Origin of the sequence: Proteiniphilum sp., from assembly GCF_040307845.1 — a bacterium.
Taxonomy (GTDB): domain Bacteria; phylum Bacteroidota; class Bacteroidia; order Bacteroidales; family Dysgonomonadaceae; genus Proteiniphilum.
Genome location: NZ_JAWRIS010000009.1, coordinates 1 through 57671, shown reverse-complemented (window position 1 = coordinate 57671; position 57671 = coordinate 1). Strand labels below are relative to the sequence as shown.

Here is a 57671-nt window from a genome sequence, read left to right as displayed (position 1 = left end):
CATTCGGTCATCCCGTATCCCACGGTGTAGGGAAACCTGATTTTCCTTAAAAACTTCTCCACATCGGGATTGAGCGCGGCACCGCCAATCACCACTTCGACCAGTTCTCCGCCGAAGAACTCTATCATTGACCCACGTACTTTGTTATATATGGCACTGTTCACCAAAGGTATTTTGATGAGTGTCTTTGTTGCCCCTTGTTGCAGTCTGGGTAGTACATTCCGGGTTACGATTTTTTCTATAATAAGAGGGACAGCCAGTACCAATTTGGGTTTCACTTTGGAAAACATGTCAAGCAATACCGGTGGTGAAGGGGTTTTCCCCAGAAAATGGATATGGCAACCCATGGAGATAGAATTGAGTATCTCGAATGCCAGACCATAAGTATGTGCCATCGGTAACATACATACGATATTGTCACCCGATTCAATAAACGGCAGGCTGTCATTCGCGAATTTGGTGTTCGACCAGAGGCTCCTGTAGGGAAGCATGACTCCCTTGGGGCTGCTGGTGGTACCGGAGGTATAATTGATCACAGCCAATTCCTCAGGCTTATCGGTACGGAAAACAATATCATTCACAAAAAATCCTTTTTCGTACTTTTTCCCGAAATAGGCCGGGGCATCTGCATCAAACTGCTTCAACCCGTCGGATGTGGACTTCAGCAACGAGAAGTTTTCAAGGGAAAAAACAGTTTCAATTTTCGGTATGGTTTCCTCATCGATTTCATTCCAGATGCCGCTGTCCACGAATAACATTTTTGAATCGGAATGATCCACAATAAACTGTACGCTGGCCTTGTCGAATTCGTGAAGGATACTTACTGCCACGGCACCATAGGAGAGCACGGCAAAAAAGGAGATGGCCCATCTTGCGGAATTCTTACCACATATCGAGATTTTATCTCCTCGTTGAATGCCTGCAGCTTTGTAATAGTCGTGCAGCCGGTCTATCTCACAGGCAAAATCTTTATAATAGAAAGTATTTCCCTGGAAATCAGTCATCGCCGGCATCTCCCAGTGGTTGCGAATACTTTGCTCGATAAGGCCTAAAAAGGTGTTTTGATTCATCTTCTCAATTTTCAATAAATTAACGGTCGGAACTTCTATCCTGAATATTCATACTCCCTTTCCACGGGCGAAAATAGGATAAAACAGGCAGAAAACCTATTATTTCCCGAATTATTTTCACTACTTTTGTCCTGAAGATTTTTTACAACGTAAGTAATACATAAATTTATATATTAAACAAGTGTTTTTGGGTATTGGACTGTCCAATAAAATGTCGGATTTTTTTCTTTCTTACAAATAAAATATCTAATTTTACTCAATTACTGTAATAAAATTTCATTTTCAAAAATATTTGTTTTACTTTTACACATGCATTCTAAGCCTGAATGATGAATTGTGATGAAAATATTTTAGTCAGATAAGAGATGCAATCAATATGTTATAGCAAATTACAACTATATGCGCTGTTTGTATTACGTGTTTTAATAGGTTGGTATTTTTTATACGAGGGATTGGCAAAGGTATTCACCCCGAACTGGTCGGCCTACGGATACCTGATCGATTCAAAGGGCATTTTTGCTTCGCTTTTTGTACGGCTGGCAGAGAATCCCACATTGCTCGAGATAACCAATTTCATTAATATCTGGGGATTGACGATCTTAGGGCTGCTACTGATCTTAGGGCTCTTCACAAATATTGGTTACATAGGAGCTATGATCTTTTTGTTGCTCTATTACCTTTCGCATCCTCCCTTATTATTTGCGGAATATATCCTGCCCACCGAAGGATCTTATCTATGGGTTGATAAGAATCTGATCCTATTGGTGACAGTGGCGGTATTAATGTTGTTTCCTGCCTCCCGGGCAATCAGTTTTGACAACCTGCTATTTCGTAAAAGTAAGTAATTGTTATTTTTATGGGAGAAGATAAAGATATAAATAATCGGAAAGAAGATAAGGACTCCTCTGCGAATGAGTTCTCCCAGGGGCGTCGTGACGCACTCAAGGTAATAGCGACCGTGCCGGTATTGGGGGCCATGGCTTATGGGGTTTACAGAAAGAAAAAGGCAGAAAACACCAACCGCAATGCTGCGGAGATGTTTCGTTTCGGGAGTAAAGTAGCTCCTTACTCGCCAACTTCTTCCGACGCGCAAGTAATTCGGGTGGGTATCATCGGTTTTGGTATCAGGGGAACACAGTTGATGCAGGGGTTGGGGTTTGCTACTCCCGAATATGTGGAAAACCTGATCGAACAATCAAGAATAAATTCGGCGAATACCCGTTATCAGGATTTTGTAGAGCAGGAGGATTTGCGGGTGGAGATCACGGCGGTCTGCGACATTTTTGACACTTATGCTGAAGCTGCGGTCAACGCCGGTGCAAATATTCACCGGGAAGGAGTGGGAGGGACATTAGGTTCCAAACCCAGGCGTTATCGCCACTATAAGGAATTATTGGCTGCCCCCGATGTGGATGCAGTGGTGATTGCATCGCCGGACCATTGGCATGGTACCATGGCCATGGATGCCCTCAGGGCGGGGAAGCATGTTTATCTGGAGAAACCGATGACATGGACGGTACCGGAGACTTATGAGCTCCGCTCGTTATCGAGAAGCAACCCGCACCTGGTATTTCAGTTAGGACACCAGAACCGGCAGATCGAGGCTTACGAAAGGGCGCGGCAGATCATTGAAAAAGGCTTGCTGGGGAGGATATCCCTGATAGAGACCGGTACCAACCGTAATGATCCCAACGGTGCATGGGTTTATCCCATACATAAGGATGCCAATCCAAAAACCATCGATTGGAAACAGTTTGAAGGAGATCCGGACAGGATAAAGGAATATATGGATTATATGACTTCGGCTGGATTGTCGGAGTACGTAGGACCGGAATCCCGCGATAAGTTCAGCCTGGAACGGTTTTTCCGCTGGCGTTGCTGGTGGGATTACAGTACCGGATTGAGCGGCGACCTGCTGACACACGAGTATGATGCGATGAACCAGATCCTTCATCTGGGTATTCCCTCGTCGGCCAGTTCTTCAGGTGGCGTCTATTTCTTTAAAGATGGACGTACCGTACCCGATGTGTTGCAGACGGTATTCGAGTTCAAGGAAAGGGAACTCACCATGTTGTATTCCGCTACGTTGGCCAACCAGTTCAGCCGCAGCCGTAAGATCATGGGACATGATGCGACCATGGAGGTGGGTAACACGCTTGCGGTAACTGTGGATCCGCGGTCCGAGCAATACCGTACGCAGATCGAACAGGGAGTTGTGAAGCCGGGGGAACCATTTTATACTTATATTCCGGGACAGAGTGTGGATGCCGTTTCTACCGCTACCGAAAGGTATTTTGCCGAGAGGGGACTTCTCTATTCATTCATCGGCGGAAAACGTTATAACACTACTTTCCTGCATCTGAAAGAGTGGCTCGAATGTATCAGAAACGGTACACAACCCTCCTGCAGTATCGATCAGGGATTCGAAGAAGCCATTACCGCCCATATGGGAACACGGGCATACATGGAAGGAAGAACTATGTATTGGGATAAGGATAAAGAACAGATAACCAGAGAATAAATATCTAAAACGTCAAAAATTTAATCCAAAAAAAGTACTTATGTCATCAAAAATTACAAGGAGAAAATTCTTAGAAACCGGTGCGATAGCAGCAGCCGGTCTAACAGTTGTGCCTTCTTCGGTACTCGGGAAAAGTATGGGGTACAAGGCCCCGAGCGATAAGCTCAACATCGCTGCCGTTGGAATAGGGGGGATGGGGAATTCTAACCTGAAACAGCTCGTGAGTGAGAATATCATCGGGCTTTGCGATGTAGACTGGAAATACAGCAAACATGTATTCGACGAACATCCCAATGCCAAGAAGTATTACGACTACAGGAAAATGTATGATGAGTTGGGTAAATCCATCGATGGGGTAGTAGTTGCTACTGCCGACCATACCCATGCGATCATTGCCGCTGATGCCATGACCATGGGTAAACATGTGTATGTACAGAAACCGCTTACCCATAGCGTATACGAATCACGTCTGTTAACTAAGCTTGCGGCCAAGTACAAGGTGGCTACCAGCATGGGGAACCAGGGTTCATCCGGTGCCGGTGTACGTCAGGTGATTGACTGGATCAGGGACGGACAAATCGGGGAAGTGACCAAAGTAGATACCTTTACCGACAGGCCTATCTGGCCGCAAGGGCTGATGATTCCTAAGAAAACGGACAAGGTTCCTTCTACCTTGAAGTGGGATCTCTTTATCGGACCGGCCAATAATCGCCCATTCAATGAAATTTACCATCCATGGAACTGGCGTGGATGGTGGGATTTCGGAACCGGTGCTTTGGGTGATATGGCTTGCCACATCCTTCATCCGGTATTCAAAGGGTTGAACCTGGGATATCCCACAAAAGTACAGGGATCATCCACCATGTTGCTTACCGACTGTGCTCCTAATGCCCAGATGGTAAAATATGTGTTTCCACAGCGTGACAACATGCCCAAAGTGGGTATGCCCGAAGTGGAAGTGACCTGGTACGACGGAGGTTTGACTCCCATTCGCCCCGAAGGTATGCCTGCCGGTAAGGATTTGAATAACCAGGGGGGTGGGGCGATCTTCTACGGAACGAAAGATACGTTGATTTGTGGTTGTTACGGAAGAGATCCCTGGTTGATATCGGGACGTACTCCCAATTCTCCCAAGACACAGCGTGAAGTGACCCTTTCTCACGAAATGGACTGGGTGCGCGCATGTAAGGAATCTCCCGCAAACCGTGTTGAAACAGCCTCTCCTTTCTCCGAAGCAGGTCCTTTCAATGAGATGGTAGTGATGGGCGTACTTGCGGTGAGACTGCAAGGGCTCAACCAGGAACTGCATTGGGATGGTGAAAATATGAAATTCACCAATATCCCCGCTGATGCGACTGTTAAAACCATTATCGAAGACGGTTTCAAGATCACTGACGGTCACCCCACATTCAACAAAACATGGACAGAACCGGTGAATGCCATTGCGTATGCTGAAGAGATGATCAAGCATACTTACAAGAATGGATGGAAATTGCCGGACATGCCTTAATTGCACAGTAATTGAAGGGAATAGCGGCGGTGTTTCTCCGTCGTTATTCCCTGATTTCAACAGAAGTTAATTATCAGTTTAATTAAAAGGGAAATAGTTATGAAAAGAGTAAAAAAATCAATTTACGGATTAAGTTGTTGTATGCTTGCAAGTGTATTGATGGCTTGCGGCGGTGGTGCAAAAAAGACTGATGCTGCCGCAGATAATGCAGCCGATTCTACGACAGAAAGTGCAGTACCTGAATATACAGTATTGGATAACCCTCAGGTAGATTTGTCACAGTTCCAGACAGATAAAGATGGGTACATTGTTATCTTCAACGGGAAAGATTTTACAGGATGGAGAGGTTACGGAAAAGAGAACGTTCCGGGAAAATGGACTATCGAAGACGGCGCCATCAAGTTTAACGGTTCAGGCGGGGGCGAAGCCCAGGAAGCTGATGGTGGAGACATCATCTTTGCCCACAAGTTTAAAAATTTCGAACTGGAATTTGAATGGAAAGTTGCCAAAGGCAGTAATTCCGGTGTACTTTACCTTGCGCAGGAAGTACAGACCAAAGACCCCAACACCGGAGAGGCGAGGATGGAACCCATTTATATCTCTGCTCCCGAAGCGCAGATATTGGATAACGAAAATCACCCCGATGCTAAATTGGGTAAGGATAACAACCGTCAGTCAATGTCGCTGTACGATATGATCCCGGCTGTTCCCCAGAACTCAAAACCGTTTGGTGAATGGAATACCGGTGGAGTTATGGTGTTTAAAGGAACCGTTGTGCATAGGCAGAATGGCGAAAATGTGGTTGAATATCACTTGTGGACACCACAATGGACAGACCTGTTGCAGGCAAGCAAATTCAGCCAGGAAAAATGGCCTTTGGCATTCGAATTGTTGAATAACCTTGGCGGTCCTAACCGTGAAGGTTACATCGGTTTCCAGGATCATGGTGACGATGTGTGGTTCAGGAATATCAGAGTCAAAGTATTAGATTAATATTATTCAACAACCGGAAAGAATATTTCTGCCTAAAAGGTGGAAATATTCTTTTCTTTAAAGAAATAGGACAATGAAAAAAGGATCATTATTATTAATGGCTGCGTTTCTGGTCGGACTGTTTATTCTACCGGCCTGTGCCCCACAGAAGAAAGAAATTTATCTGCAGCTTTATTCAGTGCGCGACGATATCAAGGCCGACTATACAGGTACTATCGCTAAAGTGGCTGAAATGGGTTATACAGGAGTAGAAGCAGCCAGTTATGCCGACGGAAAGTTCTATGGATTGTCTCCGGCCGACTTCAAGAAATCTATCGAAGATGTGGGTATGGAAGTACTCTCTTCCCATACGGCAAGGCCCTTGGCCGACAGTGTGGCAGCCACCAACTGGGATGAAACCTGGGCATGGTGGGATACCGCTATTAAAGCGCATAAAGAGGCTGGTATGAAATATATCGTGACTCCCTGGATGCCGACACCCGCTACATTGGCCGACTTACAGGCCTATTGCGATTATTACAATCAGATCGGTGAGAAATGTAATGCTGCTGGCCTCCGTTTCGGTTATCACAATCACAATTTCGAATTCCAGGAAATTGAAGGCCAGTTGATGTATGACTATATGCTCCAGAATACCGATCCTTCCAAAGTATTCTTCCAGATGGACGTATATTGGTTAGGGGAAGGCGGTAAAAATCCGGTAGACTACTTCAATACTTATCCCGGTCGTTTCGAACTTCTCCATATCAAAGATGAACTCGAAATAGGCAAAAGTGGAAAAGTGGATTTTGAAAGCATCTATAACAATGCGGGGACAGCCGGCACCAAATATATGATTGTGGAGGTGGAAAGGTATACCGAAGGATTAACTCCTTTTGAAAGTGTGAAGGAAAGCTACGACTTTTTGAATAATGCTCCTTATGTGAAGGCTGTTTATTCAAAATAACTTCTTCTCCATTTATACGCACAAAAAAACCGGACAAATAATGTTCGGTTTTTTTTTAACTTGGTTGTCCCACCAGGATTCGAACCTAGACTGGCTGAACCAAAATCAGATGTGCTACCATTACACCATGGGACAATCCTTATCTGCTTCGTGAAAAGCAGTGCAAAAGTAGTATAATAATTGTAACCGTCCAAATAATTCCGGCGATTTTTCAATCAAAAAGCAGTTGTAATGCGGGCTGACCACTTAGCCACCTATTTCACTTAGGTACTTAACCACTTATTCTGCAATCAGCAGGAAGTAATTCTTTTTCCCCCTTTGGGCAAGAATATATTTGTTACCGATAAGGTGTGTAAGGCTGATAGTCTCGTCGAACGATTCCAGTTTCTCCTTGTTAATCATCACGCCGCCCGACTGTACGGTCTTGCGCATCTCTCCTTTCGAAGGAAATACGGCTGCTTCTTCGGTAAGCAGATCGACTGCTTTAATTCCCAATGACAGTTTCTCACGTGAAACGATAAATTGCGGAACGCCTTCAAATACCTGTAAAAACGTCTCTTCGTCAATAGCGCGGAGCGACTGTGAGGTAGACTTGCCGAACAGTATCTCTGAAGCATTGACAGCCATCTCATAATCCTCACGTGAATGTACCATTACTGTGATCTCTTCGGCCAGTCGTTTCTGCAGTGGCCGAAGATGTGGTGCGGATTGTTGCTCTGCAACCAATGCTTCTATTTCCTCCTTCGTGAGGGAAGTGAAGATCTTGATATATTTCTCGGCATCTGCATCGCTCACATTGAGCCAGAACTGATAAAATTTATAGGGTGAGGTGTAACGGCGGTCGAGCCATACATTGCCGCTCTCGGTCTTGCCGAACTTTCCTCCGTCGGCTTTGGTGATAAGCGGACAGACTAAAGCATAGGCCTCGCCTCCTTCCACACGGCGGATCAACTCCGTGCCGGTAGTAATATTTCCCCATTGGTCGGATCCCCCCAATTGCAGTCGGCATCCCTTGTCTCGGTAAAGATGGAGAAAGTCATATCCTTGTAGCAGTTGATAGGAAAACTCGGTAAACGACATGCCTTCACTCGATTCTCCACTTAATCGTTTTTTTACCGAGTCTTTTGCCATCATATAGTTGACAGTAATATGCTTACCGATATCGCGGATAAAATTCAGGAAAGAATAATCTTTCATCCAATCGTAATTATTCACCAGGATAGCCCTGTTGGGAATTTCGCTTTCGAAGTCGAGGAATTTTGCCAGCTGTTTTTTGATGGCTTCCTGGTTATGACGTAATGTTGCTTCGTCGAGTAGGTTGCGTTCCGCCGATTTCATGGAGGGGTCACCGATCATTCCCGTAGCACCGCCTACCAGCGCGACAGGGGTGTGTCCCGCGCGCTGAAAATGCTTCAGCATCATCACGCCTACCAAGTGTCCTATATGCAATGAATCGGCTGTAGGATCAATACCTAAATATCCAGCTGTCCGCTCTTTCAATAACTGTTCTTCCGTTCCGGGCATTATCTCATGTATCATACCACGCCAACGGAGCTCTTCCACAAAGTTTATCATTTAATTATATCTATATATCGGTTCTTATTAAAAACACAAAGGTACGATTTTTTATTTAACAGAGTTGCTATTCGCTCGTTGTATTGGCGTTATCGGTTCTCAACGAATCTTGTGTTATGGCTCCAAAAAATTTTATTCTAATCTTTCCTGAATAAGAGTAAGAAAAGAGCAAATACGTTCATGATTTCCAGACGTCCCAACAACATGTTGACTGAAAGTATGTATTTGGCCGTATTGGGTAGCTGACCATAATTGCCGAACGAACTCACTTCCCCGAAACCGGGGCCTACGTTTCCTATGGTGGCAATGGAAGCCGACAGGGAAGTCATCCCGTCTATTCCCATAGCTGCCAACAGGAGGGTCGTGATCATCATCGTAAAGAGATAGGCGATGATAAAAGTTACGATTTGTAACTCAAGGCCGTGGTCGATAATCTTCTTGTCCATTTTCACTACGTATATTCCCTCAGGATGAATGATTGACTTTAACTGTTTTCTTACCGATGCGAAAAAGAGGTAGATCCGGTCGAATTTGATACCTCCGGCCGTAGAGCCGACCATTCCGCATTGCATGGAATAATAGAGAAGCAAAATGATAGAGAACAGAGGCCACTTTGCCGTATCTGCAGTGACAAGGCCGGTAGTGCTTACCAATGAAATAACCTGAAAGGCGGCGTATCGCAATGACTCTCCTAATCCATATACTTTTTCCTGTGTCAGTTGGAAAGCTACCAGCATAATCCCGATGAATGTGACAAACATATACATGCGTGCGGGACGGGAGGTGAAAATATTTATTTTTTTGTTTGTCATAGAGGCGTAGACTAATCCGAAGTGCATGCTGCTGACAAGCATGAAAAGCATAATGACCACTTCGATCCAAATGTTGTTATAAGCGGCAATACTCAGGTTCTTCGTGGAAAAACCAGCTGTCGCAACGGTGGAGAATGAATGACAAATGGCGTCGAAAAAAGTCATGCCGAACAATTTCAACAGAATTGTCTCTACTATGATCAGCGTGAAATAGACGGTTACTATCATCCGTATGATATGCCGGGACCGGGTACGGAAACTCATCTTCGACAGGTCGGACACTTCCGAACGGTAAAAACTGGATTGTACCCCTTTCTTCTCCGGAAGAACCAATAATACAAAAAGAATAATCCCCACACCGCCGATAAATGAGGTAGAAGAACGCCAGAATAACAATCCTTTCGGAAGTACCTCCACGTTGTTTAATATACTTGCTCCGGTTGTAGTATAACCCGAGACACTCTCGAAAAGTGCATTCGCCAGCGTGAATTCCCCACCCCAGATATAGTAGGGGATCATGCCGACGATACAGGTGATGATCCACCCGGTTACACTGATAACCAATCCTTCGTGAAACGAAATCTCCTCTATCTTTTCCACAAAAATCTGTGGAAAGCTTCCCAGGGAGGCCGTTAACAGGGCGCTGAACAGGAGTGCACTCACCGAATTCTCGCCGTGGGCAAAGGAGATCACAGCAGAGATAAACAGGAATAACGCATTGAACAGTAGGATATAACCGAGGTATTTGATAACCACTCTTGTACGTATCATCAATCTGAAATTTACATTGAATTTTTTGTCCGCCGGAGCCTGTATATTAACTGGTTGATTTCTTCTTCCAGCTTCTTGAATTCATCTTTGGATACAATTCCGGCGACCAGTTGGCCTTTTTCCGGATAATATTCCTTTACACTGCTGATCAGTTGCCTGACAGGACGGATAAAATAGGTATGGATAAAAAAGTAGAGCAACAGAGCAAAGATGATAGCGGCCGCGATAGAGACGATGGCCGGCATCATGGCCCGGCGCGATTGTTCTTTTACGATCCCTGCCTGCCGGTACATCTGATCCTGGTTCAACACCATCAAGTTGTTGATAGCCTCTTTTGTTTTAAGGAAAAGCGAGTCCGTTTCGGTATCGTATATCCGTTTGAACTCTTCGGCGCTGCGCCCGTCCTCCAGTATCTTCTTTACGGAAGAGTGGTATTGTTCATACTCATCCATAACCGCTATCACATACCGTGGTTCATTGGCTTCGGTGATGTTCTTTTCCATATTGACGATCGCTTTCCGGATGATTGAATCAGCACTCCAAACAGTCTCGATTCCCGCATCTTTATTTCCGATCATCCACAACAAAATGCCGCTGTCTTCCCTTTCTACTGCATCGAGCATTTTCTTCGCCGATTCAATGGATTGATAATTGTTTTTCAATACGGTGTCCACCGAATTCCCTATTTTCCTGAAATCCAGAATAGACATAATGCCGGCAGCCATCAGCATTACAATGAGGAGGGAGAGGCTGAGCACGATTTTTATTTTGAGTGACTTTACCATCTTGATTGTATTTGGATCGGGAGATAATTTCCTGACTGGCAAAGTTACGAGTTTTCCGGTTTGTTTATTTACAATGTGTGTTTTTTTGTAAAAACTGCTTGGAAACTCAAAAAACGAATATAGCAGGCGGAGGGTAACACTATCGACGAAACGTAATATTTCCTTCATTTTATCTTAACCTGTCCGTAATATTATAACTATATCTTCGCACTCGAATTAGTTATACAATCAAAATTAAATTTAAATTAAATGATGAAAATCAATTTTTCAGCCCTGTTTTTCAGCTTGCTGTTATGCTTTGCATTTTTCACAGAAGGAGCGTATGCCCAGAAACGCCTTTTAAGGGGTAATGTGAAAGATAATGCCGGTATTCCCCTCATAGGGGTCAATGTGGTAGAGAAAGGGACAACTAACGGAACAGTGACGGATGTCAACGGGGATTTCTCATTGAATGTGCCTGCGAACTCCACCATCGTATTTACATATATTGGTTTTGCCGGACAGGAACTTGCCTGGGATGGAACTTCGGTGATCAACGCCATACTGCATGAAGATTCCGAAATACTGGATGAGGTGGTTGTCACCGCCCTTGGGATTAAAAGGGAGGCAAGAGGATTGGGTTATTCCACGGAAAACCTCGATGGAGAATCTATTTCCAATACGATGCCCAATAACTGGTCGACCGGCTTATCCGGGAAAGTGGCCGGATTGAACATAGTGAGTCCCGGCGGGCCATTATCGTCCACCAGGGTTTCCCTTCGGGGTGATGTGTCACTGAATGTCAACGGCAATAGTGCGCTGATCGTGGTTGACGGCGTCCCCCTGAGTAATGACATTACCAATCCCGGTATGGCATATGGGGCGGGTGATGCGGCAGAGCTTTCTATCGACTATGGGAATGGGTTTGCCGATATTAATCCGAACGACATCGCCAGCATCCAGGTATTGAAAGGGGCAAGCGCTACTGCATTGTACGGATCCCGCGCGGCCAACGGTGTGATCATGGTTACGACCAAATCGGGAGAGAAAGCGACAAAAGGTATCGGAGTTGAGTTTACTTCGAATCTGAATATAGAAGATGTGATGAGATGGCCCGATTATCAATACGAATTCGGGCAGGGGCTTCCCTCGAATATCGGTAAAGCCGGTACGGAATATGCAGGGCAACTCTATTATTCATACGGAGCATCTCCTGACGGCAATTCGAGTACAAGCGGGACAAGCAGCGCCTATGGAGCCAGGTTCGATTCCAATCAACTCTATTACCAATACGATCCCGAACTACAGGATAGGGCAGAAAAGCCAACTCCCTGGATTGCTTATCCGAATAACCGTAAAGACCTTTTTCAATTGGGGTATACATTGACCAACACGGTAGCCATTACGGGAAAATCGGACAGAGGTTCTGTCAGGGGCGCTATAACGTATGCAAAAAACGAATGGATCCTGCCGAACACAGGATACGACAGATTCACTTTAAGTGTGGGCGGTCAACAGCAGATATCCGACCGGTTGAAAATTGATTTCAGGTCGAGTTATACGAATCGTAAAGTAGATAATACTCCTGCATTGGGGTATAACAGTAATTCAATATCCTATTTCCTGATTTTCCAGAATCCTAACGTAAATCTCGACTGGTTACGGCCGATGTGGAGGACCGGGCAGGAAAATGTGAGGCAGTTGCAACCATACAGTTCATTTATCGGGAATCCTTTTGTGATATTGTATGAGTCGGAAAACCCTTCACGGAAACACAGCAACGTAAGTTCGTTATCCGCCACCTTCGACATAACATCCAAACTTGCACTTATGGTGCGTTCCGGTATACAACTCTCTTCCGAACAAAGGGAGCAGCATCGTCCCATCAGTGATGTGGTCTTCGGGAACGGATTTTTCAAAAAGGAAAACGTGTTTGATTATGAGATCAACTCCGACGCATTGCTTACTTATCATGATACGTTTGATAACGGGATCAACTTCAGTGCTTCCGTCGGAGGAAATATGATGCAGTCGAAATATGACCTACTGTCGGCTTCAGTCAACGGATTAAAGACTCCCGGAATATATAAACTGGCGAATGGAGCATCCAACCCGTATGTGGTGACAAGAATACGGAATAAAGCCATCAACAGCTTATACTTCATGACCAACTTATCGTACAAGAATGTGCTGTTCATGGATATTACCGGGCGTAACGACTGGTCGTCGACCCTGCCGAAAGAGAACAGGTCGTTCTTTTATCCTTCGGTAAGCCTGAGCGCTATTATGAATGAAATGATCTCCATGCCCGAGGTAATAAGTTTCATGAAACTAAGGGCTTCATGGGCGCAGGTAGGTAATGACACGGATCCGTATAAAACATCGCAATATTACGATACCAGCACTTTCCCCGGATCGCTCCAATTGCCCACGACCCTTTTCAACAGGGATTTCAAACCGGAGATATCTACCAATTATGAATTGGGTTTTGATTACAGGATGTATGAAGACCGGTTGGGAGTTGATTTCACCTATTATTATAACAGGACCAAGAACCAGATACTGGATGCGCCGATCGACCCGACTACAGGATATACCCGGGCAACGATTAACTCCGGAACAGTACAGAATAGCGGTTTTGAAGTCGAATTCAATGCAATCCCGGTTGCGACACGCGATTTCAGATGGAGATCTGCGGTTACATGGGCTAAGAATAATAATAAGATCCTTTCTTTGGCTGAGGGGTCCGACGAGAACCAGGTGATAGCGACCGTAGGCTCGGTTGTGTCACTGATCGGTACCGTAGGCGGTTCCGTAACCGACCTTTGGGGTTATAAACTGGTGAGAAATGAGAATGGGGACGTGGTGATAGGTCCTAACGGCCTTCCGGAACAGGCAGGCGAGATTGAATTTGTAGGGAATGCGAGTCCTGACTGGAAAGCAGGATTCTTTAATGAGTTCAAATACAAAAATTTTACTTTCAGCTTCCTGTTGGACGGACAAATCGGGGGCATGGTTTATTCCCAGTCACATCATAAAATGAGCGAGCAGGGTAAACTGGCGCACACGCTGAACGGACGTCTGCCGGGTACGGAATACTATATCCCCGCAGATGATCCCCGCATTACGTCCGATCCCGGTCTGGTAAACCTGGGAGGGGTATATATGGTGGCTCCGGGTGTGGTCAGGAACGGTGACGGATCTTATAGTCCCAATGAAAAATTGGTTACGGTAGAGGCTTACAATAAGGAATATTACAGAAGGGCAAATGTGGAGACAAATACTTTTGACGCTTCATTTATAAAATTACGGGAGATACGCCTGGAATATGCATTGCCTGCAAGGTTATTGGCCAGAACCCCGTTTTCGGTACTCTCTGTAAGTGTTTACGGCAGGAATCTCCTGACATTTACCGACTATCCCCTTTATGATCCTGAAATTGCCGCATTGGACGGCAATGCCATGGTAGTGGGAATAGAAAACGGTTCTATCCCATCCACAAAATCGTACGGTGTAAATTTGAATATTAGCTTTTAAAAATAATGAAGATGAGAAAGTTTAAGTTTATAAAAGACAGTTTTTTTGTCATAGTTTTACTATTCAGTATAATTCTTGGTTCCTGTGAAAATTTTGATGATTTGAATACGGATCCTACACGCATGCAGGAATCAAATCCCGGTGTTTTCCTGAATCCTGTCCTGTATGAAGTGGGCAGCTATAACTGGAGTCGGTATAACGGTTTTACGTTTCACCTGATGCAGTCTATCGTAACTACCAATAGTACAGGGGGATTGGGATGGTATTATATTTCCGATGCCGCGGGAGATGGTCACTGGAGTGTCTACTACCGTTGGCTCAACAATATCCGGGAAATGGAAAAACAGGCCGCGATGCTGAATGAAACAAATTACCGCGCAATCGCCAAAACCCTTCAGAGCTGGATGTACAGCATAATGGTGGATAGTTTTGGCGATATTCCCATGAGTGAAGCGACAAGGGGCGACGAGGGGGTGTTTACGCCGAAATTCGACACGCAGATGGAGGTATACAAATCCATTTTGCAGGATCTGGATTCCGCTAACCTGCTGTTTAATGAAACCGCCGGCCTGAGATATAATACAGACGGTGAAATGTTATATGGCACCGACAACGCATTGGTTTCCGGTGTGTCGGCCGGTATTACCAAATGGAGGAAATTTGCCAACTCTCTCCGGATCCGGATTTTATTAAGAGGGTTGAATGTCCCCGGATTGAATGCCGAATCGGAATTGAAAAAAATGCTCAATGCGCCGGCTACTTATCCTGTTTTTGAATCAAATGAAGACGCAGCGGAACTGTTTATTTCGGGAGTTTTCCCTGCCGAGCCACCGATGACCCGTCCGCAGGATTTCACTTCCTACAAAGTACTGTCGGAGTTTTTTATCGACAATTTGAAAAATTGGAATGATCCCCGGTTACCTGTTTTTGCTACCCAGGCGACCAATGACAATCAAAAATCGTACGTGGGATGGCCCAGCGGATATAATATCGCTCCTTCTTTTAACGGTTCAGGCCCGAACCAGAACATTGTAAAACCGCCGTTAGAACTTACTCTGATGGGTTATGCGGAGCTGGAGTTTATAAAAGCGGAACTGGCACTGAAAAATATAATCAGTTCCGATGCCGGGACACACTATAAAAACGGTGTACAAGCGGCTATTGAAAGATGGGGCGCAACATTTCCCGCAAGCTATTTCGATAATGAAGAAACAGAATTCAACGGTACACTGGAAAGAATCATGATCCAGAAGTTTTACGCGTTGTTCTTTTGCGATTACCAGCAGTGGTTCGAATATAACCGGACCGGATTGCCGCAGATGCCGGTAGGGGATGGGGTACCTACAGGTAATGTGATGCCCAGACGGTTTAAATATCCGGTCATTTTACAGCGGAACAATATGGCCAATTATCAGGATGCCAAAGAAAATATGGGTGGGGATGATTTCAATATCAAACTGATTTGGCAGAAGTAAAATGAACCCGATTCTGCCCGGTGATACGAGCAGTTTTATCCTTTGTCACAAAAAAAAGTGGATCGATGCGATCCACTTTTTTTATTCACTTTGCCTTCCGTTTGTTTAGCTTAACGAAAACGCCAATGATTTTCTACTTCATATTTTAACCTACAATCGACATAAATTCCTGATTGGTGCGGTATTTTGCGAATTCCAAATCGTTCAGCGCCTTTGCTGCAATACTTCTATCGCGGCCGATGGCCGTACGCAGGTTCGATGTCACTTCGTTGAAATTATTGGTTCTGGAGGCGATTATGGCAAGCAGATAGGCTGTTACGGCATCGGGATTATCGACAGCTTCCAGTGTTTGTTTGGCCTTATTGTAGTCTCTCACCAATAGTTGTGCCAGACCGGCATTATTGCTTTTGCTTTCGCCGTAAGCTCCTACGGCCTGATTGTAATTACCCTGTAACAGGTTGAGAAGCCCCATGGCTTCGTCGAGCCCGTCAGCACCGGGAGAACGTCCCAGCAGTTCATTGGCGGAGTTAAGGTCATTGTCCATAATAGCGAACAAAGCTTTGTTCATATTCACTTCGGGAGCCGAAGGATTAACCTGTGCTGCGCGGTCGAATGACTGTTTTGCTTTGGCATATTCTCCACGTTTAAAGAACATCGTACCGATATTGTTCCATCCCCTGTAATCATTGGAGAAGTTGGCAGTAACATATTGATAAATATTTTCTTTCACGCTTTGGTCGTCGGTAAGCGTTGAAGCATACAGTAATTCTTCCACCGACAATTCTTTCGGATTTTGTTTCCATGCTGTCATGATCTCATCATCCGACTTGCCTACGATCTCGATATTGGCGATAATGCGTGAACGGCGCAGTTGCGGCAGAATAGTTCCGGCGAGTTCCTCAAATACATAGGAGATATTTTTGATTTCCCTTTCACGGGTCTCGGAATCGGGATACATCTCCAATACCCGGAGGATCAATTCCTTGTCCTGCAGATTAGAGGCTGAAACCAACTGGCGGAATCCTTCCCAGTCCTGGGCAGTATAATGTGCATAGACTTCAGTATCGATCTTTCTCTTGTCCAATTCACTTTCCAAATATTTGGATGTGTTACGTTCACGTTCAGCGGCAAGCCTTTCGTTGAGGGAGAGCCCGCCATCGGGTGATGCATAGGCTGATACTTCTACGTTCACATTTTGTTTTGGATCGTTGAATGCTTCTTCTACGCGACGTTTCCATTCGCTCATATCACGTGAGTTCAACTCGCTTTGGCGCAGGTTGGCCTGTTGGATAACGAACATGATATTGGCTTCCTGAGCATCCTGAATGATACGCTGGAATCCGTCGGGAGCTACCGAAGGAGGGGTGGTTCCCACATCTGCCAGGGCTGAAGTGGCGATCACTCCATCAGCCACTTTCAGGTCGGGCAGATTGGAGCGTTTGTTCTTGATTCTTCCGTCGAACCGGAGATATAGTTCCGATGACTGCATCTCGGAAGAGTAGGGAAACGAACTGTTCATCGAGAAGTTTCCCCCCCTGTTTTGAGAAATGGTGATCCTGTTCCCGGAGATGCTCTCCCCCTGATAACTGTAGGGAGTGCCGGCAATTTCACCACTTGCATATTTCAGGATGGGGGTGATAGTTACCGTGGCATTTTTATTAAACCATTTTTCGGGGAATGTACCGTTGATGGTCACAGGAATCTGGTTTCCCACCGTTTCAAGCGGAGAAGGCGTTACGTTGAAATTATTCTGCGTAAGCGGCGTTAATTTGCTGCTGCAGGAAGTCGAGAAGATGGCGACCCCGACAATGAGCAGAAGGGATAAAATAGATGATTTTCTTTTCATGTGTAATTTTTTTAATATGTTGCATTGATCAATTTTCCAAGAATTTATGCAGGACAAAAATACCTAATTTCCTGCAATAAAAAAACAGGTCGATCTATATTTTTGCTATTTTATCAATCTTTTGTGTTGGGTTTGCACATATCAGGAAAGCTTATTAAAAAGTGAACAGCAACTCCAGGGTGAATTTGTCGGAATCCATCTCATCATTGGGTGAGAAGATATCCATTTGATGATTCACCATATACCATTCGTAGTCAAGTCGGAGAATAGAGGTAAAACGTTCGCTCTTAAACCCAAAACCGACTCCGGTAGTCAGTCGGTTGACGTCGAATCCACCCACATCCGGACTCCCGTCGATAGCATCCCATCGAACAGCGGGCTTGACAAATTCAAACATCTTTGTCCGGATAGGAATCGTATATGCCCCTTGCAGATAATAAGAAAGTAAATCGGGATGGAATTCTGTCTTGCTCTCCCTCTTCATGATTTCGGTCTCCACTTTCCAGTTTTTTTGCTCATAGCGGAGATCGGCTCCATAGAAAAGAAAATGAGTCTCCTCGTCATTTGGATAATCGTATACTTTTGCTGTCATACGAAACCCCTGCATGCTACCCAATTCTATTCGTCCTCCATATGACACGTCTTCCTTCCAGACCGGATCATTGATTGTATTTCCATTAAACACACCAAATTCAAACTTCGTGGGAATAGTACCGAGAAGAAAATCATATTTGGCCACAAACCCTAAATCACGGGTACTCAAAAAATATTTTCCCAGAAAAGCACGATTGGCAAACATCATTGAACCGGGAGCTACGATGTAGCTATTGAACAGTGGAATGCTGGTCTGGCCCAATGTAAGTGAAAGTCCCTCAATGGGCTTCAATGTCCCGCTCAGGTCCAATACGTTGAACTTGCCTTCGTTGCTGAGTTCTACCTGTACCCTGTAAGCCGAATAGGGATTGATATCCCCTGCTACGCCGACGCGGGAGTTTCGAACAGAAAAACGCGACATGCCGGTTTCAGTGGCATGCTCGAATTTAGTTTTTAATGTTCCATCGATTTTAAAGTTGGGATATGAAGGTGTATGATCAGTTTCTTGTGCAGAGAGTTCCAAGAAAGAGAATACAAAAAATAAGAATAATATGATGGATGTTTTTCCATATACATGGAAGTTAATCATATTCCTTTTTTTCTTTTGAAGACACATTCTTACACTATTCTGACTTTTTTTTCCTGTTTCCTGTTGTTCCATTTTTTTCTTAGTGTATACTTTCTTATTATGTATGATAAAAATCCGTAAGATATTTTACTCTTCCAAATGTATATTATTCTATAAAAAACTGTTCGAAATCGCCGGAATATTCAACGCCAAAAGAGCCGTCATTTTTTTCATAAATGAAATAATAGTGCAATCCGGGTATTTCTTTGGCTATTTCAATCGACCGCTCCATTCCCATAACCATAAAAGCGGTAGCATAAGCATCGGCGGTCATACAATCATCGGCAATTACGGTAGCACCAAGAATATCCAGTTGGGAGGGATACCCTGTAATCGGATCAATAGTGTGGGCGTACTTCTTTCCATCTTTGATATAGTAGTTCCGGTAATTACCGGATGTGGCCAATGATTTATCGCAAAGGGAAAGCACCGTTTGCAAGTCGTGCAACATACCGGTGGCATCGTCAATAGGTTTATCTACCCCAATGCGCCAACATTCTCCTTTGTCGTTTACGCCTTTTGCCGTGACCTCTCCTCCAATCTCCACCATGTAATTCTCTATTCCGTAACTCTCCAGTAAATCAGCAACTACATCACATGCATAACCTTTAGCTATGGCAGAAGTATTGATTTCTACTCTTGGGTCGGTTTTAGTGATATTTCCTTCGGCACTGACAGATATTTTTTCATAACCTACAAATTCTTTCAGGCTGTCGATAATTTCAGGGGTGATGCTGTCCATATTCTGAAATCCAAAACCCCAGGCATTGATAAGTGGAGAAACAGTAATATCGAATTTTCCGGATGTAGTGCGTGATATCTCTTCCGCTCTCCGGAATACCTTCAGGAAGAAAGAGTCGGGTTCCACCGGCTCATTCCGATTTATCTTTGTAATAATAGAATTTTCTTTGAAAGGATTTAGCGACATATCAAATTCATGAAGTTCTGATAAGATCTCCTCCTTTAACGAACGGTTATAGGCATACTTAATATTATATCCGGTCGTGAATATTTCTCCTAATTCCTGATAATAATGGTAATCCCGTTTACTTCCCGAAGTACAGGATAGCAGAAGGGCAGTGAACAAAATAAGATAGTATGAATGCTTTTGCATATATTCGGTTGTTATTCGGTTGTTATTCGGTTGTTATTCGATTGTAATTCAGTTGTAATTCGGTTGTTATTCAATTGTAATTCAGTTGTTATTCGGTTGTTATTCGGTTGTAATTCAGTTGTTATTCAGTTGTTATTCGGTTATATTTATCCCGCAAAGGAGCAATAACGGCGAAGCCGAATAACCATTGAATAACATGCGAAGCATGAATAACTATTGAATAACGCGCAGCCAAATATCAGAATTCTTCATCAATCCTGTAATGGTTCCTTTCGGGTGCATTTCTCGATACCAGTTCGCCCAGGAATCCTGCAAGAAAGAGTAGGGTACCCAGGATCATCATGGTAAGGGATATATAGAAATAGGGTGATTCCGTAACCAATCGGTAAGGGTTCCCGTGATGCATATCATATAACTTAATAACACCTACAAGCACAATAGCTATGAACCCTAGCAGGAACATCAGGCTTCCCCAAAGTCCGAAGATGTGCATCGGCTTTTTCCCGAAACGATTCAGGAACCAAAGCGTCATCAGGTCGAGATATCCATTCACAAAACGGTCTGCACCAAATTTACTCTTCCCATATTTCCGGGGGCTGTGTTGTACCACCTTCTCACCTATACGGGTAAATCCTGCATTTTTGGTCAGTACGGGGATCCAACGGTGCATATCGTTGTAAACCTCAATACTTTTGACCAAAGATTTGCGATAGGCCTTCAAGCCGCAATTAAAATCGTGGAGTTTAATCCCGGAAACTTTTCGGGCAGTGGCATTAAACAGTTTAGACGGCAGGTTCTTGGTCAGCTTATCGTCATAACGTTTCTTTTTCCAACCCGAAACCAGATCGTATCCCTCTTCCCTGATCATACGATAAAGTTCCGGGATTTCATCCGGGCTATCTTGAAGATCGGCATCCATTGTGATGACCACATCACCCTGCGCTTTCTGGAAAGCGCAATGCAGGGCAGGTGATTTCCCGTAGTTCCGACGGAATTTAATTGCCCTTACAGTATCATATTTGTTTTTTAGCCCTTTAATGATTTCCCAAGATCCATCACTACTCCCATCATCTACAAAAATAATCTCATACGACAGCTTATTCTCAAGCATAACCCGTCGGACCCAATCGTGTAGTTCGACGAGCGATTCTTCTTCGTTGTATAGCGGTATGACAACTGATATATCCATGATTTCATTTTATCTTGCAAAGATAATGAAAGACGAGGGAAAAGTAAAGCTTGCAGGAACTTTTCCCAAGTTCATATATTATTCTCCAAACATCACCGATAACTTGGAAATGTTGAAAGCAATATCATTCGATTATATACGCGTGTCATTTGGCAAAATGGAATACAATCGCAGAATAAGATTTAAGGTTGGCCCGATGCACTGCTGATATTCTTGCTTTTTAATATTTTAGTTCTTACTAATTTTATTAAGTTGAATATCAGAATTCTTTCTTCTTTTTTCATAAAGACATACACCATAATGATAAAAGAGATAGTAGTCATTATAACGACTAATAATAAACGAAAGAAGGATTCTTCCATCCAATAAATAGGAATAAATCCTGTTATAAGCATAATTAGAGTGGGGACTATACTGGGGGATACCACTTTCCTTACAAAATCAGAAAATTTAAGTCCACACTTCAACATTGCAAAATATACGCAAACGCCACCACTTATTATACCTCCTACCAAAATCCAGATAATATATAAATAATAGGGTGGAAAACCAAAAGAGAAAAACAAATAGGTCAAGATAATAGGTAATATATTCAGGAATGATTGCAGTGCAAAATAAACCTTTACATCTCCTTGTACTTCCACGGTTCTGCCAACCATAAGGGTTAGTTGCTCGACTAATAAACGGATTAATTGCAGCCTAACAAATAATACTGCCCAATCGGGAACATCTTTTAACCATATCTGTAATATATATGGAGTATCCAATATAAAGGGTACAGCAAAAAAAGCGAATAATAGATAACCGTATTTTGCAGATAACAATGATGCGTTCACCATCATGGCTCTTTCTCCCGCACCTTCACTTTTTGCAATCACAGGAGAGACAGCCTTTATCATCGTATTGGAAAAGGCCATCAACTGACCGGAAATCTGATTAGCAATACCTTGTGCTGCGTTTAGAATGGCGCCGAAAAAATTGTTCAATACAACACTCAATCCGTATTGCGATATCATCCTGCTGGCATTGTTCAGTAAATTCCATCCTGCAAATGCTGTCATTTTTTTCATGAGATCCCTATCCCAATAACGTCCTGGTGCAATAGTGCACTCCTCATAATTTCGGTGACAGTATATGCACATAACCGCCATGACCAGGAGGGAAATTACAGCCATCAATATACCATATACAATCAATTTGTCCTGCAAGGCATACACTACAATAAAAGCTACAGCAAGTTTAAGGAATGACTCCATTACGCCTACAATAGCGTAATATAACATGTTTTCACGGGAATTCAGCACAGCATCATAGGGTACAGTTATCACAGTAAACATAGTACTGATAATCATACTGCCATACACTATTTTTGCTGCAAAGACCCTGTCGTCAGGAATATTTAAAATACCATTGAAGAAAAAATAACCGACAGCGAGTAGTACAAAACCAATGATAAAGGCGATAATTAAATGTAATATTACACTGATATTGAAAATAATTTTTTTCTTCTCCTGTTTTCCTTCTCCTTCCGCAATGCTCATGAAACGTTGTGTAGCACCAGCCATGGCCGCATTCAAAAATCCCAGCATGGCAATGGCGCCTCCTACCACGTTAAAAATGCCGAAGTCAGTAGTTCCTAATGAACTGAGCAATAATCGCGTAGTATATAGGGATACGAATACGGTTATCCCCATCTTCGCATACAAGAAACCGGTATTTTTTATGACTCTATTGGCTGTACTCACCTTTATTTACTAATGTTCTACATTTTTTTTAAATAACCGGAAAGAAATAGAAAGATAATATGTTGTAATATACTATATTACTGATATTTATTTGATTAACGCTATAACTTCTTCGAATCGTGGGACAATCCTTATCTGCTTCGTTAAAAACGGTACAAAAATAGTATATTATTTAGCACGTTCCAAATGATTTAGCCGATTTTTCCATCTATTCTGCAATCAGCAGAAAGTTGTTTTTCAGTTGGACAAGAATATATTTGTAGAATCAGATTTTCATATTTTACAATACCGTCAAGTTATGGAGACTTTCGTATTTGAAAAAAAAACTTTATTTTTGTCTTTTCCATATGTGTTTGACGTATATGATACTGTACATCAATTAAAATTCAGATAATGAAAGTATTGTGGTTTAGTAGCCGCTTCTTTACCGAAGAAAAAATCTCCGGTACTGCTACATGGTTAGATGCCATGGCTGATATCCTTATGGATAAGGATGATATCCAATTATATAATATCTCTCAGGGAAAAACAAAGACAATCAGAAAATCCAATTATAAAAAAGTAGTACAGTGGCAAGTCCCAAACACTTGGAAAAAAAAAGATCAAATTCCCCGGGAAAAATATCTCCGACAGATTACCGAAATCGTCTCTTCGATAACTCCTGATGTGATACATATCTGGGGTACGGAGAGCTATTGGGGATTACTTACTGCAAGAGGATATATTAAAGGGAATACGGTATTGGAAATTCAGGGGTTAATTTCACAAATAGTAAATGAATTTTACGGGAGATTGACCATGAGAGAGTTGATAGCTTCCGTGGGGATAAAAGAAGTGGTGAAACCTGAGTTATTGCTGTTTAATATCAAAAAAGAGTTTGAAAAACACGCACGTTACGAATTGGAAATGATCCGGAATCATTCCTATATAAGCACTCAATCGGAGTGGGTGAGAGCAAATATCCTCTTTCTGAATGAAAATGCCAAGCTCATCGAAACCCGGATTCCATTGAGGAAAAATTTTATCACTTCCGAAAAATGGAATTCCGAAAGATGTACCGCATACACTATCTTCACTTCCATATCTTCTACTGCCCCGTATAAGGGATTGCATGTTCTTATTGATACTTTGCCCTTATTGAAAAAAAGATATCCCGGTTTGAAGTTGATGATCGCGGGACATACAGGTAGGGGAATCAGAGAAGATGGTTATACTAAATTTATTAAAAGGAAATTGAGTAAACAGGGTTTAAATGAAAATGTGACTTGGCTCGGTCCTCTTGATGAAACAGGGATTATTGATCAACTGTTGAAATCGAATGTTGCCGTATTTCCTACCTTTATCGAATCATATGGTGTCGCTGTTGCCGAGTCGTTAAGGCTGGGAGTTCCTACCGTTGCTTCTTATGTGGGAGCCTTGCCGGAACAGGACAGAGAAGGTAATTCGATGCTCTTTTTCCCTCCCGGCGATGTAAATATGTGCGCATACTCGATTCATCAGATTTTTTCCAATCGCGTATTTTCAGAAGAACTTTCTATGAATGCTTTGAAAAAAACGGCTCCTACCCTCGAAGAAATTGCCGAATTACAGGTAAGTATCTACAAAGAAGTATGTCGAGAGGAATAAAAGAAGTGGACCAGTATAATTCACTTTTTACTTTTTCCCTGATATTTATAGAGAGTACCAAATGGAATTATTAAGTTATGCTGTTGGTGGAATTCCCTTTATTACAATAAATACCTGATGGTTGATACATAAAACTTTTTAGATTGTCGACTCAATCAGGTCTTTTGTTTCCTGGATATGTCCTTTTGATGAAGCTCCAAACAAAACGGATTCTATATTCGAAAATTTCCCGAGATATTCGATAGCTTCTTTCGGACGTAATGCGCCAGCAGCCAATACTTGCATAGCAATAGGCCGGAATTGTCTCTCTTGCAGGTATTTTTCGTATAACTCAATACCACCGCTCATACGAAAACCTATCTTATTAATAGAACTGCAAATAATGGGATTGTCAATTCCCAAAGAATTTAGTACATCCAATAGTGCCGGCATATTCATGGTTATATACCCCGGCTCTGCATTGTATTTTTTTCGTATGTATTCATCATACGCTTTAAGCACACCATGCATTTTTAGGCCAAGTATCATATCCACAATTACATTCTGAATAAAAATTACTGGTGTATTGATGCCTTTAAACATTTTCATTTCAGCATCAATCAATAATTCTATCAGTTTAATAAAATCCTTGTTAACAAAAGCCATACCTCCTTTGGCAAAGGTGCCAAATAAATTTCCAGGTACATACTGTTTGATGGTGCCTATAATACCCAATTCTGTTACTGCATTGGCATATTTGTGGGCATACGGCATACATGGATATATGTTGAAATTCTTATATTTTTCAGGATTTGCCCGCAGAATGTCGCAGATATTGGCAATACGATCGTGGGTAGTACACATGAAAGTATTTATGCCTAAATCAATAGCATCATCCAACACTTTCATTATTGCCTTGTCCTCCTTAAAACGGATAGATTGTGCGCGCGCTTTTTCATCCGATGCGTGATTAACAGCAAAAAACTGATTATCTCCAAATAATACTTTATCCATAATTCTTATTTTTTAGCGTCTGCAATTATCATTTCCACTACTTTATCGGTGTACAGTCCTTGTTCAAAAGTGTTATAAACCGATTGTTTATTATTTACGATGCAATCTATAAAATTATCTATTTGCGCGCTATATTCCTCTCCCCGTAGATAATAATTGACCGGAATTGCAAAATCGGTAATATATTTTGTAGTCCAGCCTTGTTCCAAACCTTCTTTTTTCACCGGTTCTTTGAGATAAATCTTTATTTCGGTAGCATCACAAATTATTTTTCCGTTCTTTCCGATTATAGAGAGCGAAGTGGTCATCTTGCGATGTGTTTCATCACTCCAGTTTACTGCCAATTGTCCCGAAACTCCGTTCTCCAGTTTCAATGAACAATATACTGCATCTTCCACTCCTTTGGAATAGATATGTTTCAATTGCGAACCACTTGCCTCTGTTGGACGACCGATAGTTTCCTGTATCAGATTTAAAACGTGTGAAGCATAATCATACAGGCAACCTCCACCCTCTTCGGGTTTCGACCGCCATGTTCCTCCTTTTTCCTTTATGACTACCGGGCCGTATGCCTCGCCGGTAAAGTGCACGATTTCTCCTAATATACCTGTCTGAAGCAGCCGTTTTAATTCCCGAAAAGTACCGATGAAATGATTATGATAACCTACCTGATTGATCAATTCCTTACTTTGGGCTAAGTGTACCAGTTCTTCACCTTCATAGGCGTGAAGACTGAAAGGTTTTTCGCAATAAACATGCTTGCCGTTTTCCAACGCATATTTTACCATGGCGTAATGAAATCGTGTAGGAGTGGCAATAACGACAAAATCAGGATTTTCCTTTTTTATCATTTCCTGATAGTCGCTATAGGTGTGTACCTGAGTAAATTTTTTAAATGCATCCAGTACCAGCGAAGAAGTATCGCAAACAGCGACCATATCTACTTTGGGATGCGCACCCACTATAGCCGCGTGGGAAAGCCCCATTTTGCCGAGGCCGATAATTGCTCCTTTAATCATATCTATTATTTTAAGTTATTCTATTTTCTTCAGATGTGATATATTCAGGAATAAGTGTCTGAAAAACAACATTTGGTTTCCTATGTTTCTTCTAAAAATCTCCGGACGATAAAAAATACGTACCAACCATTCCATTCCGATTTTTTGCCAGAACAGGGCCGGACGTATAGAATTACCTGCATACCAGTCGAAGACATTACCTATGCTGCAAATTATTTTTGTATCAATGTTCTTTTTATTCTGATATGCCCACACCTCCTGCTTAGGAGCTGTCATTCCTACAAATACTACATCCGGATAAAACTTATTGATAGCCTGATACATTGCTTCATTATCTTCCGCAGTAAATTCTGGTTTAAAGGGGGGGGAATAATAACCCACTTCCACATTTGGGTATTCTTTATTATATCTCTCTTTTATTTTTCGCAGCGTATCTTCCGATGAACCCAGAAAGAAAACCCGGCCATACGATTTGTTTGATTCGTTTGAAAAAAACACAAAAGCATCCCAACCCGCAATACGATTTATTTTTATCCCTTGCTTAAACAAAGCAACCCATCCAAAATACAAGCCGTCCAAAATAAGAATATCACTTTTTTGCAATGCTTCCTTTACGGTCTGATCCTTGCAAGCCAAACCATACGAATTCGGACTAATCGTATTGATGACGAATTGTTTCTGATGGGTATAATTTATTTCTTCTAAATTTCCTTTAAATACAGGAAAATTCCATGAATTAATTATTGGCATAGTAAACTTTAATTTGATGTGGAAAGTTTGGTTTTTATAATATAAAAATCATCCTATCACTCTTGCATTTTATTTACAAATTCACTTATGTTTTTTTGTTTATTTCACATGCAATATCATAAATATAATAGAATTTATTTTCTATAATATCTTTGCTAAGTAACTTAACATCAGAAAAAAGAATTTCCTTCTTTATAATATTGTTTAAAGGTGAAAAAGTTTAGATGACTTTATTCCGTTAAATCAAATTAATTTCTTAGACAGCTGTGATTTATCTTTTCAGTAAAAAATTTACCCATCCTCTATACTTAAGGGTAATATTTTTTGCGTTGCAAATATACGACATTTTTTTTATTCACGAATTTTTTTAATAAAAATCGATACAATCTATGAACGATCACAACTATCCCGATACTTGTTCATTAAAACCACATAATTATAATTGTAGCAGTAAGTATTACCCATTGAAAATTTACAGATAGGAATATGTACTACAAGAAAAAAATTTGATCTAACAATAAATATTGTGGAAATCTGTAGAATTATTATAGATGAAGTAAAAAAATGGAAATTAAATAATTATTTAATAATTAGTTACTTATACAGTAAATATTAATTTTTGTAGGTTTTTGTAAGTTTTTTTTTTCTCAATTAGTGTTTAAATTCCGACTATGTGTTATATATTTGCGACAAACATTAAAGTCACAGCAAAATGCGAACCCAAAAAATAGAGGTCGAAATTGGTAATGAATACCAATTTAAAGGAAAAATTGTATTAGACATTGATCAAATCCCTCATTCCATGGCTGTTTATATTCCTTCGAAAGAGGAAGTTTTTTTGAATAAACGAGCTTATAAAACATTGGGAATGAATGAGGGGGAGGTATTTGACCTGACAGCGTGGAGGAAGATTAATCCATATGTAGGAAAATGTTATCAGAAAATTAATAACGATTTTGTGAATGATCAGAAAGTACATGTCATTATGCTTAACGGCAAACATGAAATAATGAATTATTCACTTTATTGTATTAATAATCTTTCACTTGGGAAAATATATATCATCCATTTTTCAAAAGCCTCAGAAAAATATGCAGTAGCTTCTATTTCATCACTTTATTCGATAAAGGACGAGGTTTCCAAATTAAAACCCTATTTGAATAGAACAGGAAAAAGCATGCATGAGAGTTTGATGAAGAAATATTTCAGAGAGGGGAACCAGCAATTAACATTGGACGATTTGGTCTATTATGAAAGGGAACTGCGTATAATTCAGAGAGCCTATCCCTCGCTGTCCCACCGGGAAGTAATCCTTTGTGGTTTACTTGTAAACGATATGGACAGCAAGGATATAGCCTCAATTACAAACAGAACCCTGGATGCGGTGTTTGTAACGATTCACCGTATTAACAGGAAACTGGATATACTCAACAAAAAGCAATTGATAGATACCTTGAAAGAACTTGTGAGCAAAGAGGAAGTTAATTCGCAAGTTGTATCACAAGCCCAAAACTGATCTATTCGCTTATGCGGTGCCCTTTCAACTGATAGGTGTGCAAAAAAGGAGTTTCGTCATCTTCAAACTGTATTTCGAAGTAGATGCTATCGTTATCTAATATCTTTCCATTGGGTATTTTGATTTCGATACTTTCGTCACTTTTTTCGCAGTTTAACAATTTTGTTTCAAAGATTCCGGTTTCTACTTTGGCCAATGCTTTTACCTGGAATTTCCAGAATTCTTCTTCCGTATCAAGGAGAGTGATAGAATCATTCCCAGCCTTAAAGGTAGTCACTTTAAATGGACCGAATATAAGTTCTGAATCGCTGTAAGCATTTACTTCCCAGTTACCTATGAATTGGCTGAAGTCTTTAATGGTTTCGCTCTCTTGATTGTTTTCGTCACTGATCTGATTCACTGTTTCTTTTTCACAAGAAATAGTGATGCTGAGTAAGATAAAACCCAGTAAGTATATAAAATTTTTCATTATAATTGTAGTGTTTAGGAGATTGCGGAAATTTATTTAGAGAATTTCTAACGTTTCTTGATGTAAACTACGGGTGGTACCTACCTGCAAGGTATAGTTAACCAGAATTTTATAGGTGCCTGCAGGAATCTTCCGTAACACTGTGTGATAACTCGTAATCTTTTGTTCAAGGACAGTTTTTCCTGATTGATTCTTAACTACCACAATGGCTGACGCTTCCAATGGCGAACGATTATTGACGCAGATACGTCCGTAGGTATCCAAATAGATGCGCATCTCTTTGTCATTATTCTCTACGTTAGGAATACTTTCCGGTTTATTTTCCGGTTCGGAAGAAACAGAGCGGGCTCTACCTATAATTTTATCAGGGAGGATCGATGCGGTCATATTGGGATCATGTTTGTTGGTATCCCTACCTTTTATTGTCCCCGTATTGCCTGCATACCACCAATTGTTAACCTTTCCGTCTTTGTTTCTATAGTTTATAGTATTGTTTTCTGCTGTTACAGTATGAGACTGTATTCCTTCTTTTTCGTACCAATTACAAACTTGCATACCTACGTTGGAGAAATATTGTTTTTTGCCAAATACCTTGTTGTTCCTCAAGGTCATATTATGACCTCCGGCAATGCCAATACCATATTGACCCGGGTCGACAAGGATATTATCTTCGGCGATCTGATAGGATCCACCACCGTCTCCAATAAGGATTCCTCCACCAGAGTCGGAAGGACCTCCTCCTCTGATCCAGTTCCCTTTCACCATGATAGGGCTTCCCGCCGTTCCATTTGATTGCCACATATTAATAATATCCTCGGTGGAACTTTCTCCCGAGAAATTTTCACATACGTTATAGCTAACGCTATTACCTGCCCCTGAAACCTTGATAAATTGAACCATAATCCCGAGTTCATCCGATCCTTTCAACGTTCCAACAAGATTTGTCACATCGTTGTATTCAAATTGTATGCCTTGTGATGCTGCCGCCCGGAGACCAGTTTGTACGTTTTCGAATGTACAGTCTATGATGGTTACATTTTTGCAGTTTTCTAAATGGATTGCTCTGTATCGTTGAGAAGGTCCGAATTTACAGTTCTTGATAACCACATTTTCACAGTTATACAAAGCGATACAAATTTCATCGGCACTGGATATTTCCAGACCGTCAATTACAAAGTCCTTTTTACCAATATGTTTAATGGTAGGTGACTTGGTGTATGATCCTGTATATCTGGCTCCTTGAGCCTGAACAGAAGATACTCCCAGATTAAGGCATAAGAATGCCAATCCCAAAAAGATAATCATGTAGTTTCGTTTCATCTTTCTTTTTCAATTTAATAGTGTGTTTGAATAAAATAGTGTCTCTGAATGTGTAAGCAGAATTGAGACAAACCAAATATTGGTGGAAAACTCTAATTATAATTCTCCCTATCTATGGCCAAATCAATGGGAGAGGATGAGTGCGCTTGATTTTCCTAATAAATTACTTCCACCAAAGTAATTTGTTCAATGTAGCTTGTTGTTTGATTGCGTTGCAAAGATATATTTTTATTTTCTACCATCATGTTAAAAAACAGGGGAATAGATGTGAAATATAGTCAAACACGGAATTTTTAACTAAATTTCCACAGATATGGAATTGAGTCAAAAAAACAAGTCTTTAAAGAGTCAATGCCATAAACAGTTTCAACGCAAATTGTACATAATGTGTAATATTATGTAATGGCATTTTTGATAGTTTTGATAAAATATCAATATATATTTGTTGCACTTAACTAATTTAGTTAAGAAAACTAGATATACACAGCTTAGAGGTGCAGAGATAAAACATTTTATCCTTGCAAAATTAAGAATTAAAATCACAGCTAGCAGTATTTGTATAATGATTGTCTTTTTTTCATTATGAATTGACGGTATTATGCAATTACTTTAAATTAATGTTTAAGATGAAAAAAATTATTTTTTTGTTGGCACTCGCTTGCATCACTATTTCCTGCGTACAAGTGAAAGATATCGCCTATTTTCAGCAAACCGACCAGCAACAGACAGTGCTGAACAGTGTAAAGTATGATCCCCAGATCAAACCGAAGGATATCCTTACTATCGCGGTAGTGAGCAGTGAACCCGATGCGTCGAAAAGATACAATCTTATCATGCCGCAGGTGATTGGACTACAGGGTACTACGAGCCAGTATAATATTCAATCTCAACCAACACTGCAGAACTATCTGGTTGATATTGATGGAAATATTAATTTCCCTTCTTTAGGTATCTTGCAGGTGAAAGGGATGACCACCAAACAACTGGAAAAGCATATTGAAAATCAATTGAAACCATTCTTTACTGAAGAAATGCCCATCATCACCGTCAGGTTTATGAACTATTCGATTAATGTATTGGGTGAAGTCCTAAGTCCAGGGAAATTTGAAAATAATAATGGCCGGATAACTATCTTTGAGGGGTTAGCCATGGCCGGAGATATGACCATATATGGCCGGCGTGATAATGTAAAGGTATTACGGGAGGATGAATCAGGAGAAAAAGTAATTTATACGTTGAATCTCAATGATAAAAAACTGTTTGATTCCCCTGCCTATTTTCTACAACAGAATGATGTGGTGTACGTAGAACCCAATCAAACCAAGGCAAATTCTTCCAGGTATGGTGCGGCTGAAAGCTACCGCGTCTCTACCTTGTCGGTGTTGATCTCATTGGCAACATTAGGTATCTCCATTTTTTCATTGTCAAAATAAATCTGTAAAAAGTGATGAATAAGAACTTGGGAGTGGAAGAAGAATATTTCATGTTGTCTGAAAAGAAGATTGATGTATGGTCTGTTCTGATGAAATATCTTTCTTACTGGAAATGGTTTGTAATATCTATCATTCTTTGTTTGGCCATTGCGGCAGCGTATCTCTATTTTGCCTTACCGAAATATGAAATAACCACTTCCATTCAGTTCAGGGATGACCAGAAAGGAGGAATCTCGGAATTGAATGTCTTTCGGGAAATGGGAGTAGTTACCCGAAAAAGTAATGTGGATAATGAGGTGGAGATACTAAAGAAGTCAATGGTCGCTGAGAGTGTCGTCAGGAAACTTCACCTATACGCTTCATACACAGAGATGGAATCTCTATTTGGGATAGACAAGGTTTGGACAGATGCTCCGAAGCGAAAGACTGCTATTTTATACGGAGATGAATTACCTGTCAGAATTCAGTTACCGGAAGATAGATTAAAGAGCTTATCAGAAACGATATCATTCACCCTTTTGGTGTATCCCGATGGAAATTATCTCTTTTCCGGAAAGATTGAAGGGGACAAGTATGAGGTAAAGGCTCTAGTAAACGACTCTATTGTGCAATTACCCTTTGGGGAGGTTCGGCTCTTTCATGGTAAGACCAAACCTTCTGAAAAGAGGTGGTTTAAAGTGAAAATACAACATCCGTTGAAGGTAGCAGATACATTTACAAATTCATTAGAAGTAAAGTTAACCTCAAAGACGTCTTCGATCGCCAAAATCACATTGAATGTCCCTAATATGAAAATGGGCAGGGAATTTCTGAAAGAATATATTGAAGCCTACAATGAGCAAGGGATCAATGATCAACTGGATTTAGCCGAAAAAACTTCGAAAATAATAGATAGCCATCTAGCCAACTTAAGCAATGAATTAAGCAATGTGGAAGATCTTGCACAGCAATTCAGGCAATCGCAGGGTTTGACAAACATTGCGTCTCAAGCTGATCTTTACAATTCGCAATTAGCAAGTGTGGGTCAAAAGAGAATGGACATCGAGTCGCAATATTCCATTGTGATGAGTTTGTTATCTTTTGTTCAACAGAAAAATGATCATAGTCAACTGATCCCCGCTAATTCCGGTGTGCAAAGTCCTATATTAAATTCCCAAATTACTGCCTATAATGATCTGGTATTGCAGCGGAACAGATTATCCCGGATTGCCTCGAGTAGCAATCAGTCAATGATTGACCTGAATAATCAGTTACAATCTACCTTCAGTTCAGTAGTATCCGGCTTACAAAACGAAAAAAACAACTTGGAGATTCAATTACGGGATATTAATGATGAATATTATCGAAACAATGCAAAGATTAGGGCTATACCACAACAAGAACGTGCTTTTTCCGATATAAAGCGACAACAAAATATCAAGGAAGATTTGTTTCTCTATCTTCTTCAAAAGAAAGAGGAGCGTTACATGAACATGACAGTGGTAGAACCCAGTTCTAAACTGGTAGACTATATCCGGGTGGCTGGCATCGTATCGCCCAATAAGAAATTTGTAGTGCTCATCTTTTTCCTACTGGGATTGATACTGCCTTTTATTGGGATTACCATTAAAGATCTTCTCAGATATCAGATAGATGACAAAGAGGATCTGGAGGAGATATCATCAATCCCTTTATTGGGCGAAATTCCTAAACTGTCACAAATAGAGTCTGTTGCTGTAAAAGAGAACGGTATCGACAATTTTAACGAAATGCTAAGGCTTTTGCGTGCCAATCTTCTTTTTGTCGTTAACAGCAAAGACAAAAAGGTAATCAACATATTATCAAGTATCAGTGGTGAAGGGAAATCGTTTGTATCCATTAATCTCGCTATGAGTCTGGCATTAATCGATAAGAAAGTCCTGTTGATAGAATTGGATATCAGAAAACCTAAATTAGCGAAAGAACTGGGGTTAGACAATAAACAGGGGATGACTCTCTATCTGTCAGGCTACATGGACAAACAGGAGTTGGTAAAACCATCGGGACTCCATCCTAATTTGTCCGTTATTACAGCCGGATCCATCCCTCCCAATCCCAATGAACTACTGGCAAAAACGGCTTTGGATGAATTGATCAGCGGGTTAAGAGAGGAATACGATTTTATAATAGTGGATACTGCACCTGTAGGAATGGTTTCAGATGCCTTTTTATTGGATAGGATTGCCGATATGAACCTATTTGTTACGTCCAGTGGTATCACACCGAAGAAGTATGTGGAGGATGCCGACAGGTATTTCCAGGAGGGTAAACTCAGGAGAATCTATTTTGTACTGAATTCAGTCAATTTTAACCGAACGAATTACCGATATGGGCCTGGAAAAAAATACGGTTACGGATATACATAATCTGTTACCGGGGTACACTCAAGGCATAATGTTTTAACATATTTAGAATCACAGTAAAATGGAAGTCAGAGAAGCAGAAATTATCCAAGCGGAAATCATACAACTTCCCAAGCACTTCGACAGAAGAGGTAATCTATCTGTTATCGAGGGAGGAAACCATATACCGTTTAAGATTGAACGTACCTACTGGGTCTATGATGTACCCGGCGGAGAGGTGAGGAATGGGCATGCCTATATGCACAACCAGGAATTTATTGTGGCTTTGTCAGGCAGTTTCGAAGTACTGTTAGATGATGGAAAATCAAAAAAGCTATTTTCCCTGAATCGTTCCTATTATGGGTTGTATGTCCCTCAGGGAGTATGGCGACAGATGCAGAATTTTTCTACAAATTCCGTTGCTTTGGTGCTGGCGTCCACAAACTACGATTTCTCGGATTACATTTATGACTATAACTACTTTAAAGAGATTGGAGTATGAATAATCTCACTATCTACGATTGCTCTATTATTGAAATAGAAAAGCATCAACACGAGAAAGGAAATATCAGCGTCATTGAGAACAGGAAATCAATCCCGTTTGATGTCAAACGCGTGTTTTATCTCTATGATATACCAGGAGGTGAGGATAGGGGAGCACATGCACATAAAGAGTGTCATCAATTCATGGTGGCGGTAAGTGGAGCTTTCGATATTGTGTTGGATGATGGTAAGTCTAAGAGGATAGTTACATTGAACCGCCCCTATTTTGGGCTGCACATTCCACCGGGCATCTGGGCTGGAGAAATAGGTTTTTCATCGGGAGCAGTATGTTTGGTATTGACCTCACATCCCTATGATGAGGGTGATTATATAAGAGATTACAATCAATTTTTTAGTTATAAAAAGGGAAAATGATAAAGTTTCTTGATATACAAAAAATAACCCTGCAGCATTCATCTGAAATTCATGAAGCCGTTGGCCGTGTAATTGATGCGGGATGGTATCTGTTAGGAGAAGAGGTGGAGCGGTTTGAGAAGAGCTATGCCGCTTATACAGGTACTGATTACTGTGTGGGTGTTGCCAATGGATTGGATGCCTTGCGGATCATACTAAGGGCATACATAGAGATGGGGGCGATGCAACCCGGAGACGAGATCATTGTTCCCGCCAATACCTATATTGCGTCCATTCTTGCTGTTTCCGACAATGGGCTGGTCCCGGTTTTGGTGGAACCAAATATCAACACCTACCAGATAGATGAGCAGAAGATTGAAGCAGTGATTACAGCAAGAACTAAAGGGATCATGATTGTCCATCTATATGGACAATGTGCATATACCGATAAAATTGGTAATATCTGTAAGCAATATGGGCTGAAACTGATAGAGGACAATGCACAGGCACATGGATGTAAATTCAATGGTATAATGACGGGGGCGCTAGGAGATGCTGCTGGTCATAGTTTTTATCCCGGTAAGAATCTGGGAGCTTTGGGAGATGGAGGAGCTGTTACCACAAATGATAGGGTGCTGTCTAACGTAGTGAGAACCCTTGCGAATTATGGATCGTCCGTAAAGTATAAATTCGATTATCAAGGATATAATAGTCGTTTGGATGAGTTACAAGCTGCCGTATTAAGTGTGAAATTGCCTTATTTGAATAATGAAACGGCCCGTAGAAGAGAAATAGCTGCCTCTTATTTGAAACATATTACGCATCCTGATATTATTTTGCCAATGATAACGGATTGGGATGCTTATGTGGCACATTTATTTGTGATTCGAACGAAGAAACGTGATGAGTTACAGTACTTCTTGCAGGAGAAAGGGGTGCAAACATTGATCCATTATCCGATTCCCCCTTACAAACAAGAAGCATACAGGGCTTGGAGCCATCTTTCGTTTCCGGTCACGGAAAAGATACATGCCGAGGTGTTAAGTCTCCCTATCAGTCCTGTAATTACAGATGAAGAAATAGAAACGATCGTAGAAACTGTCAATACTTTTCGTTGAAATTTTGAAATAAACAGAAATGAAAGAACAAAAAGATTCATACCTGCAAATAATGAAAGCGACCTCACTTTTTGGTGGGGTACAAGTTTTTCAGATATTGATCTCGGTGGTACGCTCCAAATTTGTAGCGATCCTATTGGGACCAGCCGGTATGGGTATTGTTGGATTACTTACCTCTACAACAGGTTTGGTAAGTGGACTTACCAATTTCGGTCTTGGTACGAGTGCCGTGAAAAATATATCTGAGGCCAATGCTACCGGAGATAAAGATCGTATTTCTACAGTTATCTCCGTTTTACGTCGTTTAGTATGGACCACAGGGCTATTAGGAGCCTTGTTGACATTACTCTTTTCTCCCTGGTTGAGTGAGTTTACTTTTGGAAATAGAGAGTATACACTCGCTTTTGTGTGGATATCCATTACTTTATTATTTAATCAATTAAATACCGGAGAAATGGTATTATTACAGGGGCTACGGCGTTTACAGCATTTAGCAAAAGCCAATGTGTATGGTAGTTTCATAGGACTGATTGTCACGATTCCCCTTTATTACAAATTTGGGGTTCGTGGAATTGTGCCTGTTATTATTATCACTGCATTTATTACACTGTTTTTTTCTTGGTATTTTGCGAGGAATATTAAAACCGAAAAAGTGACAATTTCCCGCTCTACTCTTGTAAGTGAGGGGAAAGGCATGATGATGATGGGTTTTATGATAAGCCTGAGCGGTCTGATAACCATGATTACGGCTTATTTGCTTCGTATTTTTATCAATCGCACAGGAGATGTGGCGGATGTAGGTTTCTATAATGCAGGATTTACTATTGTCAACACTTACGTGGGAATGATTTTCACTGCGATGAGTACCGATTATTATCCTCGACTCTCACTGATAGCTGCGGATAATGGGAAATGCAGGGAAAATATTAACCAGCAATCGGAAATAGCATTGCTTGTTCTTGCTCCTATCCTGATATTCTTTATGGTTTTCGTGAACTGGGCTGTGATGCTTTTATATTCTACCCGGTTTTTAGTAATCACGGGCATGGTTTATTGGGCTGTGATGGGCATTTTCTTTAAAGCTGTAAGTTGGGCTATCGCATTTGTGTTTTTGGCAAAAGGAGCAGGCAAGCTGTTCTTTTGGAATGAACTATCCGCAAGTATATATACCCTGATTTTTAATATCCTGGGGTATTATTGGGGGGGATTGACCGGACTGGGAATTTCTTTCTTATTATCCTATCTGGTTTATCTCATACAGGTATATATAATAGCAAAAATGAAATATAGTTTTTCTTTCAATTCTTCTTTCATACTTATTTTTTCTGTTCAGTTTCTGTTGGCAATACTTAGTTTTATCGTGGTAAATATCATAAACCGGCCTTATGCCTATTTGCCGGGGATATTACTTATTGCGGTTTCGGTGTGGTATGCATATAAGGAATTAGAGCGAAGAATAGGTGTAAAAGAGATTTTAAAAAATAATATACAGAAATTTATAAAAAAATGATTATTTATGACTCTAACAGACACTCCATTGGTCTCAGTGATCCTTGTTACTTATAATAGTGGTCGATATGTAATTGATGCGCTGGATAGCATTAAGGCTCAAACCTGGAAGAATATAGAATTGATCATAACCGATGACGCTTCTACAGATAATACCGTGCAGGTTTGTGCGGACTGGTTAGTGAAGAATAAGGATTGTTTTCCTTCGACAAAATTAATTACTGTAGCGCAAAATACAGGCATTTCTTCCAACTGCAATAGGGGACTACGGACAGTAAACGGAGAGTGGGTGAAAATAATAGCCGGTGATGATACACTCCTGAAGAATGCTATTGTTGATAATCTTATGTATGCAAAGCAGTTTCCTGATGCTTCGTTTATTATTTCAGATTTACAGGAAATAGATGAAAAAGGAGCATTGCTCAGCAATAACACAACCAATGAAGCTTTAATTTTTTTCTCCGGTTTACCATCGGTAAAAAAACAATTGAAAGACTATAGTCGCTGGCCGGCTTTTTTGAATACTCCTACTTTTTTCTATCGAAGGAGTGTGTTAGAAAAAATAAATTATTTCGATGAAGAGTTCAGGATCTATGAGGATACAACCACATTGATCAGGGTGTTACAGAACAATATTAAATTATATTATATGAGAACTCCCACCGTGGCATACAGAGTACATCAGAATGGTATTTCAAGAAATCCGTTGATGAATGAGATCAGGGAGAAAGAAAGCTTTCAGGTATTTCGAAAATATAGGAAACCCCATCTGAATCCATTCAACCCCATTGATTTATCTGTTCATTATGAAAGTTGGTTAAGATTTAAGTACAAAGGTTTTAATGGGCGAAAAGGAACTGCTCTTTTGAGTAAATTCAGCCTGTTTTACTGGTATTTAAAAGCAAATGGGATAAAATCATATTAGTAATAAAACAATAAAATTTCATTAAGGATACAGCAATATGTAACATATATATTTCAACATAATTGAATAGAAATATGAATAAAGTTAATGAAAATAAACGGATCGTCAGCCATGTAATTCCCATAAGTATTTTACTGATAGCTATTTATTCGGTATTACCTTATTTAAAAAAGGGAATACCGCTGGTTGACACTTTGAATAATACAACAGTATGGTGGAGTTTATCCTTTTTAATTTTACTGGTATTTTTTCTTTCGAGATTTTATTTCTTTGACAAAAGAAATGAGGATAATATGCTTATTATATGGCTTTATTTGCTATGGAATCTTATATGTGTCATAAGGGGAATGTTTGTTGCAGAAATTTACTGGGATTGGAAAGGTCTAATAAACAATGCAATGGCGTTGTTATTACCGATTGTTATTTTTTCTGCAACCAATAAGATGATTGTCCAATCTTTGTTCTCATTTTTTATAAAATATGCCTTACCCTTATTTATTGTATTTGCATTGATTATCAGAACCGATGCTTTTGGTTTTTATCTGATGCCGATAAGTATACTACTCCTGTTTTTCCCTGCCTTTTCTATGCGTCAGAGAATATTTCTACTACTTATATCTCTATTCGTCTTAGTTGTAGATTTAGGTGCACGAAGTAGCGTCATAAAATTTGGAGTGCCATTTCTGCTTCTTGCCATCTACTTCCTGAGAAATATAATTTCGGTAAAATGGATCGAAGGTGTTCGTCTTTCTCTATTTATTATTCCGGTACTGTTTTTTGTATTGGGGATCACCAATATATTTAACGTGTTTAAGATGGATGAATATTTCAATAGTGATTACAAAAATGTGGTAATGGATACCGAGGGAAATCTAATGGAAGAGAGCTTGGCGGCAGATACAAGGACATTTCTTTATGTTGAGGTATTGGAATCAGCGATAAATCATAATTACTGGTTGTTGGGAAGAACTCCTGCAAGGGGTAATGATTCTGATTATTTTGGTGGAGAAATGTTTGAAATGACAGGCAGGTATGAACGATTAGAAAATGAAATTGGGTTAGCCAATGTTTTTACCTGGACTGGTGTCGTGGGGATCATATTCTATTTTCTGATTTTTTTTCAGGCCTCCTATCTTGCCGTGAATAAGTCAAATAATATTTATATGAAAATTGTGGGCGTTTTCATTGCCTTTCGATGGCTTTATGCCTGGATTGAAGATGTGAATAATTTTTCTCTTAACTATTTTATGTTGATGGTTACATTGGGTATCTGTTTTTCTTATTCATTCAGAAAGATGACCAATAAGGAGGTACTCATTTGGGTAAGAGGCATATTCGATATAAGGTATATTCGATTACAGCAATATCTATTAAAACAGAATAAGTATGAAAACAAGGAATATCGCAGTATTGCTAACGTGCCACAACAGGAAAGCTAAAACAATTGCTTGTCTTTCCTCTTTGTTCCAGGCAAGTATCCCCTCTGAATATCTCCTCGATATTTATCTCACCAACGATGGATCAACAGATGGAACGGGTGATTCTATAAAAGTACTATTTCCACAGGTGCGGGTAATAGAAGGGGATGGTAGTCTATTCTGGGCAGGAGGGATGCGCCTGGCTTGGAAAACGGCAATTCAGAAAAAATCTTATGATGCCTATTTGTTGATTAATGACGATGTGGTATTATATCCCGATTTTTTTCAATATCTATTAGCAACAGAAACTTATTCACTTGAGGAGATTGGCAAGACCGGTATTTATTCAAGTGCGACTATAAACGAAGAAGATGATAAAATCACGTATGGTGGATCACGTATAAAAGACAACAAGTTATTGGTCAGGATCCAAATGATTGAACCAAAGGAACAACCGCAGAGGTGTGATATTACCAATGCCAATATATTATGGGTCAGTAAAGAGGTGGTAAATGAGATTGGAATATTCGATAATCGCTTCACTCATGGTACTGCAGATTATGATTATTCCTTACAGGCAAATAAAAAAGGATTTCCTGTTTTTCTTGCGCCGAAAGTGGGAGGTGTATGTGCAGACGATCATGGGAAAAACTGGAGAGATACCCGCTATTCTTTGAAAGAGAGGATCGCTTATTTGAAAAGTCCTAAGGGATTGGCCTATGATGAATATTTATATTATATCCGAAAACATTTTCCGATGTTCCTGCCCTACTCGTTTGTAATGTTGTGGACAAAGACATTCTTCCCTTTTATATGGAATCGTTTCAAAAATTAATTGAGCTGTTTTATGATGCAAATAAATAATATGAGTAAACAGAAAATGCTTATTTTTCACCCTGTATTGGCTCCATATAGGATCGACCAGTTTAATTCACTGAATGAATTGTATGATTTAGAGGTGGTATTTTTACGTGAACAGGTGAGCAATTTTTCTTATGATCAAGAGAATTTGAGAAAAGAGTGTCGATTTAAGATATCTTATCTTCTGAATGGCCCCCAATATAAAGAGCGTTTTTTTCGTTTCGGGATGTATCGTAAAATAAAACAGGTAAAACCGGATATTATTCTCGGATATGAGTATTCATTCACAACGCAATACTTGATTTTGCTAAAATCAGCAGGTTTGATCAGGCAAAAATTGGGGACCTTTATCGATGATAATCCCGCTATATGTGTCAATGTCCAGTCGAAAGCCCGTAGAATCGCAAGAGATTCCTCAATCAGGTATCTCAACTTTCTGGTGGTATTGTCAGAAGAGGTGGCTTCTTTTTATAGAAACACATTTATGCTCACAAATAGTCAGGTAATCGTATCTCCTATATTACAATTATCTGAACGTTTAAGAAAAAATAGAAACAAAATAGAATCACTCGCACATGTCAATATCCTTACTTATCATTTGAAAGGAAAAAGAGTGGTGTTATTTGTAGGACGATTTATTCCCGAAAAAGGATTGGCCCCGTTTATTGAAACTATTGCTCCGGTACTGTCAAACAGAGACGATGTCATACTTATATTGGTCGGTGAAGGAAGTGAAAAGGCGAAATTGTCAACGTTTGTAAGTGAAAATAATTTGGACGAGAAAGTTTTTTTTCCTGGAAAATTTGAGGCAGATGCCCTTTATGCATGGTATGCTTCTTCATCAGGATTTGTTTTGCCCAGTTTATTTGAACCATTTGGAGCTGTTGTCAACGAGGCTTTAATTTTTGGACTTAAGGTATTATGTTCACAATATGCAGGAGCTTCCAGCCTTATTCATCCAGGAAATGGAGTGATAGTTAATCCCTCGGATAACATAGATACAGAGGAGAAATTTCAGCAGTTTATAGATGAGTTGGAACCGGTAGTAGAAGATGTTTGTCTGGATAAAAGATGTCCATTAATTGAAGACTTTAGATCAAAATTCATAAAAGAATGGGGGAAACTGAGTCAGGATTAAAATTTATCAATACATAACAATATAATATGAAATCAACGCCTAAGGATATTCTTTTTATGCTACATCTACCTCCCCCGGTTCATGGTTCTGCCATTGTTGGGGAATTGGTGAAAGAGAGCAGACTCATCCACAATTCGTTTCGTGGAAGGTATATCAACCTGATCCTCTCGAATAAGGTGCATGAGAGTGGTAAAATGAGCCTGAAAAAAATGGGACGTGTGATAATGATCTGGTTTAATTTACTTGGAAAATTATTGCATCGTAAGCCGGATCTTTGTTATTATGCATTAACAACTACTGGTTCTGGATTTTATAAGGATGTAGTGTTGGTCGGACTGTTACAGATTTTTGGCGTAAAAACAGTGTATCATATTCATAATAAGGGTATAGAGCAGGAGAAAGAGAACAAGATAAATAATCTTCTTTATCGGTTTGTCTTTAAAAATAGATATGTAATCTTGCTTTCAAGGCATCTTTATTACGATATAGAGCCATATGTGCCGGAAGATCGTGTTTACTATTGTGCGAACGGTATTAAGGATTATCAGCCAAGTGCAGCATTGGTTACCTTACCGGAAAACAGGCCTTTCAGTATTCTCTTTTTGTCGAATCTTATGAAAGAAAAAGGAGTATTTGTCTTGTTGGAGGCTTGTTCTATCTTAAAGAATAAGGCTTATTCTTTTCAATGTGATTTTGTTGGAGGAGAGGGAGATATCAATGAAAAGCAATTCAATGCATACGTGGTGGAAAAAGGACTGATTGACCAGGTGAGATATCTTGGGAAGCGTTATGGACAACAGAAAGAGATTTCCTTTGAACAATCTGATGTTTTCGTGTTACCATCACAAAGAGATTGTTTTCCATTGGTGGTTTTAGAGGCCATGCAACATAGCCTTCCTGTGATTTCTACTTATGAAGGGGGAATCCCTGATATAGTGGATGTGGGGAATACAGGTCTTTTATTTCCTCCTAATGATGTGGATGCATTGGTGGAAAAGCTTGAGTTTTTACTTTCCAACCCGGCTCTGCGTAAACAGATGGGAGTGAATGGGAGAATAAAATATGAGAAGAACTATACACTTTCAATTTTTGAACAAAGATTGTTGCGTATATTACAGGAAGTTATTAATAAATAGAATCCAATGCTTGTAGAAGTATCAAAAAAAGAGTACAGAAGACGTTTTACTACCGATCCGCATATGTTTATATCGGAAGCATTTATCGATGTTGTAGAAAACAAATGCGACAGAGTAGTCAGGTTGATGAAAGAGGACGATTCTTCTATGGGATTGATCGCGGGAATAAAGGATGGTGTACTTAAGTCGCCTTTCTCGGCACCGTTCGGGGGATTCCATTATTCGCACGAATATCAGTTTTATTATACTATATCCAATTTTCTGACCGATCTTAAAGAGTATATACGGAGAGAAGGATTGAAGGGACTATCGATTACTTTGCCTCCCGATCTGTATCAAGCCAATATGAATGCAAAGCTGGTGAATGCATTTGTCAAACTGGGATTTACCATGGTTACACCGGATATCTGCAATTGGGTCGATCTGAAAAATTTTGATGGCAAATGGGCCAAGTATGTGGTGGAACAAAATTGTCGAAAAGCAGTGAAGCATGGTCTTACTTGGTCAATGGTGAATGATAGGGAATCAATGGAAGAAGGATACAAGGTGATTCTCCGGAACCGTGAGGAACAAGGTCGCAAAATACACATGACGTTGGACGACCTGTTGGCTATGAATTGGATTGTACCCGTAGATTTCTTCTGCGTGAAAAATACTGAAGATAATGTTTTAGGGGTTGGAGTCTTTTATCGGGGACATGAAAAGATTGTACAGGGTATCTTTATGGGTGATGATTTAGAAAAGAGAAACTTGGGCATTATGAATTTGATGTACAAGCATTGTTTTTACCATTATAAGAATATGGAGGTTGATTATATCGATTTAGGAACATCTAGTTTTGAGGGGGAACCGAATGTAGGTCTGATACGCTTCAAAGAGCTTCATAATTGTATCACTTCATTACGTTATACTTTTACCTGGGCTCCTTAAAGAGATGAGTTGATAAAAGTTTTGTTTAAAGTAAATCATTGAAAGAATAATTCTTTCCATTGATTGATTCTTGAAGTCTTTTTTTTAAAATTAAATTTCATTTTTTTATAATCACAGCATATGAATACAGAACATCCGGGCATAAGATTTGTCTATCTTCTTTTTGATCTATTGCTACTAAATATATCATTATATATGGTATATTACAATAGTCCCATGTTTGACTATGTGGATCTGCCGCAAAGGAACCTTTATATTCTACATGCCAATATCTCCGAACTACTGGCATATATCATCTACTCAAAACAAAATTACTATTTTACAAATAGTTATACCGAAAGAGTGAAAACATTCAGTATACGGTTTCTTATCCTTCTTCCGACACTCTTCCTTCTGGCAGAGTTTTTTCTGCCGAAAGGATATAATAAGGGTTTTCTGTTAGAATATACCGGTTTTTTCTATGTGCTGAAAGTCGTTGTTTTTTATTTTATTTACAAGCTTCAACAGTTTAGGTATGAAAAGGGATATGCACATCATCGTGTCGCTATTCTGGGAATGGGAAACTCTGATCTGGTATTGGGAAAAGTGCTCAATGATAACCCATCATTGGGATTTAAATTGGCTGGATATCTTTCGAATACAGGACTTCAATCGGATTTTGCGACATTGGGTAAATTGGATGAGTTACCATCCTTGTCGGAAAAATATAGATTGAATATGCTCTTTGTGACCGATCCTACTTATTTTACAAAAGAAAATACCCAGAAATTACTTCTCAAATGTAATGAAACCGGGGTACGGGTAAGATACATTCTTATGAAAGGATATTGGAATAACCTTAATTTGATAGGCAAGAAAAAAGAGTCGGCACGTTATTTTGAAATGTTCAATCCCCAGGAAATACCATTGGATAGTTTGACATTACGTACAGAAAAACGTATTTTTGATATTCTCTTCTCGGGTGTTGTCATCTTATGTATATTCAGTTGGCTGTTTCCCATTATAGCCCTTTTGATAAAAATAAATTCAAAAGGCCCTGTTTTTTTCAAGCAACAAAGAACAGGAATTAACAATAAAACTTTTTATTGCTATAAATTCAGGACAATGACTGTAAATAATGAGTCTGATAGTAAACAGGCTCAAGTAAACGATACAAGGATCACGACCATTGGTAGCTTTCTTCGAAAAACTAACATTGATGAATTCCCGCAATTCATCAATGTATTTCTAGGTAATATGTCGGTAGTGGGACCTCGCCCTCATATGTTAAAACATACCCAACAGTATTCAGAACTGATCAAGCACTACAAAGTCCGTCATTTCGTCAAACCCGGTATAACCGGTTGGGCACAGGTCAACGGATTCAGAGGGTTGACAGATGAACTTTGGAAAATGGAGAAAAGGGTAGAATATGACATGGGGTACTTGGAAAAATGGAATTTCTTCTGGGATATCAAGATTATTTTCCTGACACTGTTCGGCAATAAAGCGTATGAAAATGCAGGATAGAAAATGAAAGTGAATAATGAAAAATTTAAAATTTGGAATAATATGACAAAAGTAGCATTGATTTCAGGTATTACGGGACAGGATGGATCATTCCTGGCCGAATTGTTGATAGAAAAAGGGTATGAAGTGCACGGAATATTACGTCGTTCTTCTTCATTCAACACAGCACGTATAGAGCATCTCTATTTCGATGAATGGGTAAGGGATATGCATAGAGACAGGCTGGTTAAACTTCATTATGCGGATATGACAGATTCCAGCTCCCTGATCCGTATTATACAGACCACGCAGCCTGATGAAATTTATAATCTTGCGGCACAAAGCCATGTGAAAGTAAGTTTCGATGTTCCTGAATATACCGCTGAGACCGATGCAGTAGGTACACTTCGTCTGTTGGAGGCTGTCCGTATTCTCGGTCTGGAAAAGAAAACAAAAATATACCAGGCATCTACATCAGAACTCTACGGATTGGTACAGGAAATACCGCAAAAGGAGACAACTCCTTTCTATCCCCGCAGCCCGTATGGTGTGGCCAAATTATACGGATTCTGGATCACGAAAAACTATAGGGAGTCTTACAATATGTTTGCCGTGAATGGAATTCTTTTTAATCATGAGAGTGAACGTAGGGGAGAAACCTTTGTAACAAGGAAAATAACCATTGCCGTAGCCCGTATAGCACAAGGGATACAGGATAAGCTCTATCTCGGAAATCTAAATTCATTGAGGGATTGGGGTTATGCTAAAGATTATGTGGAATGTATGTGGTTGATGCTTCAACACGATACACCAGAAGATTTTGTGGTGGCTACAGGAGAGATGCATACCGTCCGTGAATTTTGTACTTATGCATTTGCAGAAGCCGGCATTACTCTCCGTTGGGAAGGCGAAGGGGTGGATGAAAAAGGAATTGACATCGCTACCGGAAAAGTGTTGATAGAAGTAGATCCCAAATATTTCCGCCCGGCTGAAGTGGAACTGCTTTTGGGAGATCCCACAAAAGCGAAAACTTTGTTGGGTTGGAATCCTCGTAAAACCTCGTTTGAAGAATTGGTCAGATTGATGGTCCGGCACGATATGAAATTTGTAAAAAAATTAAAAGTAAAGGATGCGATTGACAATGAATAAGGATAGTAAAATCTATATTGCCGGACACAATGGCCTGGTCGGTTCTGCCATCTGGAAAAATCTGCTTTCCAAAGGATATACCAATCTAGTTGGCTGCACTCATTCTGAGTTGGATTTAATGGATGGTGATGCCGTGAAAGATTTCTTCGACGAAGAGAGCCCGGAATATGTGATTTTGGCAGCAGCTTACGTAGGGGGAATTGTCGCCAATAATATATATCGGGCGGATTTCATCTATCGTAATCTCCAGATACAAAATAATGTGATAGGGGAGAGTTTCCGGCATAATGTCCGAAAACTGTTGTTCCTCGGAAGTAGTTGTATTTACCCCAAAGATGCACCACAACCGATAGCTGAAGAGATTCTGTTGACATCGCCGCTTGAATATACCAATGAGCCTTATGCGATCGCCAAGATCGCAGGACTCAAAATGTGCGAAAGTTTTAATATACAATATGGTACAAACTATATTGCGGTAATGCCCACGAATTTATATGGACCCAATGACAATTTCGATCTGGAGAAAAGTCATGTACTCCCAGCTTTGATTCGTAAGATGCATCTTGCCAAGTGTATGAAAGAAAATAATTGGAGTGGTATACAGAAAGATTTGAGGAAAAGATCCCTGGATGGGATAGATGGACAGAGTACGATTGACGATTTTATTTTTACACTAAATAAGATTGGGATATATTCAAATCATCTTGAGTTGTGGGGAACTGGTAAACCGATGAGAGAATTTCTCTGGAGCGAGGACATGGCCGATGCATGTGTCTTTATTATGGAGAATGTAAACTTCAGTGATCTGAGAGGCGACAAAGAAGATATTCGTAATTGCCATATCAATGTAGGAACAGGTAAGGAAATTAGTATAAGGGATTTGGCATATCTTACTGCTGAAATTGTAGGATATAGTGGGAGAATTAAATTTAATCCGATGAAGCCCGACGGAACAATGAGAAAATTAACTGACGTCTCTAAACTCAAGTCGTTGGGGTGGGAATATAAGGTAGAACTTGAAGAAGGTATACGTATGATGTATCAATGGTATCTTGCAGATCAGGAAGAAAATGAATAGATGATCCGAAGAATATGAATGAAGAAAGTAAAATAGGTCCGGTCTCCCTGGAAAGGATTACCGTTATCGATGCGCTAAGAGGATTTGCATTGCTGGGAGTACTTCTTATACATATGTTAGATCGGTTCGGATATTTTGATGGTAACATAACGGTGAACTCTCCCGTTCCTGAATTGGATAAGCTCATACAGTGGTTCTCCGGTATATTTATCAGGGGAAAATTTCTGAGTATCTTCTCTTTCCTTTTTGGCCTTAGTTTCTACATCCAGATGGAAAGAGCAGCCAAAAAAGGAATTGATTTTCGTGGGCGTTTCTTGTGGCGAATGTTACTGCTTTTTGTGATCGGCATGATTGGAACAAGTTTTACTTATGTGGATATACTTACAATTTATGCCGTTTTTGGAGTGATTCTGGTATTCCTGTACCCGTTGAGAAATTGGGCTTTGATACTCATTATATCCTTGTTGCTATTAGGAATTCCAAACCTGTTCATTATTGGTTTCGACAAAGTCACAACTGAACAATCAACCGAAGATATTCCTCTGTCTCTGATCGAACAATCTGATATGAAAGATGTCAATACTACGGAGGAACAATACGGTGGAATGAATGCTTTTGAATCCAAAACATTTCTGGAAACAGCCAAAGAAAATCTAACGGTTAAGACTTTTGATAAGCTAAAACATCAATTTGTATATAGTGGTAACGGATATTTGATCCTGTCATTGTTTATCATAGGATTTATGGTGGGTAGACTTCGCTTTTTTGAACAAGCACATATCAGAAAAAAAAGAAGTTTTATTTTGTTAGCACTGTTCCTCCTGATTTCACTTTTTGCTTTAATTATAATAAAGGTAATAAGTCCGGGAGAGGATATCGGTTTATTCAAATTAATGATAGAAGGAAAGGATGTTCCTCTTATCTATTTTGCGGTCTCTTTTTTCAGGAATCTCAACACCATTGGCATGGCAGGAGTATTGGTGGTGGGTTTTGTAATTCTTTACCAGATGGGAGGTGTCAGGAAATACCTTGATCTGCTTACTCCTTATGGCCGTATGGGGCTCACCAATTATGAGATGCAAAATATAATCGGAGCGATTCTTTTTTCAGCTTGGGGGGTTGGAGATTTCTTTGGGAATAAGGGTGTTACTGAACTATTTACCTTGGGTTTGATAATTTACGCACTACAGATTATAATTAGTAAATATTGGATGAAACGATTTTTGTTTGGTCCGTTTGAATGGATTTGGCGTTCGGGCACTTACTTGAAATTTCCACCATTTAAAAGAAAAAAGATGCAAATATGACACATAAAAAAAATAATCATGTTTCATTTAGGAAATATTCACAGGAAGTATTGGATAAGTCGTGGAAATGGTTGAATGATCCGGAAATAAAGGAACTAACCCTCACCCCTGATTTTGACAGAGAGTCCCAGCAAACATGGTTTCTAAGTCTACCCGATAAGAGTAATTATTATATACGTTCTGTATGGTGGAATGAAAAACCAATAGGTGCCTTTGGCATCAAAAATATCACCGATACTGACGGTGAAGTATGGTATTATATAGGTGTGAAAAAATATTGGGGTAAAGGGATAGGTTCACAAATGATGCAATATTTGATTGAATATGCCAGATCTCAAAAACTAAAATCTGTGTATGCTAAATTGCATAAAACAAATACCGGTTCTTATAAATTATGCGAGAAATTCGGTTATAAAGGAGAAAGAGAGATCTACAATACAATCATAATAATGAGACTTTTTTTATAAATTAATTTGACACTATCCAGAACCTCCAATGCAGAGGATCGTGGATAAATATCTATTAGCAACAATATAAACCATTTAAAGAATAAAATTATGGCAGATATAAATTTATGGCAAAGCATCTATCATGAAACGGCAGATGGTGACAATATTCCAAAACTATTAGGCATAAAGGAAATTCAGATTTTACATGCAAAGCTGGGATGGACGTACACCGTTGCTTCCGTAGGTATTAATCAAGAACAGGGGACAGCCAGGATATGGGACATTTCTGTTTTTAGAAAAGATAATGAAGAAACTGTAATTGAGGTATATAGGTTCGAATTTGAAACCAATCCATCAAACGGGTATATAAATCAATATAGAGGAATATCCTCGGGAGGGGAAATCATAAACATCGCCGTCAAATGGGAAGATATTGAAGAAGGGTCATATACAGAAATGTGGGCACCTCAATACCGATTAAAAGATTCTGTATTCCAGGAAAAGGGTATTCCCGGTTTTATCGCTACGAAGAAATCCGAAGATGATATAGATTATCTGATTGGATTAAACAGGTCTGTTTACCGGGATAATGGCGATGATAGTTTAGGTAGAAAAAGATTAATAAATTTAAGTGTAAGGGAATTATACCTTGATGGGGGAATACCGGAAACACCTATAGTATTCTCCGTATTTCAGAGTAATATTTCAGGAAAATGGGTTATCAAGCTATACCAGCAATCTCCGCTAGTCATGATTTCCTCTCTCCAACTTTTGGAAAAACCATCCAGCGGATTCAGGTTATACCCATTAAATGGTATTCGGAAAGGTTTTATTCTGTTAGATTGGGGCCTGTTCCCTGAAAACACGGACTTCAATAATATGACAGAAAATGAATATATACTATCCGATAACTGTTATATAGTAGATGCCAACCCATCTATTAAAGCCCATTTAGTTCCGAGGGATATAAACTTGTATAATCTGCTGAAACTTTCACGAAACACAATATCAGACCCACGATTCAGAAATATCGAATCGTGGTTGAATAACTCGGAGAATGCAGTGTTGAGTGGTGAAGCCACATTCGGGATAAAAGAGGAAAATATACAGGATGATGCCAATGTCGCTTTCTCTTACAGAACATCGCCAGGTTATGTTGCTCGTGTGTTTTTAAAGCTCAATAAAGAAGCATTTGTACAGTATAGTACAGGAGACTGGGTGAAATATGGTTGTTATGTGAGGGTAAAAAAACCAACAACCGGGAATTTGCCCGGAAGTTTAATATTTAGAATAGCTGACAGGTATATTGACGAGGGGCATATCGATAATATAAATCTACAAACTGTGGCATTGCCATTTGCAGAAGATTGGTTGTGGGTGGAGTATACAACCCAAATACAAACGGTTGCCTATCCAAAACACTTGGAAGTTCGATATGATATTGAGGGCGTAACCGACTTCTCTATCGAAAATACACTGGGCGTTGAAATGCGACAACCTATGATTGTGTTTTATAAAGATGGAGCGCAGATAACCGATGATACAGGCTTCCAGGATTCAGCTTCGGATTTATTGAAATCAGGAGAAATGTCGGATGCCATATTTAACAGTATATTTTCCTATATCTATAAGATTGCCAATTACAATAACGAGTTTCAATTCGATAAAGTGCAGGCAGGTGAAATCACATCGCATCTTCTTGAGTTGTTGCCTAATTACAATATACCCCAAGTTGGTACGTGCCTGAGTACGGATGTTGAGAACGCGGTATTCAGAGATGACCCTCCTGCATTGCTCGAGATCTTAAAAGGTTGGTCACCCTACTTATATATTGATGGAGTGAAGCGTGGATGCATTGTTTTATATGATGAAAACGATGCACCATTTATATTTGATAAAAATGGAAATAAAAGGTTGTTAAATTTAATATGATACATAATATGAAAAAAGAGATGTCAATATTTAATGAAAATGATATGTTCTGGTGTAGCGTTCCGGTTCCACCTATAAATAACCATAAAGATGGAATCTTTGATTTCCTGCCTGAGCAAATAGCTGATTATGGCCAGTCTCAAACTCATCCGTCGATAGTCTATATCCCGGGTGGGTGGAACGGACATGAATATTGGTTGGCGACAACTCCATACCCTAAATCAGTAGGAGTGTTTGAGAATGCGTGTATATATTACGGAGATGCAGACCTGGAGGGTAACCCTCCCAGGATATTTCATCCTATTAATGGGACAGCTAACGGAATATATACAAGGGTTCAGAATCCAATTACTCCCGTACCTGACAATGCAACGGTCAACAGCGATCCGGATCTGTTCTTTGATAATAACACATTATGGCTGATAAGCCGGGAAAATACCAATTCGTTCGCAACCTATTCACAGAAATCAATAGATGGACAAAGTTGGACGCCAAGAGGAGCGCGGTATACTGATTTTTTATGGAGAACAGGCGATGGAGTATTAACCGGCAAGCCTGAGTTTTTAAGCCCGGCATTACTCCGGGTGTCACCCAATAAATTGAGGGTATATTGCTTGTCGGGAAGTGCAGGAATATATCCGAGAAATTATATTACAAACACGGGAGTATGCTGGGGTATATGGATTATGGAAGGTACAATATTGGAGGGTTCAGGTGATTTTGTATACACAAAAAAGGCGACGTTAACAGGAAAACGGGATATAGAACCGTGGCATTTTGATGTTTTTCGCGATGATACAACTGGTTTTTATTACGCAATATGTTCCGGTAATAATTATAATTCTAACGGCGTTAACGGTGTTTATCTGGCAGAATCGACAGACGGGTTCACATTTAAAATGTTCTCAAAGCCGATAATTGATGCTGTGCAACAATACCGTCCAACTGCATTTATAGATTCCAATCGCAATTTTGTGCTATATTGGTGTTCTGAAGCCGGAGCACCTACCGATCCCGGCAAATATCCGAATGGCGCTGCGGATGTGCCTGTTGACGGTAGGGCTATTGGACTATCATATCGAAACTTTGACGATATGCTCTCCGAGTTGAAGTTCAATGTAGTTGGATGGGAGTAGCGATTGTAAGGATAAATTTAGAGCTTCACTCACCGGTCTCTCTATTTTTAATTTTCTCTTTCGTCTTTGGCAGGATCAGGTTTAAAATCACCCCTATAAGGGCTGACAGGCCGATCCCGGTCATGCTGATATTACCCACCTGCAACACGGCGCCGCCGATCCCTGTGGTGAGGATCAGTGATACGATGATCAGGTTGCGGGTGTTGCTCATGTCGGTTTTGTTCCGGATCATATTGTTTATTCCCGTGGCCGCGATCATACCGAAGAGAAGCAACATGATCCCTCCGAGTACGGAACCCGGTATCGATTTCAGAAAGGCACTTACTTTTGCCACTAACGAAAAGACAATACCGGTGACGGCAGCAATACGGATAACGGCGGGATCGGTCACTTTGGTGAGGATCATGGCGCCCGTCACCTCAGAATAGGTGGTCACCGGAGGCCCCCCGATAAATCCCGACATACAGCAGGCGATACCGTCACCCAGCATAGTACGGTGTAATCCCGGCTTTCTTACAAAATCCTTATCGGCTACCTGACTTACGGCATATACATCGCCTACATGCTCGATTATAGGTGCAATGGCTACCGGGATCATAAAGAGGATAGCTCCCCAGGAGAATTCCGGTTTTACAAATTCAGGTAATCCTATCCATGGCGCTGCGGCAATACCGGAAAAATCGATCTTCCCCATCAGCATCGCAGCTATATAGCCTACGATAATTCCACTGAAGATTGGAATCAGTTGTAATAACCCTTTGGCAAACATGCTTACGACTATGGCTGTTACCAGTGCTATGATGGCCAACAGCCAATCTTCCTGTGCCATATTCACACCTGTACCGGCCAGCGATAAGCCGATCAGCATAATCACAGGGCCAATGACTACCGGCGGGAAAAGATGTTCGATCACTCTTATCCCCTGCCATTTTACCAATGCGCTCATCAGGAAATAGACAAGACCGACGGCCACCAGACCGGAGAGCGTTCCCGCCAGACCATATAATTCTGTAGCCTTTATGATGGGCGCAATGAAAGCAAAACTACTGCCCAAAAAAATAGGGACCATGCCTTTCGTAACCAAATGAAAGATCAGTGTCCCCATACCTGCGGTAAACAGTGCTGTGGAAGGATCAAGTCCTACTAATAACGGAACCAGTACCGTGGCACCAAATGCCACAAAAAGGAATTGAACCCCGACGATGGTCTTATAAGCGGGGCTGAGTTGCTTGTTGTTCTCCATTGAATTGGGCGAAAATTAATTTTTCGCGCAAAGATAGTGAAAGCTGAGAGAAATCATGAGAGTTTACTCTCAAAAGATTTCCGAAGCGCATCCCACCTTGTTTAAAGATAAATAAAATTGAATATCGAAGGGGTTACCGGTTTGTTTTATCCCAAATCGACCACAGTGATGCCGGCACCTCCGAACTGCACATGTTCGTCCTGAAAACGAGCTACACCGTTCACACTTCCCAGATATTCCCTGATAACCTGCCGCAGTGCTCCCGTACCGGTACCGTGAAGGATCCGCACCCGCTGCACTCCCAACTGGATGGCGTCATCCACGAAATACATCACCGCCTGTAATGCTTCGTCGCCGCGCATGCCCCGTACATCGATATCCTGCTTGAAATTAAGTTTTCTCTCGTATAACAGGTCACGGGTGTTGGAGGATTTCGCCTCTTTTTTTATCTGATTGCCACTCACCCGTTCCAATTTAGTAAGGTCGACGGTGGATTTGATCATCCCGAAGGCGACGACCGCTTTCTTTCCGGAGACCTCCATGATCTCACCCGGTGAGTTTTGGCCTATCAATCGGACTGTATCGCCGGCTGCAAGCGGCTTGGCTTGCTTCGAGACGTCATCGTTGTTTACCTTATACCTGCGGTTCTGTATTTTTCGTTTATTTGTTTCTGCAATATCCGTCGGCTCTATCTTCTCTTTGAATTCCTGAAGTGACTTCCGGATTTGTTTTGTTTTTTCCTTATCTGCCCCGGCCTCACGGATCTCACGGATTGTATTTTCAATACGGGCATTGCTTTCCGCCAACAACCGTTCCGCCTGCTCCCGCGCCTGTGCCAGTATTTCTTTCTTCTGCTTATTGATAGCCTCCAGATCGGTCTCATACTTCGAAGTGATCTCTTCCAACCGTTTCCTCTCGCGGCGTATCTCATCCCGTTTCCGTTCCCAGTACCGCTTGTCACGCGATATATCCTGGAGGTATTTATCCATATCGATATAATCTTTACCTACGATCTCCGACGCATGGGTAATTACCTCTTCCGGAATACCGGTCTTACGGGCGATCTCCACGGCGAACGAACTGCCCGGATTACCAATAGCGAGGCGGAAGAGCGGCTGCATCTCATGGCGGTCGTAAAGCATGGCGCCGTTTACTACCCCTCTGTTCTCATTGGCGAAATGTTTCAGGTTCTGGTAGTGGGTGGTGATCACGCCGAACGACTGTCGCCGGTTGAACCTGTCGAGTAATGCTTCGGCAATGGCGGCTCCTATCCGGGGTTCGGTACCGCTCCCGAATTCATCGATCAACAACAGTGATTTGCTATTGCAATGTTTCTCGAAAAACTTCATGTGTATCAAATGAGAGCTGTAGGTAGAAAGATCATTTTCTATGGATTGCTCATCGCCAATATCGATAAAGATATCGTTGAAAACTCCCACTTTGGAGTTCTCTTTCAAAGGGATCAGCAATCCGCATTGTACCATGTATTGCAATAGTCCCACTGTTTTCAGGCAGACCGATTTTCCACCGGCGTTGGGGCCGGAGATCACCAGAATCCTGTTATCCCCTTCCAGGGTAATATCGAGCGGGACGATCTTCCGGTTCTGTTTCTTTAAGGCCAAGTAAAGTAACGGATGCACCGCTTCCACCCAATCGATTTGCGGAGTGTTGTCGATGGGAGGCTTGATTCCTCCTACCAGCGTGGCGAAAGCCGCCTTTGCCTGGATAAAATCGATCTTTGCCAGAAATTCGTATGATTCCAGCAGGTCAGACAGGAATGGCCGTAGCCAATTAGTGAAATCGGCCAGTATTCTGATGATCTCCCGCCGTTCATCTGCTTCCAGCTCACGGATACGGTTATTGGCTTCCACCACTTCCGACGGCTCAATAAAGACTGTTTTACCCGAAGCCGACTCATCGTGTACGATCCCTTTGATCTTCCGTTTGTGGGAAGGGTTTACCGGAATCACCAGCCGTCCGTCGCGCATACTCGGCGATACATCCTTATCCACATACCCTTCGGCCTGTGCTTTTCGTAGGATGGCATTCAGGCTTCTGGAGATGCCGTTCACAGTGGAAGTAAGTTCGCGACGTATTTCCGACAAGCGTGGTGACGCATGGTCTTTTACCTGCCCGAAACCATCCAGTATGCCGTCTATCCTTTTGGTGATTTCCGGAAAGGTCAACACTTCTCCCGCCAATGCCAGCAGATACGGATATTTGGGCGTTTTCTCTTCATCGCGCCGTAGGAATGCCACTACTCCGTTGATAGTCTGCAGTGAGCGTCGCAGTTCAAATAACGCGTTCTGGTCTATCCATGACCCTTCTATGCGAATACGTCTCAGTACAGGGCGCATATCATAAAAATGATCGGCGGGGAATGAGTCCTCTTCCTCCCTGATGCGAACAAACTCCTCGGTGTGAAAAAGAAGAGGTTCTATTTCATCATAGGAAGTCAGGAAACCCATCTCCTCCACTTTTTCCCTTCCGAGAGGGCTCAGGCATCGTTCCGAAAGAAGTTGGCGTACTTTCTGAAATTCTATTTTCTGTTCGAAGTTATCGGGATAGATCATATCGATCATTATTATCTGTCAGTTTGTAAAGAATAAAGAATAAAGAATAAAGAGTAAAGAACCAAGATTCAAGAATCAAGATTCAAGACATTTGGTCTACAAAATTACAATTTTAAACCGATTTTTACCACTTTGCTGTTGCAGGATTCAAAAAGTTATACTACTTTTGCACCTCGAATTACAGAGGTAATTTCCCCATTTTGAGAACAGATCAATGATATTATCTGGTGATATGATCTGTTTTTAGTGGGAAATCTCAAGATAAAGGCTTGATGGCGAGATAGCTCAGTTGGTTAGAGCGCATGATTCATAATCATGAGGTCGGGGGATCATGCCCCCCTCTCGCTACAACACGTATCAGCAGTATATTTCAGGTAGTTGAGAGTAATTTCAACTACCTTTTTTTATTCCCAAAAACGTGTTTTGTACATGATATTTGACCCGAAATATGCTATATTTGCACTAAAAAATTACAAATAAATTACAAACATGGCAACACTTGAAGCGTGTATCAGAAAGGAATAAAGGATGGGTTCGCTCCTGTTTATATCAGGATTTCACAGAAATCAAAAACAGCATATATAAAAACACATTTGAATATTGAGAAAAGAGGTGTTGATGGTAATAATGGAAAATCCATAGCGCAGTGACCCCGTTCGCCAGTCGCCGTTGACCCTCTTGACCATTTTATCATTGACCCTTTCCGCCAAAATAAAAATGCCCCTGTCAGGTTTAATACTTGACAGGGGTTTTTATGTAATTTCGGTTTTCGTCTTGGCCGACGGTATAAAACTGATAATAGAATGAC

Annotated in this window: 44 protein-coding genes and 2 tRNA genes (1 of these 46 running past the window's edge); 29 read left to right on the top strand and 17 right to left on the bottom strand. The window is 40.7% G+C overall.

Annotated features, from left to right (window positions below; genetic code table 11):
• Window positions 1–1070 carry the 5' portion of an AMP-binding protein gene (locus tag ABV001_RS01945; RefSeq protein ID WP_352421256.1) on the bottom strand. It extends 583 nt beyond the left edge of the window, so only the first 1070 of its 1653 coding nucleotides appear in the window; its start codon is at window positions 1068–1070; its stop codon lies beyond the left edge, outside the window.
• A gap of 365 nt (window positions 1071–1435) precedes the next feature.
• On the opposite strand from ABV001_RS01945, the gene ABV001_RS01940 reads away from it, so the two are divergent.
• The 5 genes from ABV001_RS01940 to ABV001_RS01920 all read left to right on the top strand — a co-directional run bounded on the left by ABV001_RS01940 (window position 1436) and on the right by ABV001_RS01920 (window position 7040).
• Entirely contained in the window at window positions 1436–1915 is a 480-nt protein-coding gene (locus ABV001_RS01940; RefSeq protein WP_352421255.1) for a DoxX family membrane protein, read from the top strand.
• A gap of 11 nt (window positions 1916–1926) precedes the next feature.
• The gene (locus ABV001_RS01935) at window positions 1927–3591 is read left to right on the top strand and encodes a Gfo/Idh/MocA family protein (protein WP_352421254.1); all 1665 of its coding nucleotides are present in this window, start codon (window positions 1927–1929) and stop codon (window positions 3589–3591) included.
• 40 nt (window positions 3592–3631) lie between these two features.
• Window positions 3632–5101, top strand: a complete 1470-nt coding sequence (locus ABV001_RS01930) for a glycoside 3-dehydrogenase (RefSeq protein ID WP_352421253.1) — start codon at window positions 3632–3634, stop codon at window positions 5099–5101.
• A 99-nt stretch (window positions 5102–5200) separates the two neighbouring features.
• Window positions 5201–6094, top strand: a complete 894-nt coding sequence (locus tag ABV001_RS01925) for a 3-keto-disaccharide hydrolase (protein WP_352421252.1) — start codon at window positions 5201–5203, stop codon at window positions 6092–6094.
• Between the two features lie 73 nt (window positions 6095–6167).
• Complete coding sequence (locus ABV001_RS01920; RefSeq protein WP_352421251.1) at window positions 6168–7040, top strand: sugar phosphate isomerase/epimerase family protein; 873 nt, start codon at window positions 6168–6170, stop codon at window positions 7038–7040.
• 61 nt (window positions 7041–7101) lie between these two features.
• On the opposite strand, the gene ABV001_RS01915 is transcribed toward ABV001_RS01920, so the two are convergent.
• From ABV001_RS01915 to ABV001_RS01900, 4 genes are all read right to left on the bottom strand, one after another.
• Window positions 7102–7175, bottom strand: a tRNA-Gln gene (locus tag ABV001_RS01915).
• A 144-nt stretch (window positions 7176–7319) separates the two neighbouring features.
• Window positions 7320–8612, bottom strand: a complete 1293-nt coding sequence (tyrS, locus tag ABV001_RS01910; protein WP_352421284.1) for a tyrosine--tRNA ligase — start codon at window positions 8610–8612, stop codon at window positions 7320–7322.
• Between the two features lie 140 nt (window positions 8613–8752).
• Window positions 8753–10198 carry a TrkH family potassium uptake protein gene (locus ABV001_RS01905; RefSeq protein ID WP_352421250.1) on the bottom strand — a complete coding sequence of 482 codons (1446 nt, stop codon included), beginning with the start codon at window positions 10196–10198 and terminating at the stop codon, window positions 8753–8755.
• A gap of 11 nt (window positions 10199–10209) precedes the next feature.
• Window positions 10210–10983 (bottom strand): MCP four helix bundle domain-containing protein, encoded by a 774-nt coding sequence (locus tag ABV001_RS01900; protein ID WP_352421249.1) that lies wholly within the window; start codon window positions 10981–10983, stop codon window positions 10210–10212.
• A 252-nt stretch (window positions 10984–11235) separates the two neighbouring features.
• Here ABV001_RS01900 and ABV001_RS01895 point away from each other — a divergent pair, with 252 nt between their 5' ends.
• Together ABV001_RS01895 and ABV001_RS01890 are read left to right on the top strand one after the other, a co-directional pair.
• Entirely contained in the window at window positions 11236–14499 is a 3264-nt protein-coding gene (locus ABV001_RS01895) for a SusC/RagA family TonB-linked outer membrane protein (protein ID WP_352421283.1), read from the top strand.
• Window positions 14500–14600: 101 nt separating this feature from the next.
• The gene (locus tag ABV001_RS01890) at window positions 14601–15974 is read left to right on the top strand and encodes a SusD/RagB family nutrient-binding outer membrane lipoprotein (protein ID WP_352421248.1); all 1374 of its coding nucleotides are present in this window, start codon (window positions 14601–14603) and stop codon (window positions 15972–15974) included.
• A gap of 145 nt (window positions 15975–16119) precedes the next feature.
• Here ABV001_RS01890 and ABV001_RS01885 read toward each other — a convergent pair whose 3' ends face one another.
• The 5 genes from ABV001_RS01885 to ABV001_RS01865 form a co-directional block, all read right to left on the bottom strand.
• Window positions 16120–17820 (bottom strand): tetratricopeptide repeat protein, encoded by a 1701-nt coding sequence (locus tag ABV001_RS01885; protein ID WP_352421247.1) that lies wholly within the window; start codon window positions 17818–17820, stop codon window positions 16120–16122.
• Between the two features lie 154 nt (window positions 17821–17974).
• Window positions 17975–19003: a putative porin gene (locus ABV001_RS01880; RefSeq protein ID WP_352421246.1), complete on the bottom strand. Its 1029-nt coding sequence runs from the start codon at window positions 19001–19003 to the stop codon at window positions 17975–17977.
• Between the two features lie 145 nt (window positions 19004–19148).
• On the bottom strand, window positions 19149–20156 hold the full coding sequence (locus ABV001_RS01875; protein ID WP_352421245.1) for an FAD:protein FMN transferase: 1008 nt from the start codon (window positions 20154–20156) through the stop codon (window positions 19149–19151).
• 238 nt (window positions 20157–20394) lie between these two features.
• The gene (locus tag ABV001_RS01870; protein ID WP_352421244.1) at window positions 20395–21345 is read right to left on the bottom strand and encodes a glycosyltransferase family 2 protein; all 951 of its coding nucleotides are present in this window, start codon (window positions 21343–21345) and stop codon (window positions 20395–20397) included.
• Window positions 21346–21527: 182 nt separating this feature from the next.
• On the bottom strand, window positions 21528–23090 hold the full coding sequence (locus tag ABV001_RS01865) for an MATE family efflux transporter (protein WP_352421243.1): 1563 nt from the start codon (window positions 23088–23090) through the stop codon (window positions 21528–21530).
• A 393-nt stretch (window positions 23091–23483) separates the two neighbouring features.
• Between ABV001_RS01865 and ABV001_RS01860 the strand changes: the two genes are divergently transcribed.
• Complete coding sequence (locus tag ABV001_RS01860; protein WP_352421242.1) at window positions 23484–24716, top strand: glycosyltransferase family 4 protein; 1233 nt, start codon at window positions 23484–23486, stop codon at window positions 24714–24716.
• A 138-nt stretch (window positions 24717–24854) separates the two neighbouring features.
• On the opposite strand, the gene ABV001_RS01855 is transcribed toward ABV001_RS01860, so the two are convergent.
• From ABV001_RS01855 to ABV001_RS01845, 3 genes are read right to left on the bottom strand one after another with little or no spacing between them, the layout of a single operon-like run.
• Complete coding sequence (locus tag ABV001_RS01855; protein ID WP_352421241.1) at window positions 24855–25709, bottom strand: hypothetical protein; 855 nt, start codon at window positions 25707–25709, stop codon at window positions 24855–24857.
• Between the two features lie 5 nt (window positions 25710–25714).
• A complete protein-coding gene (locus ABV001_RS01850) occupies window positions 25715–26728 on the bottom strand; it encodes a Gfo/Idh/MocA family protein (RefSeq protein WP_352421240.1) in 1014 nt (337 codons plus the stop codon).
• 15 nt (window positions 26729–26743) lie between these two features.
• Window positions 26744–27478: a WecB/TagA/CpsF family glycosyltransferase gene (locus ABV001_RS01845; protein WP_352421239.1), complete on the bottom strand. Its 735-nt coding sequence runs from the start codon at window positions 27476–27478 to the stop codon at window positions 26744–26746.
• A 712-nt stretch (window positions 27479–28190) separates the two neighbouring features.
• Between ABV001_RS01845 and ABV001_RS01840 the strand changes: the two genes are divergently transcribed.
• Window positions 28191–28994, top strand: coding sequence for a helix-turn-helix transcriptional regulator (locus ABV001_RS01840; RefSeq protein ID WP_352421238.1), 804 nt, complete (start codon window positions 28191–28193; stop codon window positions 28992–28994).
• Window position 28995: 1 nt separating this feature from the next.
• Here ABV001_RS01840 and ABV001_RS01835 read toward each other — a convergent pair whose 3' ends face one another.
• Window positions 28996–29463, bottom strand: a complete 468-nt coding sequence (locus ABV001_RS01835) for a lipid-binding protein (protein ID WP_352421237.1) — start codon at window positions 29461–29463, stop codon at window positions 28996–28998.
• 36 nt (window positions 29464–29499) lie between these two features.
• On the bottom strand, window positions 29500–30783 hold the full coding sequence (locus tag ABV001_RS01830) for a right-handed parallel beta-helix repeat-containing protein (RefSeq protein WP_352421236.1): 1284 nt from the start codon (window positions 30781–30783) through the stop codon (window positions 29500–29502).
• 626 nt (window positions 30784–31409) lie between these two features.
• On the opposite strand from ABV001_RS01830, the gene ABV001_RS01825 reads away from it, so the two are divergent.
• The 19 genes from ABV001_RS01825 (at window position 31410) to ABV001_RS01735 (ending at window position 53047) form a co-directional block, all read left to right on the top strand.
• The gene (locus tag ABV001_RS01825) at window positions 31410–32216 is read left to right on the top strand and encodes a polysaccharide biosynthesis/export family protein (RefSeq protein WP_352421235.1); all 807 of its coding nucleotides are present in this window, start codon (window positions 31410–31412) and stop codon (window positions 32214–32216) included.
• A gap of 14 nt (window positions 32217–32230) precedes the next feature.
• Complete coding sequence (locus tag ABV001_RS01820) at window positions 32231–34600, top strand: exopolysaccharide transport family protein (protein ID WP_352421234.1); 2370 nt, start codon at window positions 32231–32233, stop codon at window positions 34598–34600.
• 58 nt (window positions 34601–34658) lie between these two features.
• Window positions 34659–35078, top strand: coding sequence for a sugar 3,4-ketoisomerase (locus tag ABV001_RS01815; protein ID WP_352421233.1), 420 nt, complete (start codon window positions 34659–34661; stop codon window positions 35076–35078).
• Window positions 35075–35494 carry a sugar 3,4-ketoisomerase gene (locus ABV001_RS01810; protein ID WP_352421232.1) on the top strand — a complete coding sequence of 140 codons (420 nt, stop codon included), beginning with the start codon at window positions 35075–35077 and terminating at the stop codon, window positions 35492–35494. Before ABV001_RS01815 ends, ABV001_RS01810 begins: the two co-directional genes overlap by 4 nt.
• Complete coding sequence (locus ABV001_RS01805) at window positions 35491–36591, top strand: DegT/DnrJ/EryC1/StrS family aminotransferase (RefSeq protein ID WP_352421231.1); 1101 nt, start codon at window positions 35491–35493, stop codon at window positions 36589–36591. Before ABV001_RS01810 ends, ABV001_RS01805 begins: the two co-directional genes overlap by 4 nt.
• Before the next feature lie 19 nt (window positions 36592–36610).
• Complete coding sequence (locus ABV001_RS01800) at window positions 36611–38101, top strand: O-antigen translocase (RefSeq protein ID WP_352421230.1); 1491 nt, start codon at window positions 36611–36613, stop codon at window positions 38099–38101.
• 6 nt (window positions 38102–38107) lie between these two features.
• On the top strand, window positions 38108–39025 hold the full coding sequence (locus ABV001_RS01795) for a glycosyltransferase (protein WP_352421229.1): 918 nt from the start codon (window positions 38108–38110) through the stop codon (window positions 39023–39025).
• Between the two features lie 74 nt (window positions 39026–39099).
• On the top strand, window positions 39100–40464 hold the full coding sequence (locus tag ABV001_RS01790; protein ID WP_352421228.1) for a hypothetical protein: 1365 nt from the start codon (window positions 39100–39102) through the stop codon (window positions 40462–40464).
• On the top strand, window positions 40412–41278 hold the full coding sequence (locus tag ABV001_RS01785) for a glycosyltransferase family 2 protein (RefSeq protein ID WP_352421227.1): 867 nt from the start codon (window positions 40412–40414) through the stop codon (window positions 41276–41278). Before ABV001_RS01790 ends, ABV001_RS01785 begins: the two co-directional genes overlap by 53 nt.
• A 30-nt stretch (window positions 41279–41308) precedes the next feature.
• A complete protein-coding gene (locus ABV001_RS01780; protein WP_352421226.1) occupies window positions 41309–42442 on the top strand; it encodes a glycosyltransferase in 1134 nt (377 codons plus the stop codon).
• A gap of 194 nt (window positions 42443–42636) precedes the next feature.
• Window positions 42637–43578: a glycosyltransferase family 4 protein gene (locus ABV001_RS01775; protein ID WP_352421225.1), complete on the top strand. Its 942-nt coding sequence runs from the start codon at window positions 42637–42639 to the stop codon at window positions 43576–43578.
• A 6-nt stretch (window positions 43579–43584) separates the two neighbouring features.
• Window positions 43585–44508 carry a hypothetical protein gene (locus tag ABV001_RS01770; RefSeq protein ID WP_352421224.1) on the top strand — a complete coding sequence of 308 codons (924 nt, stop codon included), beginning with the start codon at window positions 43585–43587 and terminating at the stop codon, window positions 44506–44508.
• Between the two features lie 120 nt (window positions 44509–44628).
• A complete protein-coding gene (locus ABV001_RS01765) occupies window positions 44629–46017 on the top strand; it encodes an exopolysaccharide biosynthesis polyprenyl glycosylphosphotransferase (RefSeq protein ID WP_352421223.1) in 1389 nt (462 codons plus the stop codon).
• 42 nt (window positions 46018–46059) lie between these two features.
• A complete protein-coding gene (gene gmd / locus ABV001_RS01760; RefSeq protein WP_352421222.1) occupies window positions 46060–47145 on the top strand; it encodes a GDP-mannose 4,6-dehydratase in 1086 nt (361 codons plus the stop codon).
• Entirely contained in the window at window positions 47138–48223 is a 1086-nt protein-coding gene (locus tag ABV001_RS01755; protein ID WP_352421221.1) for a GDP-L-fucose synthase family protein, read from the top strand. The genes gmd and ABV001_RS01755 overlap by 8 nt, the downstream gene beginning before the upstream one ends.
• Before the next feature lie 14 nt (window positions 48224–48237).
• Window positions 48238–49530, top strand: a complete 1293-nt coding sequence (locus ABV001_RS01750) for a DUF418 domain-containing protein (RefSeq protein WP_352421220.1) — start codon at window positions 48238–48240, stop codon at window positions 49528–49530.
• Window positions 49527–49997: a GNAT family N-acetyltransferase gene (locus ABV001_RS01745; RefSeq protein ID WP_352421219.1), complete on the top strand. Its 471-nt coding sequence runs from the start codon at window positions 49527–49529 to the stop codon at window positions 49995–49997. The genes ABV001_RS01750 and ABV001_RS01745 overlap by 4 nt, the downstream gene beginning before the upstream one ends.
• A gap of 90 nt (window positions 49998–50087) precedes the next feature.
• Window positions 50088–51911 carry a hypothetical protein gene (locus tag ABV001_RS01740; RefSeq protein WP_352421218.1) on the top strand — a complete coding sequence of 608 codons (1824 nt, stop codon included), beginning with the start codon at window positions 50088–50090 and terminating at the stop codon, window positions 51909–51911.
• A 20-nt stretch (window positions 51912–51931) separates the two neighbouring features.
• A complete protein-coding gene (locus ABV001_RS01735; RefSeq protein ID WP_352421217.1) occupies window positions 51932–53047 on the top strand; it encodes a hypothetical protein in 1116 nt (371 codons plus the stop codon).
• A gap of 25 nt (window positions 53048–53072) precedes the next feature.
• Here the strand turns inward: ABV001_RS01735 and ABV001_RS01730 are convergent, their stop codons facing one another.
• Together ABV001_RS01730 and ABV001_RS01725 are read right to left on the bottom strand one after the other, a co-directional pair.
• A complete protein-coding gene (locus ABV001_RS01730; protein ID WP_352421216.1) occupies window positions 53073–54290 on the bottom strand; it encodes a uracil-xanthine permease family protein in 1218 nt (405 codons plus the stop codon).
• Window positions 54291–54436: 146 nt separating this feature from the next.
• Window positions 54437–56863 carry an endonuclease MutS2 gene (locus ABV001_RS01725; protein WP_352421282.1) on the bottom strand — a complete coding sequence of 809 codons (2427 nt, stop codon included), beginning with the start codon at window positions 56861–56863 and terminating at the stop codon, window positions 54437–54439.
• Window positions 56864–57137: 274 nt separating this feature from the next.
• Here ABV001_RS01725 and ABV001_RS01720 point away from each other — a divergent pair.
• Window positions 57138–57211 (top strand) — tRNA-Met (locus ABV001_RS01720).
• Window positions 57212–57671: the final 460 nt, after the last annotated feature.

Coding starts and splice junctions, on each gene's coding strand:
- ABV001_RS01940 (WP_352421255.1), top strand. CDS start 1,436: ATGCAATCAATATGTTATAGCAAATTACAACTATATGCGCTGTTTGTA.
- ABV001_RS01935 (WP_352421254.1), top strand. CDS start 1,927: ATGGGAGAAGATAAAGATATAAATAATCGGAAAGAAGATAAGGACTCC.
- ABV001_RS01930 (WP_352421253.1), top strand. CDS start 3,632: ATGTCATCAAAAATTACAAGGAGAAAATTCTTAGAAACCGGTGCGATA.
- ABV001_RS01925 (WP_352421252.1), top strand. CDS start 5,201: ATGAAAAGAGTAAAAAAATCAATTTACGGATTAAGTTGTTGTATGCTT.
- ABV001_RS01920 (WP_352421251.1), top strand. CDS start 6,168: ATGAAAAAAGGATCATTATTATTAATGGCTGCGTTTCTGGTCGGACTG.
- ABV001_RS01905 (WP_352421250.1), bottom strand. CDS start 10,198: ATGATACGTACAAGAGTGGTTATCAAATACCTCGGTTATATCCTACTG.
- ABV001_RS01900 (WP_352421249.1), bottom strand. CDS start 10,983: ATGGTAAAGTCACTCAAAATAAAAATCGTGCTCAGCCTCTCCCTCCTC.
- ABV001_RS01895 (WP_352421283.1), top strand. CDS start 11,236: ATGAAAATCAATTTTTCAGCCCTGTTTTTCAGCTTGCTGTTATGCTTT.
- ABV001_RS01885 (WP_352421247.1), bottom strand. CDS start 17,820: ATGAAAAGAAAATCATCTATTTTATCCCTTCTGCTCATTGTCGGGGTC.
- ABV001_RS01880 (WP_352421246.1), bottom strand. CDS start 19,003: ATGATTAACTTCCATGTATATGGAAAAACATCCATCATATTATTCTTA.
- ABV001_RS01875 (WP_352421245.1), bottom strand. CDS start 20,156: ATGCAAAAGCATTCATACTATCTTATTTTGTTCACTGCCCTTCTGCTA.
- ABV001_RS01870 (WP_352421244.1), bottom strand. CDS start 21,345: ATGGATATATCAGTTGTCATACCGCTATACAACGAAGAAGAATCGCTC.
- ABV001_RS01860 (WP_352421242.1), top strand. CDS start 23,484: ATGAAAGTATTGTGGTTTAGTAGCCGCTTCTTTACCGAAGAAAAAATC.
- ABV001_RS01855 (WP_352421241.1), bottom strand. CDS start 25,709: ATGGATAAAGTATTATTTGGAGATAATCAGTTTTTTGCTGTTAATCAC.
- ABV001_RS01850 (WP_352421240.1), bottom strand. CDS start 26,728: ATGATTAAAGGAGCAATTATCGGCCTCGGCAAAATGGGGCTTTCCCAC.
- ABV001_RS01845 (WP_352421239.1), bottom strand. CDS start 27,478: ATGCCAATAATTAATTCATGGAATTTTCCTGTATTTAAAGGAAATTTA.
- ABV001_RS01840 (WP_352421238.1), top strand. CDS start 28,191: ATGCGAACCCAAAAAATAGAGGTCGAAATTGGTAATGAATACCAATTT.
- ABV001_RS01835 (WP_352421237.1), bottom strand. CDS start 29,463: ATGAAAAATTTTATATACTTACTGGGTTTTATCTTACTCAGCATCACT.
- ABV001_RS01830 (WP_352421236.1), bottom strand. CDS start 30,783: ATGAAACGAAACTACATGATTATCTTTTTGGGATTGGCATTCTTATGC.
- ABV001_RS01825 (WP_352421235.1), top strand. CDS start 31,410: ATGAAAAAAATTATTTTTTTGTTGGCACTCGCTTGCATCACTATTTCC.
- ABV001_RS01820 (WP_352421234.1), top strand. CDS start 32,231: ATGAATAAGAACTTGGGAGTGGAAGAAGAATATTTCATGTTGTCTGAA.
- ABV001_RS01815 (WP_352421233.1), top strand. CDS start 34,659: ATGGAAGTCAGAGAAGCAGAAATTATCCAAGCGGAAATCATACAACTT.
- ABV001_RS01810 (WP_352421232.1), top strand. CDS start 35,075: ATGAATAATCTCACTATCTACGATTGCTCTATTATTGAAATAGAAAAG.
- ABV001_RS01805 (WP_352421231.1), top strand. CDS start 35,491: ATGATAAAGTTTCTTGATATACAAAAAATAACCCTGCAGCATTCATCT.
- ABV001_RS01800 (WP_352421230.1), top strand. CDS start 36,611: ATGAAAGAACAAAAAGATTCATACCTGCAAATAATGAAAGCGACCTCA.
- ABV001_RS01795 (WP_352421229.1), top strand. CDS start 38,108: ATGACTCTAACAGACACTCCATTGGTCTCAGTGATCCTTGTTACTTAT.
- ABV001_RS01790 (WP_352421228.1), top strand. CDS start 39,100: ATGAATAAAGTTAATGAAAATAAACGGATCGTCAGCCATGTAATTCCC.
- ABV001_RS01785 (WP_352421227.1), top strand. CDS start 40,412: ATGAAAACAAGGAATATCGCAGTATTGCTAACGTGCCACAACAGGAAA.
- ABV001_RS01780 (WP_352421226.1), top strand. CDS start 41,309: ATGAGTAAACAGAAAATGCTTATTTTTCACCCTGTATTGGCTCCATAT.
- ABV001_RS01775 (WP_352421225.1), top strand. CDS start 42,637: ATGAGCCTGAAAAAAATGGGACGTGTGATAATGATCTGGTTTAATTTA.
- ABV001_RS01770 (WP_352421224.1), top strand. CDS start 43,585: ATGCTTGTAGAAGTATCAAAAAAAGAGTACAGAAGACGTTTTACTACC.
- ABV001_RS01765 (WP_352421223.1), top strand. CDS start 44,629: ATGAATACAGAACATCCGGGCATAAGATTTGTCTATCTTCTTTTTGAT.
- gmd (WP_352421222.1), top strand. CDS start 46,060: ATGACAAAAGTAGCATTGATTTCAGGTATTACGGGACAGGATGGATCA.
- ABV001_RS01755 (WP_352421221.1), top strand. CDS start 47,138: ATGAATAAGGATAGTAAAATCTATATTGCCGGACACAATGGCCTGGTC.
- ABV001_RS01750 (WP_352421220.1), top strand. CDS start 48,238: ATGAATGAAGAAAGTAAAATAGGTCCGGTCTCCCTGGAAAGGATTACC.
- ABV001_RS01745 (WP_352421219.1), top strand. CDS start 49,527: ATGACACATAAAAAAAATAATCATGTTTCATTTAGGAAATATTCACAG.
- ABV001_RS01740 (WP_352421218.1), top strand. CDS start 50,088: ATGGCAGATATAAATTTATGGCAAAGCATCTATCATGAAACGGCAGAT.
- ABV001_RS01735 (WP_352421217.1), top strand. CDS start 51,932: ATGTCAATATTTAATGAAAATGATATGTTCTGGTGTAGCGTTCCGGTT.
- ABV001_RS01730 (WP_352421216.1), bottom strand. CDS start 54,290: ATGGAGAACAACAAGCAACTCAGCCCCGCTTATAAGACCATCGTCGGG.
- ABV001_RS01725 (WP_352421282.1), bottom strand. CDS start 56,863: ATGATCTATCCCGATAACTTCGAACAGAAAATAGAATTTCAGAAAGTA.